The organism is Siminovitchia sediminis, assembly GCF_042680885.1.
Lineage (GTDB): Bacteria > Bacillota > Bacilli > Bacillales > Bacillaceae_C > Siminovitchia > Siminovitchia sediminis.
Genome location: NZ_JBHUEO010000011.1, coordinates 1 through 57,671, shown reverse-complemented (window position 1 = coordinate 57,671; position 57,671 = coordinate 1). Strand labels below are relative to the sequence as shown.

General features: G+C 42.3%; 51 protein-coding genes (1 of these 51 running past the window's edge). 38 read left to right on the top strand and 13 right to left on the bottom strand.

Annotated features, from left to right (window positions below; translation table 11 throughout):
• Both ACFSCZ_RS05870 and ACFSCZ_RS05865 read right to left on the bottom strand, forming a co-directional pair.
• On the bottom strand, nucleotides 1–43 hold the 5' end (the start) of the coding sequence (locus tag ACFSCZ_RS05870) for a TetR/AcrR family transcriptional regulator (RefSeq protein WP_380772873.1). It extends 563 nt beyond the left edge of the window; the window shows 43 of its 606 coding nt (coding positions 1–43); it begins with the start codon at nucleotides 41–43; its stop codon lies off the left edge, out of view.
• Nucleotides 44–67: 24 nt separating this feature from the next.
• Nucleotides 68–496 (bottom strand): DUF5392 family protein, encoded by a 429-nt coding sequence (locus ACFSCZ_RS05865; protein WP_380772872.1) that lies wholly within the window; start codon nucleotides 494–496, stop codon nucleotides 68–70.
• A gap of 409 nt (nucleotides 497–905) precedes the next feature.
• Here ACFSCZ_RS05865 and ACFSCZ_RS05860 point away from each other — a divergent pair, with 409 nt between their 5' ends.
• Together ACFSCZ_RS05860 and thiD are read left to right on the top strand one after the other, a co-directional pair.
• Entirely contained in the window at nucleotides 906–2,594 is a 1,689-nt protein-coding gene (locus tag ACFSCZ_RS05860; protein ID WP_380772871.1) for a hypothetical protein, read from the top strand.
• Between the two features lie 392 nt (nucleotides 2,595–2,986).
• Complete coding sequence (gene thiD, locus ACFSCZ_RS05855) at nucleotides 2,987–3,814, top strand: bifunctional hydroxymethylpyrimidine kinase/phosphomethylpyrimidine kinase (RefSeq protein ID WP_380772870.1); 828 nt, start codon at nucleotides 2,987–2,989, stop codon at nucleotides 3,812–3,814.
• Between the two features lie 45 nt (nucleotides 3,815–3,859).
• Here the strand turns inward: thiD and ACFSCZ_RS05850 are convergent, their stop codons facing one another.
• Nucleotides 3,860–4,204 carry a DoxX family protein gene (locus ACFSCZ_RS05850; RefSeq protein ID WP_380772869.1) on the bottom strand — a complete coding sequence of 115 codons (345 nt, stop codon included), beginning with the start codon at nucleotides 4,202–4,204 and terminating at the stop codon, nucleotides 3,860–3,862.
• A 180-nt stretch (nucleotides 4,205–4,384) separates the two neighbouring features.
• Here ACFSCZ_RS05850 and ACFSCZ_RS05845 point away from each other — a divergent pair, with 180 nt between their 5' ends.
• Both ACFSCZ_RS05845 and ACFSCZ_RS05840 read left to right on the top strand, forming a co-directional pair.
• On the top strand, nucleotides 4,385–5,137 hold the full coding sequence (locus ACFSCZ_RS05845; protein ID WP_380772867.1) for a hypothetical protein: 753 nt from the start codon (nucleotides 4,385–4,387) through the stop codon (nucleotides 5,135–5,137).
• 122 nt (nucleotides 5,138–5,259) lie between these two features.
• Nucleotides 5,260–5,982: a hypothetical protein gene (locus tag ACFSCZ_RS05840; protein WP_380772865.1), complete on the top strand. Its 723-nt coding sequence runs from the start codon at nucleotides 5,260–5,262 to the stop codon at nucleotides 5,980–5,982.
• A gap of 165 nt (nucleotides 5,983–6,147) precedes the next feature.
• On the opposite strand, the gene ACFSCZ_RS05835 is transcribed toward ACFSCZ_RS05840, so the two are convergent.
• On the bottom strand, nucleotides 6,148–6,762 hold the full coding sequence (locus ACFSCZ_RS05835) for a TetR/AcrR family transcriptional regulator (RefSeq protein WP_380772864.1): 615 nt from the start codon (nucleotides 6,760–6,762) through the stop codon (nucleotides 6,148–6,150).
• 180 nt (nucleotides 6,763–6,942) lie between these two features.
• Between ACFSCZ_RS05835 and kynU the strand changes: the two genes are divergently transcribed.
• The 4 genes from kynU (at nucleotide 6,943) to kynB (ending at nucleotide 11,277) form a co-directional block, all read left to right on the top strand.
• On the top strand, nucleotides 6,943–8,226 hold the full coding sequence (gene kynU / locus ACFSCZ_RS05830) for a kynureninase (protein WP_380772863.1): 1,284 nt from the start codon (nucleotides 6,943–6,945) through the stop codon (nucleotides 8,224–8,226).
• A gap of 101 nt (nucleotides 8,227–8,327) precedes the next feature.
• Nucleotides 8,328–9,182, top strand: coding sequence for a tryptophan 2,3-dioxygenase (gene kynA, locus ACFSCZ_RS05825; protein ID WP_380772862.1), 855 nt, complete (start codon nucleotides 8,328–8,330; stop codon nucleotides 9,180–9,182).
• A 94-nt stretch (nucleotides 9,183–9,276) separates the two neighbouring features.
• The gene (locus ACFSCZ_RS05820; RefSeq protein WP_380772861.1) at nucleotides 9,277–10,620 is read left to right on the top strand and encodes a sodium-dependent transporter; all 1,344 of its coding nucleotides are present in this window, start codon (nucleotides 9,277–9,279) and stop codon (nucleotides 10,618–10,620) included.
• 21 nt (nucleotides 10,621–10,641) lie between these two features.
• Nucleotides 10,642–11,277 carry an arylformamidase gene (gene kynB / locus ACFSCZ_RS05815; protein WP_380772859.1) on the top strand — a complete coding sequence of 212 codons (636 nt, stop codon included), beginning with the start codon at nucleotides 10,642–10,644 and terminating at the stop codon, nucleotides 11,275–11,277.
• 188 nt (nucleotides 11,278–11,465) lie between these two features.
• On the opposite strand, the gene ACFSCZ_RS05810 is transcribed toward kynB, so the two are convergent.
• Nucleotides 11,466–12,104 (bottom strand): Crp/Fnr family transcriptional regulator, encoded by a 639-nt coding sequence (locus tag ACFSCZ_RS05810; protein WP_380772857.1) that lies wholly within the window; start codon nucleotides 12,102–12,104, stop codon nucleotides 11,466–11,468.
• A gap of 54 nt (nucleotides 12,105–12,158) precedes the next feature.
• Nucleotides 12,159–12,761 carry a Crp/Fnr family transcriptional regulator gene (locus ACFSCZ_RS05805; RefSeq protein ID WP_380772856.1) on the bottom strand — a complete coding sequence of 201 codons (603 nt, stop codon included), beginning with the start codon at nucleotides 12,759–12,761 and terminating at the stop codon, nucleotides 12,159–12,161.
• A gap of 467 nt (nucleotides 12,762–13,228) precedes the next feature.
• Here ACFSCZ_RS05805 and ACFSCZ_RS05800 point away from each other — a divergent pair, with 467 nt between their 5' ends.
• The 23 genes from ACFSCZ_RS05800 to ACFSCZ_RS05690 all read left to right on the top strand — a co-directional run bounded on the left by ACFSCZ_RS05800 (nucleotide 13,229) and on the right by ACFSCZ_RS05690 (nucleotide 39,388).
• Nucleotides 13,229–14,542 carry an MFS transporter gene (locus ACFSCZ_RS05800; protein ID WP_380772855.1) on the top strand — a complete coding sequence of 438 codons (1,314 nt, stop codon included), beginning with the start codon at nucleotides 13,229–13,231 and terminating at the stop codon, nucleotides 14,540–14,542.
• A 51-nt stretch (nucleotides 14,543–14,593) separates the two neighbouring features.
• Nucleotides 14,594–15,772 carry a thiolase C-terminal domain-containing protein gene (locus ACFSCZ_RS05795; protein ID WP_380772854.1) on the top strand — a complete coding sequence of 393 codons (1,179 nt, stop codon included), beginning with the start codon at nucleotides 14,594–14,596 and terminating at the stop codon, nucleotides 15,770–15,772.
• A 33-nt stretch (nucleotides 15,773–15,805) separates the two neighbouring features.
• The gene (locus ACFSCZ_RS05790; protein ID WP_380772853.1) at nucleotides 15,806–16,252 is read left to right on the top strand and encodes a Zn-ribbon domain-containing OB-fold protein; all 447 of its coding nucleotides are present in this window, start codon (nucleotides 15,806–15,808) and stop codon (nucleotides 16,250–16,252) included.
• Nucleotides 16,253–17,581, top strand: a complete 1,329-nt coding sequence (locus ACFSCZ_RS05785; protein ID WP_380772851.1) for a CaiB/BaiF CoA transferase family protein — start codon at nucleotides 16,253–16,255, stop codon at nucleotides 17,579–17,581. It abuts the gene before it with no gap.
• Nucleotides 17,582–17,596: 15 nt separating this feature from the next.
• Nucleotides 17,597–18,817 (top strand): CaiB/BaiF CoA transferase family protein, encoded by a 1,221-nt coding sequence (locus ACFSCZ_RS05780; protein ID WP_380772850.1) that lies wholly within the window; start codon nucleotides 17,597–17,599, stop codon nucleotides 18,815–18,817.
• A 236-nt stretch (nucleotides 18,818–19,053) separates the two neighbouring features.
• Complete coding sequence (locus ACFSCZ_RS05775) at nucleotides 19,054–20,829, top strand: sigma-54 interaction domain-containing protein (protein WP_380772849.1); 1,776 nt, start codon at nucleotides 19,054–19,056, stop codon at nucleotides 20,827–20,829.
• A 239-nt stretch (nucleotides 20,830–21,068) separates the two neighbouring features.
• On the top strand, nucleotides 21,069–22,049 hold the full coding sequence (locus ACFSCZ_RS05770; RefSeq protein ID WP_380772847.1) for an aminopeptidase: 981 nt from the start codon (nucleotides 21,069–21,071) through the stop codon (nucleotides 22,047–22,049).
• Nucleotides 22,050–22,061: 12 nt separating this feature from the next.
• Nucleotides 22,062–23,579: a tripartite tricarboxylate transporter permease gene (locus tag ACFSCZ_RS05765; protein ID WP_380772846.1), complete on the top strand. Its 1,518-nt coding sequence runs from the start codon at nucleotides 22,062–22,064 to the stop codon at nucleotides 23,577–23,579.
• On the top strand, nucleotides 23,576–24,610 hold the full coding sequence (locus ACFSCZ_RS05760) for a tripartite tricarboxylate transporter substrate binding protein (protein ID WP_380772845.1): 1,035 nt from the start codon (nucleotides 23,576–23,578) through the stop codon (nucleotides 24,608–24,610). The genes ACFSCZ_RS05765 and ACFSCZ_RS05760 overlap by 4 nt, the downstream gene beginning before the upstream one ends.
• Complete coding sequence (locus ACFSCZ_RS05755) at nucleotides 24,607–25,047, top strand: tripartite tricarboxylate transporter TctB family protein (protein WP_380772844.1); 441 nt, start codon at nucleotides 24,607–24,609, stop codon at nucleotides 25,045–25,047. Before ACFSCZ_RS05760 ends, ACFSCZ_RS05755 begins: the two co-directional genes overlap by 4 nt.
• Before the next feature lie 43 nt (nucleotides 25,048–25,090).
• Entirely contained in the window at nucleotides 25,091–26,212 is a 1,122-nt protein-coding gene (locus ACFSCZ_RS05750) for a 2-keto-3-deoxygluconate permease (RefSeq protein WP_380772842.1), read from the top strand.
• Nucleotides 26,209–26,973 carry an enoyl-CoA hydratase/isomerase family protein gene (locus ACFSCZ_RS05745; protein ID WP_380772841.1) on the top strand — a complete coding sequence of 255 codons (765 nt, stop codon included), beginning with the start codon at nucleotides 26,209–26,211 and terminating at the stop codon, nucleotides 26,971–26,973. Before ACFSCZ_RS05750 ends, ACFSCZ_RS05745 begins: the two co-directional genes overlap by 4 nt.
• 23 nt (nucleotides 26,974–26,996) lie before the next feature.
• Nucleotides 26,997–27,989, top strand: coding sequence for an aminopeptidase (locus tag ACFSCZ_RS05740; protein WP_380772840.1), 993 nt, complete (start codon nucleotides 26,997–26,999; stop codon nucleotides 27,987–27,989).
• 49 nt (nucleotides 27,990–28,038) lie between these two features.
• Nucleotides 28,039–29,196, top strand: coding sequence for a CaiB/BaiF CoA transferase family protein (locus tag ACFSCZ_RS05735; protein WP_380772876.1), 1,158 nt, complete (start codon nucleotides 28,039–28,041; stop codon nucleotides 29,194–29,196).
• A 21-nt stretch (nucleotides 29,197–29,217) separates the two neighbouring features.
• Nucleotides 29,218–29,751, top strand: coding sequence for a gamma carbonic anhydrase family protein (locus tag ACFSCZ_RS05730; protein ID WP_380772839.1), 534 nt, complete (start codon nucleotides 29,218–29,220; stop codon nucleotides 29,749–29,751).
• Nucleotides 29,752–30,002: 251 nt separating this feature from the next.
• Nucleotides 30,003–30,494, top strand: coding sequence for a VOC family protein (locus ACFSCZ_RS05725; RefSeq protein ID WP_380772838.1), 492 nt, complete (start codon nucleotides 30,003–30,005; stop codon nucleotides 30,492–30,494).
• Between the two features lie 34 nt (nucleotides 30,495–30,528).
• The gene (locus ACFSCZ_RS05720; protein ID WP_380772837.1) at nucleotides 30,529–32,712 is read left to right on the top strand and encodes an arylsulfatase; all 2,184 of its coding nucleotides are present in this window, start codon (nucleotides 30,529–30,531) and stop codon (nucleotides 32,710–32,712) included.
• A gap of 135 nt (nucleotides 32,713–32,847) precedes the next feature.
• On the top strand, nucleotides 32,848–34,092 hold the full coding sequence (locus ACFSCZ_RS05715; RefSeq protein ID WP_380772836.1) for an acyl-CoA dehydrogenase family protein: 1,245 nt from the start codon (nucleotides 32,848–32,850) through the stop codon (nucleotides 34,090–34,092).
• 273 nt (nucleotides 34,093–34,365) lie between these two features.
• Complete coding sequence (locus tag ACFSCZ_RS05710; protein WP_380772835.1) at nucleotides 34,366–35,658, top strand: MFS transporter; 1,293 nt, start codon at nucleotides 34,366–34,368, stop codon at nucleotides 35,656–35,658.
• Between the two features lie 102 nt (nucleotides 35,659–35,760).
• Nucleotides 35,761–36,759, top strand: coding sequence for a formylglycine-generating enzyme family protein (locus tag ACFSCZ_RS05705; protein WP_380772834.1), 999 nt, complete (start codon nucleotides 35,761–35,763; stop codon nucleotides 36,757–36,759).
• Nucleotides 36,760–36,923: 164 nt separating this feature from the next.
• Nucleotides 36,924–37,214, top strand: a complete 291-nt coding sequence (locus tag ACFSCZ_RS05700) for a hypothetical protein (protein WP_380772833.1) — start codon at nucleotides 36,924–36,926, stop codon at nucleotides 37,212–37,214.
• A gap of 71 nt (nucleotides 37,215–37,285) precedes the next feature.
• A complete protein-coding gene (locus ACFSCZ_RS05695; protein WP_380772832.1) occupies nucleotides 37,286–38,851 on the top strand; it encodes a phytoene desaturase family protein in 1,566 nt (521 codons plus the stop codon).
• A 21-nt stretch (nucleotides 38,852–38,872) separates the two neighbouring features.
• A complete protein-coding gene (locus ACFSCZ_RS05690; protein ID WP_380772831.1) occupies nucleotides 38,873–39,388 on the top strand; it encodes a flavin reductase family protein in 516 nt (171 codons plus the stop codon).
• A 188-nt stretch (nucleotides 39,389–39,576) separates the two neighbouring features.
• On the opposite strand, the gene ACFSCZ_RS05685 is transcribed toward ACFSCZ_RS05690, so the two are convergent.
• Together ACFSCZ_RS05685 and ACFSCZ_RS05680 are read right to left on the bottom strand one after the other, a co-directional pair.
• On the bottom strand, nucleotides 39,577–40,209 hold the full coding sequence (locus ACFSCZ_RS05685; protein ID WP_380772830.1) for a Crp/Fnr family transcriptional regulator: 633 nt from the start codon (nucleotides 40,207–40,209) through the stop codon (nucleotides 39,577–39,579).
• Between the two features lie 102 nt (nucleotides 40,210–40,311).
• A complete protein-coding gene (locus ACFSCZ_RS05680; RefSeq protein WP_380772829.1) occupies nucleotides 40,312–40,923 on the bottom strand; it encodes a Crp/Fnr family transcriptional regulator in 612 nt (203 codons plus the stop codon).
• Between the two features lie 321 nt (nucleotides 40,924–41,244).
• Between ACFSCZ_RS05680 and ACFSCZ_RS05675 the strand changes: the two genes are divergently transcribed.
• On the top strand, nucleotides 41,245–42,750 hold the full coding sequence (locus ACFSCZ_RS05675; RefSeq protein ID WP_380772828.1) for a 4-hydroxyphenylacetate 3-hydroxylase family protein: 1,506 nt from the start codon (nucleotides 41,245–41,247) through the stop codon (nucleotides 42,748–42,750).
• Nucleotides 42,751–43,016: 266 nt separating this feature from the next.
• On the opposite strand, the gene ACFSCZ_RS05670 is transcribed toward ACFSCZ_RS05675, so the two are convergent.
• From ACFSCZ_RS05670 to ACFSCZ_RS05650, 5 genes are all read right to left on the bottom strand, one after another.
• Nucleotides 43,017–43,811 carry a cyclase family protein gene (locus ACFSCZ_RS05670; RefSeq protein ID WP_380772827.1) on the bottom strand — a complete coding sequence of 265 codons (795 nt, stop codon included), beginning with the start codon at nucleotides 43,809–43,811 and terminating at the stop codon, nucleotides 43,017–43,019.
• Entirely contained in the window at nucleotides 43,811–45,565 is a 1,755-nt protein-coding gene (locus ACFSCZ_RS05665; RefSeq protein ID WP_380772826.1) for a thiamine pyrophosphate-requiring protein, read from the bottom strand. Before ACFSCZ_RS05665 ends, ACFSCZ_RS05670 begins: the two co-directional genes overlap by 1 nt.
• 371 nt (nucleotides 45,566–45,936) lie before the next feature.
• A complete protein-coding gene (locus tag ACFSCZ_RS05660) occupies nucleotides 45,937–47,433 on the bottom strand; it encodes an aldehyde dehydrogenase family protein (RefSeq protein WP_380772825.1) in 1,497 nt (498 codons plus the stop codon).
• Nucleotides 47,434–47,577: 144 nt separating this feature from the next.
• Entirely contained in the window at nucleotides 47,578–48,207 is a 630-nt protein-coding gene (locus ACFSCZ_RS05655) for a Crp/Fnr family transcriptional regulator (RefSeq protein WP_380772824.1), read from the bottom strand.
• A 54-nt stretch (nucleotides 48,208–48,261) separates the two neighbouring features.
• Entirely contained in the window at nucleotides 48,262–48,867 is a 606-nt protein-coding gene (locus ACFSCZ_RS05650; protein ID WP_380772822.1) for a Crp/Fnr family transcriptional regulator, read from the bottom strand.
• A 740-nt stretch (nucleotides 48,868–49,607) separates the two neighbouring features.
• Here ACFSCZ_RS05650 and ACFSCZ_RS05645 point away from each other — a divergent pair.
• From ACFSCZ_RS05645 to ACFSCZ_RS05620, 6 genes are all read left to right on the top strand, one after another.
• Nucleotides 49,608–50,564: a branched-chain amino acid transaminase gene (locus ACFSCZ_RS05645; RefSeq protein ID WP_380772821.1), complete on the top strand. Its 957-nt coding sequence runs from the start codon at nucleotides 49,608–49,610 to the stop codon at nucleotides 50,562–50,564.
• A gap of 326 nt (nucleotides 50,565–50,890) precedes the next feature.
• Nucleotides 50,891–52,063, top strand: coding sequence for a M24 family metallopeptidase (locus ACFSCZ_RS05640; protein ID WP_380772819.1), 1,173 nt, complete (start codon nucleotides 50,891–50,893; stop codon nucleotides 52,061–52,063).
• A 355-nt stretch (nucleotides 52,064–52,418) separates the two neighbouring features.
• Nucleotides 52,419–53,438: an ornithine cyclodeaminase family protein gene (locus tag ACFSCZ_RS05635; protein WP_380772818.1), complete on the top strand. Its 1,020-nt coding sequence runs from the start codon at nucleotides 52,419–52,421 to the stop codon at nucleotides 53,436–53,438.
• 194 nt (nucleotides 53,439–53,632) lie between these two features.
• A complete protein-coding gene (gene dctP / locus ACFSCZ_RS05630; RefSeq protein ID WP_380772817.1) occupies nucleotides 53,633–54,661 on the top strand; it encodes a TRAP transporter substrate-binding protein DctP in 1,029 nt (342 codons plus the stop codon).
• Nucleotides 54,662–55,333: 672 nt separating this feature from the next.
• Nucleotides 55,334–55,855: a TRAP transporter small permease gene (locus ACFSCZ_RS05625; RefSeq protein ID WP_380772816.1), complete on the top strand. Its 522-nt coding sequence runs from the start codon at nucleotides 55,334–55,336 to the stop codon at nucleotides 55,853–55,855.
• Nucleotides 55,856–57,169: a TRAP transporter large permease gene (locus ACFSCZ_RS05620; protein WP_380772815.1), complete on the top strand. Its 1,314-nt coding sequence runs from the start codon at nucleotides 55,856–55,858 to the stop codon at nucleotides 57,167–57,169.
• The last annotated feature ends 502 nt before the right edge of the window (nucleotides 57,170–57,671 follow it).

The window sequence follows — 57,671 nt, the reverse complement described above, 5'->3', positions numbered from 1 at the left end:
TCTTTTTTTCGTCCGGTAAATTATAAAATGTGGCCTTTGGCATAACATCCTTCATCCTTTACGATTCCTAGTAATCGTGTTGTTTGTTTTCCGCTTCCAAAAACTTTACAAAATGGTTGAGGGCCATCACAGGTGATTCCTTAATCATAGCTGTATATTTTCTTTTTAAAGCAGGGGAGGCGATATCGCTTTTTTCAATTCGGCTTATGATAAAATCTACACTCAATTTTTGAATTTCTTTTTGCTGATGTTTGGCCTCCTTCGACAAGGCAAACCCCAACGCACCTAATATCGCATATAGAATCAGTGTGAAGGACATATTTTGTCTGTCGGGTATAAAAAATAAAATCGCAGCAAGATTGAAGGTAGAGATCAATATTAAAGGTAAGGCCCAAAGGCCGTACTTGGATGCTTTTTTAATAAGCGGAGTGATCTTTTCATTCAGTGGCTCGAGTTCCCTCTGGATAAAAGGAGGGATGTTCGTCATTTGTAACATCTACTATACACCCCTTATATGTGTTTTTTAAATGATATGAAGAAAATATGGATCAATGTATGTCTTTTGTTTCATTAAGATATGACATCGTGTCACATCTTATATATATTGTACATGACACAGTGTCATCTGTCAATTTATTGGCTGTTTGACACGTAATAGGACAAACTCGGAGCTCCAGGGTGCGAACTCCGGTTTTAAAGTTGAACTCCGGGGTTAGAGTGCGAACTCGGGATATCCGGATACAAAGTGTGAAATTGCGTTCCAAAGCGCGAAACCCGGGTTCAAGGCGCGAAATCCGGATTCAAGGCGCGAAATTGCGTTCCAAAGCGCGAAACCCGGGTTCAAGGCGCGAAATCCGGATTCAAGGCGCGAAATCGGGTTCCAAAGCGCGAAATTGCGTTTCAAAGTGCGAAAACCGGATTCAAGGCGCGAACTCCGGGTTCAAAGCGCGAAATCCGGATTCAAGGCGCGAACTCGGGCTTCAAAGCGCGAAACCTCGGATTCAAAGCGCGAAATTGCGTTCCAAAGCGCGAAACTCAGATCCAAAGCGCGAAAACCAGGTTCAAAGCGCGAAACCCTGATTCAAAGTGCGAACTCCGGCTCAAAGCGCGAACTCGGGTTCCAAAGCGCGAAATCCGGATTCAAGGCGCGAACTCGGGTTCCAAAGCGCGAAACCCGGGTTCAAGGCGCGAAATCCGGATTCAAGGCGCGAACTCGGGTTCCAAAGCGCGAAACCCGGGTTCAAGGCGCGAACTCGGGATTCAAGGCGCGAACTCGGGATTCAAGGCGCGAACTCGGGCTTCAAAGCGCGAACTCGGGATTCAAGGCGCGAAATAGCGGTTCAAAGCGCGAACTCGGGATTCAAGGCGCGAACTCGGGCTTCAAAGCGCGAAATAGCGGTTCAAAGCGCGAACTCCGGATTCAAGGCGCGAAATTCGGATTCAAAGCGCGAAATAGCGGTTCAAAGCGCGAAACTTGGATTCAAAGTGCGAAATTGCGGTTTAAAGCGCGAAATTGCGGTTCAAAGTGCAAACTCGGGCTTCAAAGCGCGAAATTGCGTTTCAAAGCGCGAAATCGGGTTCCAAAGCGCGAAATAGCGGTTCAAAGCGCGAAAACCAGGTTCAAAGCGCGAAACCCTGATTCAAAGTGCGAACTCCGGCTCAAAGCGCGAACTCGGGCTTCAAAGCGCGAACTCCGGCTTCAAAGTGCGAAAACCGGATTCAAGGCGCGAACTCCGGGTTCAAGGCGCGAAATCCGGATTCAAGGCGCGAAATCGGGTTCCAAAGCCCGAAATTGCGGTTCAAAGCGCGAACTCCGGATTCAAGGCGCGAAATTCGGATTCAAAGCGCGAACTCCGGATTCAAGGCGCGAACTCGGGCTTCAAAGCGCGAAACTTGGATTCAAAGTGCGAAATAGCGGTTCAAAGCGCGAAATCCGGATTCAAGGCGCGAAATCCGGGTTCAAAGCGCGAAACCCGGTTCCAAAGCGCGAAAACCGGATTCAAGGCGCGAAATCGGGATTCAAAGCGCGAAACCCGGGTTCAAAGCGCGAAAACCGGATTCAAGGCGCGAACTCCGGATTCAAGGCGCGAAATTCGGATTCAAAGCGCGAAACCCGGGTTCAAAGCGCGAAACCCGGTTCCAAAGCGCGAAACCCTGATTCAAAGTGCGAACTCCGGCTCAAAGCGCGAACTCGGGCTTCAAAGCGCGAACTCCGGCTTCAAAGTGCGAACTCCGGATTCAAGGCGCGAACTCCGGATTCAAAGCGCGAACTCGGGCTTCAAAGCGCGAACTCGGGTTCCAAAGCGCGAAATAGCGGTTCAAAGCGCGAACTCGGGCTTCAAAGCGCGAACTCGGGCTTCAAAGCGCGAAACCTCGGATTCAAAGCGCGAAACCTCGGATTCAAAGCGCGAAACCTCGGATTCAAAGCGCGAAATTGCGTTCCAAAGCGCGAAACTCAGATCCAAAGCGCGAAAACCGAATTTAAAAGGCAAATTAATTTCAATTCAAAGCTCCAACTGCGCTTCCAAAGCTCAAAACCCCGTGAAAGGACCACAAAACCCCGTTTCAACCGCTGCCCGCTTTTCCGCTCTTAAGGACATCCCCATGCCGAAGGTTCGAAAAAATTAAGAGTGAACCGGTGACAAAGTGGAATTGCCCAAATTCCTCCCTTGCAAACTCTGCGCTGGAGGATGATAATATTACTATGATTTTCCTTGATGAATAAATTCCCGAGCCGGAATGGTGGAAATTACCATTTGTATGTCGTCCGGCTCCAGCGCTTATCGATGATCGGACTTCGCGCTCCCTTCTGAAATAAGCCGGCATCGGCTTGAAAGGAGAGGACGTCCGAGTAAAAACGAAGCGGCAGGATACCGCGTCAAGAACCTGCCTTATCTCGTCCGAAGTACTACAGTCTGAACGTCGGCGAACAGCGCTTGAGCTTTGTTCCAGATATAAAGATTCTAGAAGTAGAGAGGGGTTTGTTATGCGTATTCCTACAGCGATGACGATTGCTGGGTCGGCCGCAAGAGGCGGCGCCGGTATTCAGGCAGATTTAAAAACTTTTCAGGAGATGGATGTATTTGGCGTCAGTGCGGTAACAGCAATTGTGGCCAACCATCCGCGGAAAGATCAAGGGGTTTTTCCTGTTTCACTTGATGCGATCGAGGCTCAAGTGTACACGGCACTGCGTGACATTGGAGCCGATGCAATTAAAACGGGCATGCTGTTTACAGAAGAAATTATCAGCCATGCGGCTAAATGGATTAAAGAGGCAGGTACAACCAATATCGTTATTGACCCGGTCATGATTGGAAAAATGGGATCGGCGCTGCTAAAAGATGATGCGATTGAAGCCATGAGAAATAAAATGCTTCCATTGGCTGCTGTCATTACACCCAACATGCCTGAGGCAGTGCGCCTGCTGGAAAAGGACCGGCCATTTACGACCGTCGAAGAATTAAAAGAAAGTGCAGCAGAACTGCACAAACTTGGCCCGAAATATGTTTTAGTCAAGGGCGGCCGCCTGGAAGGCCCGGCTGTTGATGTATTGTATGATGGAACTCAATATTACATCTTGGAGGCGCCTCGTATTGATACCATTCATACGAACGGTGCGGGCTGCAGCTACTCAGCTGCGATTACGGCTCAGCTGGCAAGAGGAAAGTCTGTGCCGGAAGCAGTGGAAGAAGCAAAAAAATTTATTACCGCCGCCATTCGCCATTCCATTACATTTAAAGGCGGTGTCGGCCCAACTTACCATGCAGCCTACAAAAAGTACGGCGAACAAGAAGTCAAAGTGACCGTGGAATAAATGATGCACCCTGTACCCGACAATGTGGGCACAGGGTGTTTTACTTTACGTGGCTGGTTTATGGTAAATCCCGAAAAGTAACAAAAGCATGACCATGTCCAACCTGGCCGCAAACAAAAAGTCCATCAATCCCGAAGATAACAAAGGGATTTTAGTCAAAATCAGCGCAGCTGCCATAATCCCGATTAATGCGAAAGCGGCAAGTTTGACCCATTTATTTATAAGTAACATCACGCCGCAGACCACTTCAATAACAGCCAGCGTCCACATGAATTGTTCGGGAAACGGGAGCCTCAGTTGTGCAAACGTTTCAGCCATTTCAGGATTCAGCCATTTCATCACTCCCGAAACAATGAACACAAAAGCAACTGCCCATCGGATTACGTGCATAGAGCTTATCCCCCCCCTCCTACACTATATGTCAGGAGGCAGACCTACCATTCACTAGTTATCCGCATTAAAGGAACTTTTTAATACAAGTATCTCGCAAATAAAGAAAACGTCGTCCCTCTTGCCGTCAGCTTTGCATAAAATAGCTTAAATGGTGCAAAGGAGGTGCAACGAAACTGCATGGGGTTATATTTTAATGAAGAAGACCATTATATTTTTAAAAGTGATGAAGTGATGGAAGAACCGAACCAGTCGGTTGCTCATATAAATGAATGGACGAAGTTCAGAAAAGTACAGGAATCCATTAATGGAAGGCTTCGGGATTCCTTCTTGGATATCAAGAAAATGGTAGACGTCCAAGAACGGGCACGGAGGAACCAATGGAAAAAGATTTCTTATCAGCTGAAAGACTTGCAAAGGATTAACCGCAGACATGAAGAGGCGCATGCAGAAGTTAAGAGCCAGGTAGCGGAAATGGATGAAAGAGCAAAAAGCCTGGAAGAGTTGCTGCAGCAGGAAAAGCTTTTTAAACAAGAAGTGATGGAAGAATTGCAGCGAGTCAGTAAAACCAATGAAGAAATTGAGCAGCGATTAACAACTGCTGAAGCTTTAAACAAGGAATTGCTGTCTAAATTAAATGAGCAGTATGAGCTGCAAAAGGAAATGTCCGGGCAAATGCTGCAACATGAGGATCAGCACCAGGATATTGTCACCAGGTTGGAGAAACAAGAGGCAGTGACAGATAAAATCTTGAGGCAAGTAACACATATCCGGTCCATTTTGTTTGAAAGGGCCCACTTTCTTGCCGAAAAAATCGAGGACAGTTATCAGCTCACATCCTCTTATGTTTATAAACTGATGACGGGCTCCGTGGAGCCATGGCAGCTGTTTTTAATGAAACAAAAGCAAAAACAGAAAAAGGAAAGTGAATAAATTCAATCAAAATGCCGGAAATCAATGTACCGGCATTGTTTTTTTTGTAAAAAAAAGCATTCATGCAATCCTCATGGATGGGCATGATAACAGCGAGATCAATCACTCAAGGAGGAAGAAAAATGAAGAAAAAGATCATTACATATTTTATGGCTGCTGTGTTCATGCTGGGAACTTTGGCTTTCATTGGAGCGGGCGTATCTGCAGAAATGCATGAAAATCGATTGGAAGACCGCCAATTTAAAAGCGATCCGGAAATGACGAAGAAATATGCGGAAATGCTTGGAATTGACACAGAAGGAAAAGATACAGAGACGTTGAACAAAGAAATACGCGAGGCGTATATCAAAAAACATGCGCAAGCATTGGGAATTTCAACAGAAGGCAAAAGCACTGCGGAACTGGAGAAAGAAATTGAAAAAGTATGGGTCACCCGGATTGCTGAGGAATACGGAATCAGTACCGAAGGAAAAAATATCAAAACTTTAAAGAAAGAAATCAAAGAGGTAAAAGTGAAAAAAGAAGCGGATGAACTCGGAATCTCATCTGAAGGCAAGTCGCTAAAAGACCTCACTTACGAAGTGCGCAAAGCAAAAATTCTAAAATATGCTAAAGAATATGGCATTGAAACCGAGGGAAGAGATTTGCGTGAAGTGGCGATGGAGGTCCGAAAAGCCATGATTCATCATGCTGCAGAGAAACTTGGGGTCAGTAAGGAAGGCAAAACTGATCAGGAGATCTTTCACGAAATCATGATTAACCATAGTGAAAAGGCAAGAGAAATGAATCTGTTCCCGTTTAAAGAAGAAAAGATCATGCTCCCCAAGGGGCATCCGGGTATGTAGCGAGAAAACCCCTATATGGAAGATAAAAAACCAAGACGATTTGGGTCTTGGTTTTTTTGAAAGGGGAATACATAAGGTTCAAGCACCAGTCAGGGCCTTCGCTGCAGTGGAAAAAGCACTTAACTCAGCCGGGGCGAGGCGCTTGGGCGCATTTTTTTGCAGTCTCTATTTATACAGCCCGCCTGTATATAATCTCGTCAAATGATCAGAAACGGCTTCCACATCTTCTTTAATGTCACCGAGGACAAGCTCCCACATCAGCTGCTCATTCATGTAAAACCAGCCTTTGGCAATCAGATTGGCATGAAAATCATCCCGTGCAAGTCCGGCTTTTTGGACGTATTCAATGTCTTTTGTAATTCCGGATATAAAGCGGGCGCGAATTTGGCTCCATTTTTCTGCCACAATTGGCGAAACACCGATGGCTTCCTTAATGATCTTCATCACTTGTCTTTCTTCCAAGGACAATTCCATAAAAAGACGTGTTTGCTTTTTAATTTGTGTAAAGGCCTCTTCTTTAGTCTTCGGGGTAAAAGGCAGCCCGGCCACATCATACATTTTCTGCATGATCGTCTCAATTAATTCGGTAAACAGTTCATCTTTATTTTTGAAATAGACATAAGCCGTGCCATAACCTGTATGGGCCAACTTGTTGATTTGAGTCATGGTTGCTTTTTGGAAGCCATTTTCTAAAAAGACCGTACGACCGGCATTCAACAGTTTTTCTCTGGTTTGCAATGCTTGGAGCTGCCGCTTGGACAGGTTTTCAGCGCCGTCCATTCTATCTGCTCCTTTCTTTTGAGTTTTAGTTTTATTTTATCGTGTTCATCAAGTACAAGCAATCAAACGAATGACACACCCTCAATGATATTAAATCATTGACATAATATCATTGACGACTGACAAGTGTGTCGGTTATAGTAAAGACAGGATGATATTCATGATCGGAGGAGCGATAACATGAGTGACAAAACTCTTTCAATAGAGTATGCACGGGAACTGGATCGAAAAGATCCATTAAAGCAGTACCGTGAGGAATTTTATATAAAGCCGGGAACTATATATTTTGACGGAAATTCATTGGGATTATTGTCCAAAAGATCGGAAAAGTCGCTCCTGGATATGCTGGAATCCTGGAAGGAATTCGGAATTGACGGCTGGTTAAAAGGGGATCATCCCTGGTATTACTTTTCCGAAAAACTGGGTGAAAAGAGTGCTCCCTTAGTTGGGGCAAATCCGGAGGAAGTGATCATCACCGGTTCTACAACGGTGAATTTGCATCAAATTTTATCTACCTTTTTTAAGCCGGAAGGGAAAAGAACAAAAATTTTAGCAGATGAACTGAATTTTCCTTCAGATATTTATGCCATAAAAAGCCAGCTCCGGATTCAAAGACTAAGTCCCGAGGAGCATTTGATCCAGGTCAAAAGCCGTGATGGTCAGACGCTTCTGGAAGAAGATATTATTACATCCATGACGGATGAAGTGGCGATTGCGGTTCTTCCGAGTGTCTTGTATCGAAGCGGCCAAATTCTTGATATGGAAAAATTGACAAAAGCTGCTCATGAGCGCGGAATTTTGATTGCCTTTGATTTGTGTCATTCCATCGGTTCAATCCCGCATGCCCTGAGTGACTGGGACGTGGACTTTGCTTTCTGGTGTACCTATAAGCATTTAAATGGCGGTCCTGGTGCAGTGGGCGGTTTATATGTAAACAAGAAACATTTTAAAAATGCCGATCCGGGTCTTGCAGGCTGGTTCAGTTCAAAGAAAGAGAAGCAGTTTGATATGGAGCATGACTTAACAAGGGCATCAGATGCAGGTTCTCTTCAGATTGGAACACCTCATTTGTTAAGTGCGGCGCCGCTGCTGGGCTCCTTATCCATGTTTGAAGAAGCAGGCATGAACCAAATTCGTGAGAAATCATTGAAATTAACCGAGTACTTCATGACATTGATAGATGCGGAATTGAAAAAGTTTAACTTTACCGTAGCAAATCCGCGTAATGAACAACAAAGAGGCGGCCATATTTTCCTTGAACATGAAGAGGCTGCCCGCATTTGTAAAGCACTGAAAGCCAATGGGGTCATCCCGGATTACCGAAGCCCGAATGGTATTCGCCTGGCGCCGGTAGCCTTATACAACACGTTTGAGGAAGTTTGGCAGGTTGTTCAATTGCTTAAAAAAATTATGGAAGAAGAAGAATACAAGAAGTTTGAGAATAAACGGGATGTTGTCGCATAAAGAGGAGGGAAGGCCGGCAGCGGGACTGCCGGCCGTGTATCCCATCTTTAAATAAGAAGAATTGAAGGCGTTTACAAAAAATTACAAGAGGAGGCATATGTATGTCAAAACCTATCTCAGAATTGTACAAAAAGCTGGACAGCGAAAAGGGAATTCATACGGATTTTAAAAACAACATGACTTATGGGGATTATTTACAACTCGACAGGATCTTGACAAGCCAAAAAAGGCTGTCCGACCATCACGATGAGATGTTGTTTATCATTATCCATCAAGTGAGCGAACTGTGGATGAAGCTGATCCTTCATGAGCTGACAGCCGCAATTAAAGCCATTGATGAAGGGGAGTTGCATGCCGCATTTAAAATGCTTTCACGTGTCAGTAAAACTCAGACTCAAATTATTCAGGCGTGGGATGTGCTTTCCACGTTGACTCCGGCCGAATATTTGGAGTTCCGCGATTCCCTTGGCCAGGCTTCAGGATTTCAGTCCTACCAGTACAGGCTGATTGAATTTGCGCTAGGATACAAATCAACCCATATTTTAAAGATCTATGAAAAAGATCCGGCCGTACTTGAGGCGCTGGAGCTTGCGTTCAAAGCTCCAAGCATTTATGATGTGTCCATCAAAGCATTGGCCCGCGCAGGGTTTGAGATTAATCCAAAGCTTTTGGACCGTGACTATTCAATCGTATACTCAGGAGATCCGACAGTAGCGGAAGCCTGGCGGGAGGTATACCGGAATGTGGACAAATATTGGAGCCTTTACGAGCTGGCTGAAAAGCTGGTGGACATTGAAGACTGGCTGCAGCAGTGGCGTTTCCGCCATATGAAAACGGTAGAAAGAATTATAGGATTCAAACCAGGTACGGGAGGATCATCAGGCGTCAATTATTTGAAACAGGTGTTGGATCATCGGTTTTTCCCTGAATTATGGGATTTGCGCACAGAATTGTAGAAAGATTCCCGGGTTATAAACCGTCATCAGCTTTATTTGGCTGATGATGGTTGAAACAAATAAAACAACAAAAATTACAAAGGGGAAGAGTCAAATGAAAGAAAAAAATGAACAATGGACATCTAAGCTGGGGTTCATTTTGGCCTCAGCAGGGGCAGCCATCGGACTTGGTGCCATTTGGAAGTTCCCGTATGTGACCGGGATGAGCGGCGGGGGCGCTTTTTTCCTGATTTTCGTTGTCTTTACCTTGTTAATTGGTATGCCCATGCTGATTTCAGAATTCATCATTGGAAGGGGATCTGGTGCGGAAGCGATCAGTGCATATAAAAAGCTCGCGCCGGACAGCTTCTGGGTATGGGTGGGAAGGCTTGGAGTTCTGGGCTGTTTTCTGCTGCTCACATTTTACAGTGTTGTCGGCGGCTGGATACTGATTTATACGGCCCGGTCCGTTATTGGACAAGTTATTGAAGAAGGAGCCAATTACCCGGAAATGTTTGGAGCGGTCATTGGAAGCCCGGGCATGACATTATTGGGATTGCTGCTATTTTCATTAATTAATATTTTAGTCATAGCTATGGGTGTCCAAAACGGCATTGAGAAGGCAAACAAATATATGATGCCTCTATTATTCATCTTTTTTATCATTCTTGTTATCCGCGCTTTGACATTGGATGGAGCGATGGAAGGGGTTAAATTTTTCCTGGCACCGGACTTTTCGAAGATTACAGGAGAATCCCTGCTGTTCGCTTTAGGACAGTCCTTTTTCTCGCTGGCTGTCGGATTTTCGTGTATGGTGACGTATAGTTCCTACTTGAAAAAGGATGTCAGTTTGACGTCTTCAGCAGGATCAGTCGTAGGGATGAATATATTTGTTTCCCTGCTGGCGGGCCTGGCTATTTTTCCGGTCGTTTTTGCTTTTGGATATGAGCCCGCAGAGGGTCCCGGCTTGCTGTTTATCGTGCTGCCATCCGTATTTGCGGAGATGCCATTTGGCGAGTTGTTTTTAAGTTTATTCTTAATCTTATTTTTATTTGCTACATTGACCTCGTCATTCAGCTTATATGAAATTATTGTGGCTGCTTTTACATCAAATGGAAAACGGACAAGGAAGTCTGTGACATGGATGGCCGGATTAATCATTACGATTGCAGGAATTCCTGCAGCGCTGTCATCGAGCAGCCTGGCAGACTTTACGATTTTTGGCAAAAGTGTCTTTGATGCAACAGACTATCTAGTCAGTAATATTATGCTGCCGTTCGGAAGCCTGTTGATCGCCTTATTTATCATCCATCGGATGGACAGGAATCTTGTAAAAGAAGAATTCCATTTGAATGGTACGGCATCCCCTGGACTGTATTCATCATGGCGGCTCTTGATGACATGGGTGGTACCGATTACAATCGTGTTAGTATTTTTAAATATGTTAGGATTGATTTAAGATAAGGGTCGGTGATAATGGATGAACAAATGGATTGACATTTCCCAGCCGCTGACAAATGAGATCGGCGTATGGCCGGGCGATACACCTTTTTCCTTCAAATTAAGTGCGACGAAAGAACAGACAGGTTCCGTAAACATTGGCCAAATTACGACAAGTGTGCATACAGGGACCCATATTGATGCACCGTTTCATTTCAGCGAAAACGGAAAGAAAGTGCACGAGCTCGATCTTGATCTATACATGGGACCCGCGCGTATCATTGATGTAACGGAATGTGAGCAAGTCGGCAGGGCAGAGCTGGAACCGTTCGACCTGGAAGGAGTCGAGCGGCTCCTCCTGCGCACCGTAAAAAGCAGAAATATAAAAGAATTTCCGAAAGAATATACTGTCCTAAAAGATGATATCGGTCCATTCTTGAAAGAAAAAGGAATCCGGCTGATCGGCACGGATTGCCCATCCGTAGATGCCATCGACAGTAAAACGCTGGATGCCCACCACTCCTTGAATGATCATGGCGTCTATATATTGGAGAACATTGTGCTGAGTAATGTGGAACCTGGGGATTATGAATTGATTGCCTTGCCGCTGGCGATTGAAGGAGCCGATGGAAGTCCGGTGAGGGCGGTGTTGAGGGCATTAGGCCAGAAGGATTAAATGGGAAAAGTGTTATGACTTGAATCGGACATCATGGTATGGGAGTCCTTAACAGTGTTATGGCAAATTTGTTTTAACAGGGAGTAAATAAAGAAAAGTAAATGTTGACCCCGCGTTTAATGTTCGTAAAAGAGCCAAAAAACATTTAAAGCTGTCATGCCGGTACAAGTACTCAGCCATGACAGCTTTTATTTGTTGGCAAAGTATTTTTTCGAGGACCCCAACAGTTTTTCCTTAAGTTTTTCCACATCAAGTATGGCAATTTTTCTGTTTTGAACAGTGATAATCCCCTCTGCCGACCACTTTTTAACAATATTGTATACGGTGTACCTCGTTAACCCGACATACTGTGACACCTCTTGCTGAGTCAGATCAATTTCCCGGCCTTTATAAATATTTGACAAATGTAACAGCGAGTGTGCCATTTGATGTTCTGTATCGGCACTGGTTACATTTAGATTGCTTAAAAGCAGCCTCTGTTTTTGAATGAGAGACCGAAAAAATATACTTGAAGTTTCGGGGTGCTCGTCGAGCAGGCGTTCATAATCCTGTTTGGAGTAATAGTACAGAACGCTGTCGTTATGGCAAACAGCAGAGGAAAAATAGGGTTTACAATCTGTATCGCCAATTAAATATCCTGGACCTGCAATGTCTAAGATTCTTTTTCCCTTCCCCGGATCGTTAGAGGTAATCTTAATGATTCCCTTCAAAATATAGTAGAATCCATTTCGCAGGTCACCTTGCTGAAATACAACCGTATTCTTTTTATAAAAAATCCTTTTACCGTATTGCAGGTAATCTGTCCAGGTATCTTGTAAAGATATCATGGCTGGATGGCTCCTTTCTATCAACAAAGAGAGAATACTATCATTTATAGGATTTTATAAAAGGGTTTTCATTTTTTCAAGATCTAAAATATTGATCTTTTTTTTGCCTTGGGAGGCGATGCCTTCTTTCTCCCATTTTTGCATAATTTTATATATAGTGATTCGGGAAGTTCCTATGTATTGAGCTAGCGAGATTTGTGATATGGGAACGGAAAGCGTATTATGTTTGCGGTATAACTGTAATAAGAAATAAGCCATTTGCTGTTCAAAGGGCTTGTCTGTCATAGACATTGTCTCTGTCAGCATTTGCACTTTATTGCTCATGGATTTCATTAATATCTCTTTTGCCTTCGGATGCTGTTGACAAAGGTGCTTAATATTTTCAAGAGGGTAGTAATAGAAGGTAGACTTTGTCTCACATTTCGCGGATGTCAAATAAGGCTGTCCAAGAATTCCGGTTTCGCCAATTAATGCTTTTCCTATTACATATTCTACAATCCGCTCTTTACCATCCTCTGATAGTAACAGAATATTTACTTTTCCGTTCTCTAAAAAATAAATGCCATGACTTTCCTCACCTTGTAAAAATAACATTTGTCCTTTGCTGAATGTTCTTTTTTGGCCATGGATCAAATATGGTTTCCACTCATGATTCATGTTGTCTTCCCCCATCTTAATCAATGGATTTTGATAGAAAGCCAGAGGTTTATTCAAATTTATTATATTGTCAGAATTATGTCAATAGTACTATATGTTGATTTTTGCCGCGATTACTCAAATACAGGCGAAATATCAAGTGTTTACTTGTGTTGCCTCGTCACGATTTGTGAGATTGCTATTCTTATGATTCTTGGCTTGCTTTAGGAGAGAAAGGCTAAATCCTGATCATTCAGACAGAAATTAACAGAAGATGTGGATAAGTTAACATACCTCTCGTCTCCTCCGAAAATATAATACTAGTACATAAGGCAGTTTCTCAATCCTGATGAATACTAAGAAGGAGGTGGTTGTATAACCGGATATACAACATATTTCTGTAGGATTCCCGGCACCGGTTTTCTATTGATCGGAATGTGGTCCGTACGAAAGAAAAAATCATTCAATAAGCTTTCGGAGGTGTAAAAATGTCCAATAACAATAACAAAATGACTGCCAAAGCGATTGCGGGAGCAGCATTTGGTACGGTGATCGAGTGGTATGACTTTTTTCTTTATGCCACTGCAGCAGCCTTAATTTTTCCTAAGCTCTTTTTCCCTGATTCAGATCCATTTGTCGCAACGATTTTATCGTTTGCAACCCTTGCTACCGGTTTTCTAGCGCGTCCTTTAGGAGCTGCCATCTTTGGACATTTTGGGGATCGGATAGGAAGAAAAACCGCACTGGTAATTACTTTATGGATTATTGGTATCAGCAGTACGTTAATAGGATTATTGCCTACCTATGATTCTATCGGTATTTGGGCAGCCGTTTTGCTGCTTATCATGCGCATCCTTCAAGGTGTCGGAGTTGGTGGAGAATGGGCCGGTGCCGTTTTATTATCCATGGAGTGGGGTGAACGGAAGAAAAGAGGGCTTGCTGCAAGTATCCCCAATGCGGCTATTGGCGCGGGAATGCTGCTGGCGTCTGCAACCGTCACGTTATGTATTACGTTAACAGGAGACCAATTCTTTGTTTGGGGATGGAGAATTCCTTTTTTAATTAGCTTTATATTATTAATCGCTGGAGTCATTATTCGTAATAAAGTAGATGAAACTCCCTCATTTAAGCGGGTTGCTGACGGAAATCAAGTGGTGAAAACTCCCATCTTGGAAGTGCTGAAGCGGCACCCGAAACAGGTTTTCCTGGTAGGCATGGCAAAGTTTTCGGAGCATGTTCCTCATGCCGTATTTGCTACTTTTATGATTTCTTATGTGACCGATAATTTTAAGATCAGTTCCAACTATATGGTCAATACAAATGCGATAGGCAGCTTTCTGTCCATCTTGGGTATTCCATTGGGAGGCTATATTGCGGACAAAATCGGAGTAAAGCGTACCTACATGGTGGGAATTATTTTTACCCTGTTGTGGGCATTTCCGTATATTGGATTAATTTATACAGAAACTCCTGTACTTATCATGCTGGCGACGATTGTCTTCTACCTTGCACACAATATGCAGGCTGGTGCTCAGCCGGCGTTGGTCGCTCAAGCTTTTCCTGCGGAGCTGCGGTACAGCGGAACGGCATTGGGTACACAAGTAGCAGCGGTGTTTGCAGGCGGAATCGCTCCAATGGTCTGTACGTATCTAATTCACACGACTGGCACACTGTACTCCATCGCTGTTTATATCGGAGTTGCTGCCGTTATTGGTTTTACAGGATCTGCCTTCTTAAAGAATCTGTCAAGTACTGGTTCGGAAGCGGAACAAAAAGCTGAAATGATAGACCAAGCAACATAATGTAAGCGTTTAACAAAATGAAAGGTTAACTGAAAAATGGAGGCGAGACATATGGAACGGTCATTAAGCGATCGAGCGTGCATTGTAGGCGCTGGGGAAACAGAGTTTGTAAGAGGAACAGATAAACCTTTAGCCCGGCTTTGTATTGAAGCATCTATTAACGCTTGTAAAGATGCAGGAATAGAACCGTCAGAAATTGATGGTGTAATTTCTCCATGGAAATTCAATATCCGCCATGAAGAATTTGTCCATGGTTTAGGCATGAAGGAGCTGAAATTCAGCGGCCGTTTTGAATTGGGAGGAGCCAGTGCCATAGCAGCGATTCAAAGTGCTGCCATGGCAGTCGATTCAGGTGTTGCGGATTATGTTCTTGTAGCCACCGGGCAGAGGGGGTACTCAGGGGTAAGGCTTGGAACAGGGGATTCAGGAATATTGGAATTAAATAATGAATTCATGCCGAACAATGAATATCGGGAAAATCTGGAATACCCCTATGGTGTAAGTGTACCGCTGCACTACTACTCTCTTCATGCAAACAGGTGGTTCCATGAATACAATCCGGATCCTGCCGGTTTGCAGATTGTGGCTATGACCTGCAGGGAGCATGCCCACCTAAATGAAAAAGCCTATATGAAGGGTCGTCCAATGACAGAAGAGGATTATCAAAATTCTCCGATGCTCGTCGATCCTTTCCGTTTATTCGATTGCTCCTTGGAAACGGACGGGGCAGGGGCAGTGATTGTGACGTCGAAAAAAAATGCCCATCGCTTTAAAAAGCCAATTTATATAGGCGGAATAGCAGAAGGACATCCGGCGTATCCGGATGATTTGCCGACAAGGCCGGACATTTTGGACATGGGGATAACACATGCTGCTCCGCGTGCCTTCGATATGGCGGGAGTCCGGCATGATGATATTGATTTCGCTGAAGTGTATGATTGTTTCACGTTTGTTCTGCTGAGACAACTTGAGGAAATGGGTTTTTGTGAGCGTGGGGAAGGCCCGGAATTTGTAAAAGGGGGCCGGATTAAGCTGGGCGGGCAGCTTCCTGTCAATACGCATGGGGGCTTGCTGTCACAGGCACATATTGTAGGGATCAATCATGTGACTGAGGCTGTATACCAGCTTAGAGGGGAAGCGGGAAAAGCACAGGTTGAAGACGCAAAGATTGGTCTAGTTACAGGTTATGGAGATCTCAGTGACGGTTCTATTGCCATTTTACACAATTAATAGATGAAAATTTCGTTGAAAGGAAGTTTTTCTATGGAAGCTATTGAAGTTTTGCAACGGCCATTGCCTACCCGGGAAAGTGACAGGGATTGGGATTTGTTTGCGCCATTTTGGGAGGCGACCCGTGAAGGAAAACTGAAAGTGCAACAATGTACAGTAACTAAAAAGAAAGTTTGGCCCCCAAGATTTGTTTCTCCTTATTCCCCCGGGGCTGACCTTGTATGGGTGCCGATTGAGGGAAAGGGAAAGGTCTATACTTATAACATTTCCTATAGAAGCTTTCTCTCTTACTTTAAAGATAAAGTGCCCTATGCATTAGTCGTAGTGGAATTGGACGAGGGTGTCAGGATGCTGGGGAATGCTGTCGGGATGGATCTTGACCGAATCCATTGCGGTATGGAAATAGAAGCAACCTTTGAAAAAGTGAATGAGGACATTACATTAGTCAATTGGAAACCTGTAGAAAGGGGCCAGGAATAGATGGCAAACCAGAAAGAAGTACTGAGAGGAATTCGGGTGTTAGACTTTACTTGGAGTGTTTCAGGGTCTACCACAGCCAGAATTCTGGGTGCTTTGGGTGCAGAGGTTATAAAGGTGGAATGGCCCAAAAATCCGGATTTTATGCGGTTTTCCATGTATGCAAAAGGGGATAAACCGGGTCTTGATAATGGCGCGTTCTTTAATAATTTAAACGCCGGAAAAAAAAGCCTGACATTAAATGTAAAATCGGAGCGGGGAATGGAGATTGTTCATCAGCTTCTAAAGAAGTCAGATATCGTTTTGGAGAACTTTAGCGCGGGTGTATTTGAGAAATGGGGATTAGATTATGATACTCTTGAAAAAATTTCTCCAGGTATCATTTATATGAGTATATCTGGATTGGGGCATACCGGCCGCAAAAAAATGTATGGAACCTGGGGGCCGACCGCTGCTGGTTTAAATGGTATGACATTTATCTCGGGGCTTCCCGAAACTCAACCGGCAGGCTGGGGCTACTCCGTCATGGATGTGGTGGCAGGGTACACGGGGGCTTTTAGTGTCATCACTGCGCTTTTTCATAAAAAACAAACAGGAAAAGGCCAATATATTGATATTTCGCAAGTAGAGGCGGGGCTGCATCTGACCGGGGCGAATTTATTGGATTTTACTGCAAACAAAAGATCATCGAAAAGACCGGGATTCCCGCCGGGCAACCGTGCCATTACTTCCAAAGAACATCCTGAAGATAACTACCGCGGAAAAGTGGGGTGCCCGCATAACAGTTATCGCTGTAAAGGTGGAGGAGATAATGACTGGTGCACAATTGCCGTATTTTCAGATGAAGAATGGACCAGCCTTAAAAATGCTATGGGCAATCCGGAGTGGGCTCATCATCAGAAATATGATACATTTGAAGGCCGCTTAACCCATCAGGATGAAATGGATCGCAACATTGAGGCCTTTACAATAAGCAGAAATAAATATGAAGTGATGGAATTGCTCCAAAGCCACGGTGTGACGTGTGCGGCCGTACAAATGAACGAAGACTTGATGGAGAAGGATCCTCAATTGAAAGCCCGCAAGTTATTTGAAAGACTGAACCATTCCATCTTGGGCGAACGAAACTTTGTAGGAATTCCGATAAAAATGTCAGAGACACAGCCGTATATTCACAAATCAGCACCATTAATGGGAGAAGATACTGAATATGTATTAAGTGAAATTCTCGGGTACAGTGAAGAAGAAATTAAGGAACTGGATGATGATGGTGTTTTATGGCCTCTGGATATGCCAAAGGATCAATTTAAAGAAGTTAGATCACTATGGTAAGGAGGAGATGATTTTATGAACAAAGCATTGGAAGGAATTAAAATTCTGGAAATCGGGGACCAGTTAACCCAGTTTACCGGAAAAATGTTCGCAGACATGGGAGCAGAGGTTATCAAGGTAGAGCCTCCTAACGGAGCGGAATCACGGAATATCGGTCCATATTATCACGATGAAAAAGACCCGAATCAAAGCCTCTATTTTTGGCATTACAATACATCCAAAAAATCTGTCATTCTGGATCTAAGCAAGGAATCGGACCGGGAAAAATATATGAAACTTTTACCTGAATTCGATGTCGTGCTGGAAGACTTTAACCCCAGCCTATTGAAAGAATGGGGAATAGACTATGAATCTTTATCCAAAATCTATCCAGAATTAATCATGTGTTCCATTACACCATTTGGGCAATTTGGTCCGTGGAGCGATTACAAAATGTGTGATCTTACACAATTGGCATTAGGGGGAGTCATGGCAGTCAACGGTTATGATGACGTCGAAGGCGCTCCGCCAATAGCCCCGACGGGAGGACAGGCAGCCCACATGGCCGCATATTTTGCCGCTATTGGAATCATAGGCGCGATTTTTCATAGAAATATTGGGGGAGGAAAAGGGCAGCATGTGGACATCGCTGTTCATGATTGTGTGACCGTTTCCACGGAAATGTCCATCCCGTATTGGGAATACCAAAAAGCTCATGTAAAGCGTCATACCGCCCGCCATGCGCTGCCTAATAAATCAAGCAGATGGATTTTTAAATGTAAAGATAATCGGTATATCCTTTGCTTAAATACGTATCTGGATGAAAAAAGGTGGAGAGAACTGGTGGAATGGCTTGCTTCCAAAGGAATGGAAGGGGAGCTGAGCGATGAAAGATATGTAGACGATCATTTCCGTGCCACGAGAATGGATTATGTTTGCGATGTTCTCGAAGAATTTTGTGCAGTTCATGAGTCGGAATACATTTTCCATTATGCTCAAAGCATTAATCTTCCCTGGGCTCCGCTGCGAGCACCTGAAGAAATGCTGGATGACCCGCATTTGACGGAAGACCGCAAAGCATTTGTAGAGGTGGCGCACCCAGAGTTAGATCAAACTTTTGTTTATCCGGGAGCACCTTATACATTTAATAAAACCCCATGGGAAATCTCTTCAAGGCCTCCTTTGCTGGGAGAACATAATGAAGAAGTAGAAAAGAAGTTTTTGGGCAGCGAAGCGCTGGTAGAGATGAATGAATAATATAATGGAGGGAGCCGATTGTGTATCGGCTCCCTTTTGTCGAGAATAAAAATGGAATATGTTTAACCAACAGATATTATATGGTTGTTCTCAAATAAATAAAATAAATGTGCCTCATTTTCCTCGTTGCTCTAAAAAGTGTCTTGATTAGAAGGTCAAATGTGATTAGGATAATATGTAAGATTCGTTTTAATTTTCTATCAAGTCGTACCACTTTATGAAAGAGGGGGAGACAAATGGAACAGTCCATTTTATTTACCATCCAAGAGGAAGTCAATTTGGTAGCAGAAGCCATTAAGTCAGTTTTAGAATTGGAAGTCATTATATATGATCAAAATCATGTGGTTGTTGCTGCAACTGGCGGTGGCCAGCATGCTGTTGTAGGTGAGCAGGTGCGTGGTCACATTATAAAAGAAGTATTAAAGACGGACCGGCCCATTTACAATCTGAATCCCGGCTTTCATGATGCATGCAAAAACTGTGTTTTATATAAAAATTGTGCAGAAAAAGCGGATGTGTCATACCCTTTGAAGCATGAAGGAAAAAATGTTGGCGTAATTAGTTTAACGGCTTTTACGAAAGAGCAGAAGGCAGAGTTTGAAAGGAAACAGGGGATTCTTTCAAACTATCTTGATAAGATGGCAGATTTAATCAGCAGTAAAATCAATGCTGAAACCTTGCTGAAAAAGTATTTATCGATCTCTCAAACCTTGCAGGTGGCGATTCGCTCAATGAATGAAGGGATTATCGCTGCGGACCATAACGGGCGAATCCTTGAAGTAAATCGGTCAGCGAAGCACATTCTACACATTGAAAGAGATGAAGTTTTACAATTAAACTTATTGGACATGATGCCAGATATCCCTAAAGTTCTGTTTACGGGAAAAGGATTCAAAGATAAAGATTATTCATTCGTTGTAAATGGAAATAAAATAAATGTCTTTGGAAGTGCTATCCCATTAGAACACAATGAGCATATTATCGGTGTTGTATTGTCTTTTAAGGATAAAATTGAAGTTCAAAAGTTTGCTTATTCGATGACTTCCGAGGTGGACGATTCTAACTTTGATATTATTGTTGGAAAAAGTAAAACACTTCTTGAAACAAAAGCGATCTCCAAACAAGTATCAGCTACTGATTCTACAGTCCTGTTTTTAGGAGAAAGCGGAACAGGTAAAGAGCTGTTTGCAAGGGCTGTCCATAATAATAGCCACCGCGCAGACCAGCCTTTTCGTGCAATTAACTGTGCGGCCATTCCTGAAGCATTACTGGAAAGCGAATTATTTGGTTACAGTGAGGGCGCTTTCACAGGGGCCCGGAAACAAGGTAAACCTGGGAAGTTTGAAATGGCCAACAGTGGAACCATTTTTTTGGATGAAATCGGTGATATGCCGCTTCATTTACAGGTTAAAATTCTTCGAGTTCTTGAAGAAAGAAGAGTTGAGCGGATTGGTGCGAACGAGTCTATTGATATAGATGTCCGAGTTTTGGCAGCCACGAATAAAAACCTTGAGAAAATGGTTGAAGACGGGGAATTCAGGGAAGATTTGTATTACCGATTAAACGTGATTCCAGTACATATTCCGCCTTTGCGTGAGAGGGTCGGAGATGTACCGGTACTCCTCCATTATTTTTTGGAGCATTATATGGAGATTACAGGTAAGAAGATAAAAGGTTTTTCACCTAGTACGCTGGAACGTTTAAATTCCTACCACTGGCCCGGAAATATAAGGGAGCTTCAAAATACTGTAGAATATGCTGTTAATATGGCTACGGAACAATGGGTGACATACGATAATTTACCGGCAAGACTTCGTAAAGCAAACGAGCAAGAAGTAGAACATGAACTTACGCTTTCAGAGATGGAAGAAAGAATGATTAAAAGTGCCTTGGATAAATATGGTGATACTCTCGAAGGCAAGAAAAAGGCTGCCAAAACTCTTGGTATAAATATAGCAACGTTATATAGGAAGATTAATAGGTTTGAGATTAGTCGCAAAATGCAAATGTAATTTGCATTTTGCGAAACATGAGAAGATAACGGCAATCCCCTCTGTTTTTTAGGTAAAACAGGGGGGATTGCCTTTTAAATTCGCAACTTGCAAAAAATGTGGGTAGGCAGGAAAATCAGGCTGTTTTTTTACAAATCGTGCTGTAACGCGTTTTTTTACAAGTTTTGTCCTAAAAAAGAGAGTTGGCATGAAAACTGCATTAATAATATTTGAATTACTTTTTATTAGGGGGGATTAATGTGAATACGGTCCGCAAGATGTTTATGATGAAGTCTGTTCAAAACATATTAGAGACCTGTTTGAACGTTCAGCCTGGGGAGAACCTACTTGTGTTGACGGACACCAATACAATTGGAATTGGCGAAATGTTTGCTCTTGTCGGAAAAGGAATGGATGCTGAAGTTGTGATGACGATCATGAATCCGACTACAAGGCATGGGGATGAGCCGCCAAGGATTATTGCTGAAGCGATGAAAGCTGCGGATGCCATAGTTGCACCAACAACGTTTTCAATTAACCATTCTTCAGCCAGAAAAGAGGCGAGCGACGCTGGTGCTAGATTAATATTCATGCCCGATGCAAACGAAGAAGTGTTTCTGGATGGTTCGCTGGATATTGATTTTTATGCTCAAAAAGAAAAGATAGATAAGCTGTCTGCTATTCTTGAGGCTGGAAGTCAAATCAGGGTTACATCAGCATTGGGTACAGATTTAACGATGGACATATCAGGAAGGCATGCAGTTCCTCAAACCGGCATTTGTCATGAACCCGGGAGTATTTCTCCCCCACCATGTATAGAAAGCGCTGTTGCTCCTGTTGAAGGGACGACGGAAGGAACGATTATTATTGACGGTGCAGTGGTACCGGGCAGAGCCTGCGTAGATCCGATTACTGTTACTTTTGAAGAAGGAAGAATTGTTTCAATTGAAGGAAAAGAAGATGCAGACATGCTTAAAAAGACACTGGAAAGTTACAACCATCCAAATGTGTACTGTGCTGTTGAATTTGGTATGGGAATGAATCCCAATGCAAAAATCGGCCGGGGAGGACAATTGGAAGATGAAGCCGAGTTTGGCACGATGCACATTGGGATAGGCAATGGAATTACATTTGGCAGCAGTATCCGAGCTCCCGGACACTGCGACTTGGTTATGAGGGATCCTGTTATAGAAATTGATGGTCAAATCCTCATGAAAGACGGAGAGTTATTCCTGGGTTAGGAGGTATGTCTTTTGCTCGATTTAAGTTCTCTAGCTGGGTCCTTCGGTGATATTTTCTCTTTAAAGCTTTTGCTTTTGTTTGTTATTGGTACAGTTGCAGGCATGGTAGTGGGATCGCTGCCCGGATTAACAACAACAATGGGAGTATCACTGCTAATTTCTTTTACATGGGGAATGGACTGGCTTGAAGCAATTATTTTGATCGTTTCAATTCATATTGCAGGCACCTATGGGGGATCTACATCAGCAATTTTCCTGAATATTCCAGGGACACCTTCAGCAGCCGCCACTGCTCTTGACGGATATCCAATGGCTAGAAGAGGAGAAGGGGGATTGGCTAGAGGGCTAGCAACTTTTCAATCTTTTGTAGGCGGCGTTTTGGCAGCCCTCCTATTTTTAATCGGTGCACCGCTGTTAGCCATGCTTAGTGTCCACTTTGGATCATGGGAATATTTTCTATTAGCCATGCTGGGTATCATCATCAGTGCGAATCTTGCATCTGAATCATTGGTAAAAGGTCTAATGTCCGGTTTTATTGGATTAAGCTTGGCTACGATTGGAATTGATACGATTTCAGGTGTCCAGCGTTTTACCTTTGGTGAAAGCGCACTTATGGATGGGTTTAATTTAATTGCAGTTTTAATTGGGATTTTTGGAATTGCTGAAGTGATTGAATCTCTTGTTAAGATGAGACCGCCTTTAAAACCGGAAGGATTTAAATCTATGTTCCCTCCATTAAGAATGCTGGGTAAATTTTTTCCACTGGGAGCAAAGTCTTCTGTAACTGGTGCTGTTATTGGAGCTGTTCCGGGACTTGGCGCTGATATTGCTTCCTGGGTTTCGTATGATATGGCAAAGCGAAGCAGTAAGATTCCGGAAACTTTTGGAAAGGGGAATCCTGAAGGGATAGTTGCTGCTGAAACTGCCAACAATGCATGTGTTCCCGGCTCCTATATCCCTATGCTGACATTGGGGATCCCAGGGGATGCTGTAACGGCAGTTATTATTGGGGGGTTATTGCTTCACGGACTTCAGCCCGGTCCATTATTAACCCAGCAAAACCCAGATATTTTCAGTCAGTTTTTTGCAATTATTGTAGTAGCCAGTTTGTTTATGCTCGTGTTCGGACTATTCTTTAGCTTTTTCTTTCAAAAAATATTGACGATTCCCAGCAGTGTAGTGTTACTAATTGTGACGGTGCTTAGCGTGATCGGAACTTATGCAGTAAATAGTAGGCCGTTTGACATTGCTGTGATGTTCGCCTTTGGGATTATAGGGTTTTTCATGAGAAGAGTTGGTTTATCTGCACCGCCATTGATACTGGGCTTAATTCTTGGATTGATGGCTGAGCAAAACTTCAGAAGGGCAATGGTAAGTGCAGACTTTTCTTTCCTGCCATTTGTCACCCGCCCGATAAGCTTGATCATGCTGCTGTGCATTGTTTTCGTTCTATTAAATCAAAATCAATTTTTAACCAAAAGAATAAAAAAAATGTGGAAAAATGTTTCCAATAGGAGGAATGCTGCATGAAACGTAAATGGATTCTACTTATTCTATTTACTTGTTTATTGGTAGTTCTTGGAGCTTGTTCACAGTCTGGAGCTGAAGAAGTTTCCGGCGATGGAGATGGGTATCCAACCAAACCGATAGAGGTTGTGGTTGGCTTTGGTGAAGGAGGGGGAACGGATACGATGGCGAGATCTGTACAACCCGTCCTTCAAGAGGAATTAGGAACGAGTATAGCTGTAAAGAACATGCCGGGTGCTTCAAGTGCACTTGCATTGGAATATGTTAATGACCAAGATGCTGACGGATATACGATTTTATTCCAGACGGATTTAGTCCGTGTCTTTCCTGCTATGGGAATGACAGATTTGACATACAAAGATTTTGAGCAAATTGGCATTGGTGCAATGGGAATCGCAAATTTTATTGTAAACAAAGATTCTGAGCTACAAACATTTGATGATCTTGTTGAACTGTTAAAAGGTGGAAATGCAAAAGTAGCAGTTGCCGGTATTGGTGATCCATGGCATGTGACGTTAGCGATTGTCAATAATGCAGTTGGCGGTAATGCTGAAATTATTACGTATGAATCTGGAACAAACGCAGCAATGGCAGCAATGAAAGGTGAAGTAGACTTTGCCGTCAGCGGAGTAAATGAAGTTGTAGATCTGCTTAGGGCTGGAGATTTACGATCATTGGCTGTGATGGACAACAAGCCGATGGAGGTTGAAGGTTTTGGTGAAATTGACCCTGTAACCAAATATGTGTCTGAATTGGAACCTTATGTACCGGAAGGAACTTGGTGGGGGCCTGCAGTAAAAGCGGGAACTCCCGATGAGATTGTTGAAAAAATTAGGGATGCTTACAATAAAGCCATCGAAAGTGAAGAGTTTAAGGAATTTGCCAAGCAAAAGGCTATTGTACTAACTGACATAGAAGATAGTCAGGAATACGCCAAAAAAGATACAGAAAAAATCAGTTGGCTTCTATATGACATTGAAGTAGGAGAGCGTTCCCCTGAAGATGTAGGAATAGAGAGGCCTGAGGATGAATGAGAATCAATAAAGACTTTATCCTGGGAATTATCGTGCTAACCATTGGACTGTTTCTTGTAGTGGGAAGCTATCAATTTCCAAAAGGAGAGCATCTATTAAACTCGTCGAGATCCTTTCCTTTGTTGCTGGGTTTTATATTGATGGGACTTGCTGTTTGGCAATTGCTTTCTTCTTTAAAGAACAACGAAACAAAAGGAACAAAAAAACTTCCTTTTCCAGCGATAAAAAGGGGAGTCATATTCATACTTCTTATGGCAGTTTATATATTCTTGGCTATGCCTTTAATTGGATTTCTTGCTTCTTCGTTTATATTCCTTATCGTTGGACTGTTGTATTTTAAAGAAGTCCGGTGGTATACGGCAACACTTATTTCATTTGGTATGATTGGTTTCTTGTATGTATTTTTTGAAAAAGTTATGTTAATCAGCTTTCCTTAAACAATATATCTTGACTGTGGAATAACTAACGGTGGTGAGTTTAATGAAAATTATGCAAAAGGTTGAAAAAATACCCGGCGGATTAATGGTTGTTCCACTTATGTTTGGAGCCCTATTAAATACAATTGACCAGCTCCATATACCATTTATCATGAACTTCCTGAAATCTCTGGGAGTCGCCCCGGTTGAAGAAGGCATTTACGAATTTATGAGAATTGGAGGATTTTCAGAAGCGTTATTTAAAACTGGAACATTAACATTAATCGGGTTATTTCTCTTCTGTGCAGGAAGCCAGATGAACTTGCGTGTCGGCGGAAGAGCGTTAAAAAAAGGAATTCTATTAACACTCAGCAAGGGACTTACAGGAATTGCCATTGGTATAGGGTTTGGTATGGTATTTGATCCTATGCATGGCTTTCTCGGATTATCCACTTTGGCCATTATTGCAGCAATGACAAACGGTAATGAGGGGATGTATGCCGTACTTACAGGCCAATATGGAAACCGTTCAGATGTTGGAGCCATTTCGGTTCTATGTTTAAATGATGGACCTTTCATGACGATGATTGCATTGGGAATGGTGGGAGCTAACTTCCCTATCATTGCCTTCATAGCAGTCTTGCTTCCTATCGTTTTAGGGATGTTGTTGGGGAATTTGGATGAAGACATCAGGGAATTTTTAAAGCCGGGTGAAACATTACTCGTTCCGTTCTTCGCTTTTTGTCTTGGTGCAGGAATGAACTTCATGAGCTTCTTTGAACCGGAGGCAGTGTGGGGAGGACTTGTATTAGGATTTGCGACATTGATCTTTACTGGTGCGGTTGGTGTAGCTGTATACAGGTTGTTTGGAGAAAAGAGCACAATCGGTCCAGTGGCCGAGGCTTCTACTGCAGGAAACGCGGTTGGAACACCAGCTGCTGTAGCAGCAGCTGCATCAGTTAGTGCGGGTGCAGGGCTGATGTCTGCTGAAAAAGCACAAGCTTTCCAGGATATTGCGAATCTCGCAACCATACAAATATCCATCGCCACTATTACGACATCGATCTTATGTCCGTTCGCCGTGATCCTCTGGGATAAATATCAAAGAAGTAAAGGCATTGATGGCACACTAGAAGATTTTTCAGAAAAAAAGAGTAAGAAACTTAGAGAGGAGAAGGCCATTTGAATTATGTAAAGGTTGATATAGCCAATTATATTTGTACGATTACGATTAATAATCCGCCAATGAATATTTTAACAAAAGAATTTAGGGATGAGTTTGTTCCTTTGATGGAAAAGTTGAAAACGAACCCTGATGTTAGGGTCATTATATTAACTGGGGAGGGTGACCGTGCGTTTTGTGCAGGTGCAGACTTGAATGAAGAAGGGGAATTGACCCAAGAAACAGTACGAAAATTTTTGGAAGAAGATTGTAGAGTTTATGATGTTGTCAATGAAATGCCGCAGCCTGTAATTGCTGCTGTAAACGGATATGCTTTTGGCGGAGGATTTGAACTGGTTCTGGCTTGTGATTTCCGGGTTATGTCCGAAAATGCAAAGCTTTGTGCCGCAGGAGTCAAAGTAGGGCTGGTCGTTGGACCTACGCGTTTGGTTCGTCTCGTAGGCGAAGCTTATGCAAAGGATATTATTTTAACAGGCAGAACTGTGAAGGCAGAAGAACTATACCAAAGAGGCTTAGCCAACGCAGTGGTCCCGCATGATCAATTGCTAAATGAAGCTATGGAATGGGCGGAGATGATCGTTTCGAGGGCTCCGGTTGCTGTTCAAAATGCAAAGCATATTATCCAAACGACTATGGATTCTACTTGGCAAGAAGCCATGTCCGAGGAGTTGGATGCATTCGTAAGATGCCAGGATACAAGAGATCATAAGCATGCCATAGAAGCCTTTTTTAAAAAAGAAAAACCTGTGTTCATCGGAAAATAACAGCTATAAAAGGAGTTATCAGAATGAAGGAAATATTAGAACACAAGGGTGCAACTGCCTTGGTAAAAACATTGGCCGGCGTTAAAGAAGGAGAAAGGGTTCTTATTCTAACAGATTTTTTGACCGAGAATATAACCAAAACGCTTGCTTCCGTCACATATTCTTTGGGTGCAGAACCTCTCACCATGTCAATGCCGCCAAGAAGAGGGCACGGCGATGCTTTGCCGGAACCGGTAGCAGCAGCTATGAAAGAAGTAGATGTGGTTATTGCGCCCACCACTTACAACATTGCTCACACAAAAGCGCGGCATGAAGCACAGAAAGTAGGAGCAAGAATTGTTATATTACCGGAGTCGCACGATGGCATTTTATTAAGCAAAGGCTTAAATGCTGATTTTGAAGCAATCAGACCAAATGTGGAAAGGCTCTCTGAGTTATTGACCAAAGGGAAAAGTGCCCGAATCACGACTCCAAATGGTACGGATTTACAGATTTCCCTCCAAGGACGGGAAGGAAGGGCCTTGACAGGATTTGCCAATTCAGTAGATGTTTCTGCGGCACATTGCATAGAATCCAGTATTGCGCCAGTGGAAGATTCGGCTGAAGGTGTCCTGGTAGTGGATGGAAGTATACCTGGTGTGGGGTTGGTGGAAACTCCCGTCGTTGTAGAGTTTAAGAAAGGAAGGGCGGTTAGTATTACTGGAGGCAAAGAAGCGGAAGCATTCAAGAAAGTTCTGGAAGAAAAAAATGATGAAGAGGGTAATATTTACGTTATTGCTGAATTTGGAATCGGGATGAACCCTGAATGTGAATTGGAAAACAGTATGCTGAGTGATGAAGGAGTATTTGGAACAATCCATATAGCTATAGGAACAAATGCGTATATAGGCGGAAAAATAGTGGCCAATGGACACTATGACATGGTTGTAAAGGATGCAACGGTAGAAATTGACGGGGATACGGTATTGCAGAATAATCAACTTCACTTATTTGAAAATGACTTAATTAATTCTTAATTAGACTTAATTACACATCAAAGATTAGTAGGAGAAGGGATTGGATAAAATGGGCGCATTGAAAGGCATTCGTGTTGTAGATGTAAGTCAGGTGATGGCAGGTCCATATTGCAGTATGCTTTTAGCAGACATGGGCGCAGATGTAATCAAAATTGAACCGCCAAGCGGCGAAAATACGAGAAGATGGCCGCCGCATATTGATGGGCAGAGCGCTGCTTTTATGGCCATTAACAGGAATAAGAGAAGCATGACAATTAATTTGAAATCAAGAGAAGGCAGGGAAGTCTTTTATAAATTAATAGAAACAGCGGATATTCTTGTAGAAAACTATCGACCTGGAGTTTCCAAGAGACTGGGCGTTGATTATGAAACTTTGAGCAAAATTAATCCTCGCTTGATTTATTGTTCGATTTCCGGCTTTGGACAATTTGGTCCTTATTCTTCTCGAGGAGGATACGATCTCATTGCACAAGGCATGACAGGAATTATGAGTGTTACGGGAGAAAGAGGCGGTAATCCTGTTAAATGTGGCCTTCCAATTACAGACTTGGGAGTTGCATTGTTTTCTGTTTATGGAATTCTCTCAGCTCTGTATTCACGGGAGCATACCAGTGAAGGACAATATATTGATGCCTCATTGTTTGATACAGGGTTGGCACTTTCCGTTTGGGAAAGTACACAATATTGGGTAAGCGGCGAGACGCCAATGCCTACAGGTAGCGGGCACAGGCTTTCAGCTCCTTACCAGGCATTCAAAGCTAGTGACGGATATTTTACAGTTGGTGCGGACACACCTCATCATTGGCCGGAGTTTTGCCGCATCATCGGAAGGCCGGAATTTTTGGATGATGAACGCTTTAAGGACGATCCATCCAGAATTAAGTACCTTGATGTTTTTGTGGACTTAATTGAGGAAAAAACAAGCGAACACCCAAGATCATATTGGCTGGAAAAATTTGAAGAAGTCGGAATTCCTGCTGGACCAATTAATACGTACCCTGAGTCCCTGAATGATCCGCATACCTTTGCTAGGCAAATGGTGGAAGAGGTTGAGCATCCTGTTGCCGGAAAAATAAAAGCGTTGGGCATCCCTGTTAAGTTATCGAAAACACCAGGAAAAATAAATAAGGCAGCACCGGTTTTGGGAGAACATAACGAGGAAATTTTGGCCGAGCTCGGACTGGAACCTACTGCTTTATCTAGGTGAAAAAAGGGGGTGTATATAAAAATGATTCAATATTTAAGAGAAAGAATACCTTCCATTCATTCAGAAGCTTTTATTCATGAATCCGCTCTAGTTATTGGGGATGTACGAATTGCTAAAGGTGCCAGCATCTGGCCACAAGCGGTATTAAGAGGTGACGATGGCAATTATATTGAAGTTGGAGAAGGATCTAATATCCAAGATGGAAGTATCTGTCATGTTACGCCAGAACATCCGCTGAAAATAGGAAAGAAAGTTACAATTGGACACGGTGTGATCCTACATGCATGTACTATTGAAGACAAAGCCCTGATCGGGATCGGAGCAACAGTGCTAGATGGGGCGGTTATAAAAAAAGGTGCACAAGTCGCAGCCGGTGCTGTCGTTACCCCAGGTACCATTATTCCAACAGGTAAATTGGCAATGGGCATTCCTGCAAAGGTAGTACGCGATCTGACAGAAAAAGAAGTATACGATATTGTTGAAAATGCTGAGGAGTACATTGATTTGTGGCAGAAGGATTACCAAGTGTCATTGGTCTCTTCGGAGGAGGAATAGAGTTTCTTAAAGAATTAAAAGCGCGAATCCTCGCGCTTTTTTTGTGTTTAAAATAGGGTATTTTCGTAAAGTTCGCATTCGGACGGAATGTTTAAGTCAACTGATAGGTAAATGTTAAAAAAATAAAATACGTTAAATTCTTAACTATTCAAATAATTACCCTTCGATATATTAAAGTGGAATCCGGTAACCCGGTTTAGAAGGGTTACGGTGCTCGTTTTTTTAAAAACTATATAAAGGAGGAAGGAGTCGTGACAATTATTCCCAGAGCTTTCTCACATGTAGGGGTCAATGTAACAGACATGGATGCTGCGATTCAATGGTATGAAAAGGTATTTGGATTTACTCTCATTTCCCCGCCTGTAACTTTCAAGGCTGATGGGTCGGAGATGGGGGAAGTGTTAACGGATCTGCTGGGGAAGCAGATCAAAGAAGTAAAAATTGCACATTTGAGTGCTGCAGGTGGAGTCGGGTTAGAGTTGTTCCAATTTATAGAACCTGAATCAATACGCTATTCAGCACATGATTATTGGCAAGGCGGGTTTTTTCATTTGTCCATCATTGATCCAAACATTGAAGAGATGATAGACAAAATTGTGTCACATGGCGGCAAGCAAAGAAGCCGCATTTGGCCGGCTGTCCCTGGAAAGGAATATAAAATGGCTTACTGTGAAGACCCGGATGGAAATGTAATAGAAATTTATACTCATAGTGTTGAAAGAATGTACAGTAACTTAGCCTAGTTGATCATTACTAAGTTTTATTGGAGGAAATATTATGAGACCAAATATTGTTTACATTGTGTTGGACGATGTTGGTTTTTCTGATCTTGGTTGTTATGGATCTGAAATTCAAACACCGAATATCGATCGTCTTGCTGAAAATGGTCTAAGATACAATAATTTTAATGTTACGCCTCTTTGCTCACCAACCCGGGCTTCTTTATTGACAGGCAGAAATAACCATTCCGTTGGGATGGGGTCAGTAGCTGATTTTGACTTGGGACCTGAGCATCCAAGTATTCGAGGGCGAATTACACCGGCTGCAGCAACCGTTGCCGAAATACTTAAGGATCAAGGATATAGCACAATGGCTTCAGGAAAATGGCATTTAGCGCCCATTCATCAGTTAACGCCTGCCGGACCGTTTGAAAATTGGCCGTTAGCCAAAGGGTTTGAGCGTTATTATGGATTTTTGGGACCGGAAACAAATCAGTTTTATCCCGAGCTGACCTATGATAACCACATGGTTGAACCACCAGAAAAAGAGGATTACCATCTTTCCGAAGACCTGGTGGACATGGCTGCGCAATTTATTACAGACCAGGTATCTGTTACGCCGGACAAGCCTTTCTTTTTATATTTGTCCTTCGGTGCCCAGCATGCGCCGCACCAGGCCCCAAAAGAGTATATTGATATGTACAAAGGGATGTATGAATGCGGTTGGGATGTGATTAGGGAACAACGGCTGAGGCGTCAAAAGGAATTGGGGATTGTTCCGGAATCGACACCACTGGTACCTAGAAACGAAGGGATTAAAGCGTGGGAAGAGTTAACGGATGATGAAAAGTTGGTATTTGCTAAATTTCAGGAAGTTTATTCCGGATTTCTTACACATACAGATGCCCAGATTGGCCGTCTCATTCATTTTCTTGAAGGGATCGGCAAGCTGGATGAAACGGTGATTGTGTTTCTGTCGGACAACGGAGCCAGCCAGGAAGGCGGATTTAATGGTTCGGTGAATCAATCCATGTTTTTTAATGCAATGGAGGAAAAAATCGAGGATCAATTAGAAAAGATTGACGAGATGGGAGGGCCAAGAGCGGGTACCAATTATCCCAAGGGATGGGCACAGGTCGGGAACACACCTTTCAGACAATACAAACAGACCACTCACTTTGGTGGGACGAGAGTACCATTTATCCTTCATTGGCCAAAAGGGATTACAGAAAAGGGCGGGATTCGAACTCAATTCCATCATGCTATTGATGTCACACCTACTGTGTTGGATATCCTTCAGCTTCAGCGGCCTGAAGTTTATCATGGGGTACCGCAAATGCCCATGCATGGAACCAGTATGAGCTATTCCTTTGATGGGGCGGAGCTTCCTTCAGCAAGGGATACGCAATACTTTGAAATGTTCGGTCACAGGGCGATTGTGCATAAAGGCTGGAAAGCTGTAACTCATCATAAAAAAGGAGTGCCGTTTGAGGAGGATAAATGGGAGCTTTACTTTTTGGAAGAGGATATTGCTGAAGCCAATGACTTGGCAAAAGAATACCCTGAAAAATTACAGGAATTGATAGATCTATGGTGGGAAGAAGCCAAGAAGTATAATGTGCTGCCATTAAATGATAAAACAGTGGAGCTGTCTTCTTTTATCCCTCCAGATTCAGTTACAGCACGTAAAAAGTTTATTTACTATCCTGGATTGGCACATTTGGGAACTTTTGCAGCTCCGCAAATTATGAATAAGTCTTACAGCATTACCATTCCGATCGAAAGAGCAGATGCTTCTTCCGAAGGTGCCCTTGTTGCTCATGGTGATCATGACAGCGGATATGTCATTTATATCAAAAATAATCATTTGTTTTTTGAATACAATTTTGTCGGAACGGTTTATAAAGTTGAATCGGACGCCCATGTTCCTGTAGGGGCATCCACACTAAAATTTGAGTTTAGGCACAAGGAGAAAGGTACAGGGATCGGCATTCTCTATATCAATGACAAAAAGGTAGGAGAAGCTCCGATTGCTCAAACATTGCCGTATCGACTGGCGCACGGCGGTTTGGATATCGGCAAGGATGGATTGTCCCAAGTAAATGAAATATATTGCAATCAAGGCTTTCCTTTTACAGGGAAAATAAATAAAGTTGTGTACGAATTAGGGGACGGGGCTGAAAAAGAAGCCGGCTCCCAAGAAAAAGAAATAGCGGGGGTTTTTGATCATCAGCTTATTTAAGTGATGGAATCAATGTAAGTAATTTGAAAATATTACAATAAATGTTAAATCATTAACGATGGGTTAAACCATTCGTTGATATGATTTCCACAGATAGAAAAAACAGGAAAGACCACAAATTAAGGAGGAATTCAGATGTTAGATTTTACTTTTACAGAGGAGCAGCAAAAAGTTATTGATCTATGCAAGGAATTAGCAAAAGACTTCAGAACCCGCGCAGCGGAACATGACCGTGACCGCACAGCTCCGGATGAAAACTATGAAATTTTAAAAGAGAAAGGGTTATACGGCATCAGCATTCCGAAAGAGTATGGCGGATTCGGAATTGGATTCCAGGGATACGCCGCTGCGGCTGTCGAACTGGCTAAAGGATGCGCTTCTACTGCGAACTCTTTTAACATGCATGCCAATGCTTGCGGCACGATTCTTTCACAGCCTCTTGTTTCAGAAAGTGCAAAGAAAATGGTTGCAGATTTGGCGATTAATCAAGGGAAATTATTTTCGGTATCAACTTCAGAGCCTGCTTCATCCAGTTTGATCATCACTTCATTTATCCCTTCTGTCCAGGCTGTAAAAGTCGATGGCGGATATAGGATTTATGGAAAGAAAGCGTTCTGTTCCATGATTGAATCCAGTGATTATGTGTTTCTTTATGCGCATCCCGAAGAGGATCCCAATCCAGAGGCAGCAGTAGGACTGCTCGTTCCTGTTGATAAGGGTAATGCGGAGGGGGTCACCATCCATGATGTATGGGATACTCATGGAATGCGGGCAACCCGAAGCAATACTGTTGAATATGATGGCACATTTGTACCGGATGAGCTCGCCTTATACAAGACAGAGGATTTCTTAAATGACTTTATCATGAGGTCAGCGAACTGGACAATTGCGTCATTTGCTTCTGTCTATTTAGGAATAGGAATGGGAATTTTGGAATATACAACGGAGTTATTAACCGCTAAAAATGCAAAAGGCTTTTCTCAGCCTCAGGCGTTTCACCCTGACAGCCGCCGCCGGGTAGGAGAGATGGCAGCAGAACTTCACGCAGCATACTGGTCAAATATGTATGCAGCTTGGTACAGTGATACCCACGGACCGACACTGGAAGCATTCCATAATTTTATGCGTGCAAAACATATGATTGCAAGCGCTGTCTCAAATGCATCGCGCTCGGCCCAGATCGCATGCGGGGCACATGGAATGTTTAAAAACCTCCACTTGGAACGTATGGTTCGCGATGCTGCTACTGCACCTATTATGCCTCCAACCATTGATGCTTGTGCGGATCAGGTCGGGTTGCTGACGATGGGATTAAATCCTGCGGATACGGCTCCTCCGCTTAAGGCAGAAGAACCTAAAAAAGAAAAGGTCACACAATAAAAAGGCCATCAAAGGGGAAAGCTTTCGTTTTCCCCTTTGGATATGAAAGCGATTGCAGTTGCTGAGTTGAATAATGAGTAAGTCTACCTGGTGATTGGAAGGCCTATAGTGAACCTTAATCTCAAGTTGATTATTACTCCTTTGCAGCCTTAAAAAGGCTTTATCATGCTTTAACATCGGGGTTTCACATCGAAATGGCTATATTCGATTCAGCGGATGATCCTCTGATCAAAATAGTAAAAATCTATAAGTCAATAAATAGGGAGTGAAACCATGAAATTTCGTTGGTTCATAGCAAGTTTTATCACAGTGGTATTTTTTATCCAGTTTATTGACCGGGTGATTATTTCACTCGCTACAGAGGCGATTATGAATGAATTTGGTTTTAGTCCCGGCCAGTTTGGCATTATTTTAAGTGCTTTTTTCTGGGGGTTAGTTCCGGCAGGAGTGTTTGCTGGTATTGCCGCTGACCGATGGGGATCCAAGAAAGTGTTTGCTGTAGGAGCGGCATGGTGGTCGATCTTTACCGCTGCTACAGCGGGTGCTTTCGGCCTTGTATCCTTCGTTATCGCAAGGGTGTTATTCGGTATTGGTGAGGGGCCGGCGCTGTCAAATGCCATTCGCATTGTAACAAATTGGTTTAGCCCGAAGGAATATTCTACTGCATTGGGTTTAGCTAATTCCGGTGTTTATATTGCACCGGCTCTGGCTACACCCGTCATCGTTTGGACCATTGCAAATTTTGGATGGAGATTTCCGTTTTATGTCATGGGGGTTGTCGGTTTAATTTGGGTTTTGTGCTGGCTGAAGTGGTTTACGGATAAACCGGAAACAAATCGCTATATGACAGAAGAAGAAAAACAATGGATTAAAAAAGAACAAGGAAATATTTCTAAATCTTCAGACTCAGGGAAGAAAATGTCCTTTAAGGAATTGCTGACCATTCCAAGGGAAGTAAGAGGGACAATCCTTGCAAACCTGTGGGCTATCTTTTGCTTTGGATTCGTGTTTTATTTCTTGCTGACCTGGCTTCCGGGATATCTGATGCTGGAAAGAGGTCTTAATTTACAATCAATGGGTGTCGTAGCATCTATCCCATGGCTGGGTGCAGCGTTGGGATCACTTGTCGGAGGAAGATTAAGCGACTACCTTTATCAGAAAACAAATAGCAGACGCATTTCCAGGGCATTTTTAACTGCCGGATGGTTTACGCTCCTTGCCGTCTGTCTCATATTGGTCAACCAGATGACTTCAATCATAGGGCTGGTTTCCGTTCTGACGTTTGCATGTTTCGTGCTTTCTTGCGGACATGCACCGATCACTACAGTGATAGCGGAGACCGTTCCGGAAAGAGCGGGTTCCATTGGGGGATTAACACAGCTGTCTCAAACTTTGCCGGGAATATTTGCACCGATGATCACAGGATTTTTAGTAGAAATAACGGGAAGCTTTCAAATCACGTTTGCCTTTTCGGCTGGTATGATTATTTCCAGCATTGTGGTGATTATCATTTTTCTTCATCCACCGGAAATATCTCGGCGTGTTAAAGCATCTACAACCGCTTAAGTCAGGGAGCGTTACTTCATCTTTGCTGGCCGGAACATCGTCAAGGAACATGGAAAGCCCATGTTCCTTTACTACTATACTTTCATCAAGGGTGTGGAGAATATGACAAAAGACAAGTCTGCATGCTGTATGCTAAATAGGCCGCGAGCTGTGGTAACTGTTGAAAATCCAGCTGTTCCCGGTTACTCCTCAGGAAAAAGTGCAGATATAGATGATGGGATGCTGTACATTCCCGGCGGTGAATTTTTGATGGGGTCAGAAGATGATGAAGGTTTTCCTCAAGACGGAGAAGGCCCCGTTAGGACCGTGAAAGTAAAATCATTTTATATAGATGCTTGTACTGTTACAAATGAACAATTTGCAGAGTTCGTCCGTGAGACAAATTATGTGACAGAAGCCGAGCGGTATGGCTGGTCATATGTATTTCATTTACATGTCACCAAAGACGTGGCAAGCCAAGTAAAGCAAGTGCCTAAGCAGGCACCATGGTGGTTTGTCGTAGAAGGAGCCTATTGGGAGCATCCGGAAGGGCCTGGTTCTACTATTAAGAATCGAATGGATCACCCCGTTGTCCATGTGTCCTGGAATGATGCTGTCAACTACTGCCAATGGGCCGGAAAACGCCTTCCAACCGAAGCCGAATGGGAGTATGCAGCACGTGGAGGTCTTGTACAGAAAAAGTATCCCTGGGGAAATAAACTAAAACATAGAGGAAAGTATCTTTGTAATATTTGGCAAGGTAAATTTCCTGAGGAAAATACAGGAAAGGACGGCTTTATAGGGACAGCGCCTGCAAAGTCGTATCAGCCTAACGGTTTCGGGTTATATAATACCGTCGGGAATGTTTGGGAATGGTGTGCGGACTTCTTTGGAACCAATCATGACAAAGACTTTTATGAAAATCCGACAGGTCCTTCCAAGGGAACTGCAAAGGTGATAAAGGGCGGATCGTACCTTTGCCACCGGTCCTACTGTAACCGGTATCGGGTAGCCGCCAGAAGTTCAAGTACAATGGATAGCTCCAGCGGCCACATGGGTTTTCGGTGTGTGGCTGATATATTAACAATTTCATCAGAATCCGAAAAAATCATCGGTGAGTGAATAGATAACTTTCAATTTAACAAAAAAAACTGTTAAAAGGTTAACCACACTGAATGTGTATGGATTGTATGGTTATATTAAGCCATCCAAGGAAGGAGGAGCGGTACACAGCTTCTATTGTAGAACGTTATATAAAAAACGCTTTACTTTAAGAGGTGATATTGATGACAATGAAGGACGCAAATTCAATCATTAACCTTCCTGATCTGTTGTTTGTCCAGTATTGTACGGAAACTTACGGCTTAAACAGAGGCGTATACAATACGATTGACAAATGGTTCTATATGAAAAATGTGAAAGATATCAAAGCGCGGCGGGAAAGGATATTGGAATTCCTGTTATTCAGTATCAAATCTATGAATCAAGAGGAAAGAAAAAGCAGGCTGAAATTTGGAAAAGGAAACCTGGTCAATCTGCTGGTAGAGTATTCGGAGCGCCAGGCTATGCCGGTCTGATTCTCTGCGGCAGAAAGCCGGTTGGAAAATAGTTATAAAAGTAGAGAGAATGGGAGGAAGGAGGTCGTTCGATGAATCGTTCGGATGTAGTGATTATCGGCAGCGGTATCAATTCATTAACTGCAGCAGCCATTTTATCAAAAAGAGGGCGGAAAGTAACCGTATTGGAAAAAAACGACTGGATCGGCGGATGTATTAAGACGGAAGAGTTAGTGGCGCCAGGGTTTAAAACAGATGTATTTTCAGGCTGGCACCCTTTATTTGTGACAAGTCCTGCCTTTGCGGAGCTGAAAGATGATCTGGAAAAAAATGGGCTTACTTATGTGAATACAGATGTGCCGACAGGGGTGATTCTGCCGGATGATAGGAGTGCAGTCCTCTATACCGACCGGCAGAAAAATGTGGAGGCGTTTAACCGGCTCGCATCCGGTGAAGGTGACCGTTATGATGAGTTGATGAAAAGTTTTGAAGGGAAGGCAGATTTCGTTTTTCATATGCTATCCAACGAGCCTTTGTCCTGGAACTCAATGCGTACCCTTTCAAAATATGTAAGAAGAAAAGGGTTAAAAGAGTTCAAGTCTGAAGTCGGGAATATGATCCAATCTGCCGATTCATTGCTAGACCAATATTTTAATAGTGACTTGGTGAAGGCACTGCTTGCTCCATGGATTCTTCACACAGGCCTCGGCCCCAATGATGCGGCTGGAAATATTATGATGCAGGTCTTGGTGTTTTCCCTGGAAGCAGCCGGAATGCCAATCCCGAAAGGCGGCGGAGGGGAGCTTGTCAAGGCATTAATGAAAATCGTGGAAGACAATGGCGGACAGTTTTTTACCAACGAGCTTGTTGAACGGATTGTAGTCGAAAATCATAAGGTCGTTGGAGTCAGAACGCAAAACGAAGAATATAGGGCGGATTATGTACTGGCGAATGTCACGCCGCATCAATTGTATGGAAGCTTGCTGGAGGGCGTATCTATTCCAGCCTCTCTCCAAAAGGATGTTCAAAATTACAAATATGGCAACGCAGCGATGCAGATCCATTATGCTTTGGACGGGCCGCTCGATTGGGAAAATCCTGAATTGAGAAGAGCAGCCATGATTAATCTTACTCCCGGGGTTGAGGGTGTCAGCCAGTCTGTGAACGAAGTATATAATGGTCTGCTGCCTAAATCCGGTACGATTGCGGTTGGCCAGCATACGGCCTTTGATCCGAGCCGCGCACCGGAAGGAAAGCATACCTTATGGATCCAGCTCCTGGAAATGCCGAGAAAGCTCAGGGGAGACGCGCTGGGAGAAATTGATACATCTAACGGTTATACGGAGGAAGTGATTGAAGCCTACGTGGAAAGAATTGAGAACCGAATCAGCAAACATGCGCCAAACTTCAAAAAAATGGTGATCAACCGGGAGATCATCTCGCCGGCTAAGCTAGAGGCATTTAACATGAATTTGGTAGGCGGGGACCCATACTCGGGTGTTGCTTCCATCGATCAGCTTTTATTATGGAGGCCAACATCCAAATACAAAAGACACGAAACACCTGTTAAAAACCTGTTCCATATTGGAGCTTCGACACATCCTGGTCCAGGCCTCGGGGGAACCTCCGGCTATTTGGCAGCCCAGGAAGTGAAATAAATCATACGAGGAGAGATAACCATGCAAAAGCAGGAAAGACAAGATATTTTCAAAAAGATTATGGGGAACTATCCAACGGGCGTAACGATTGTAACGACAACAACAGGGAGCGGAGAGCCGGTTGGTTTGACAGTTAACTCATTCGCCTCTGTATCCCTGGACCCACTTATGCTTTTATGGTCAATTGATCACGGGGTATCTTCCCTGAAAGAGTTCACAGGGGGAGGAAAATTCGCTGTGCATGTATTGGCTGAGGAACAGGCTGCGCTTTGCAAAACGTTCGCAAGTAAAGATGTAGACCGTTTCAGCCAATGTGATTGGAAGATGTCAGCCAATGGTTTGCCGATCATCGATGGAGCATTTGGCGTTTTCGAATGTGAAACGTTTCAAGCCATCGAAGCGGGCGATCACACTGTACTGATTGGACAAGTCATCGACCTGTCAGTAAATGAGGAAAAAGATCCGATGCTCTACCACCGCCGTGTATTTGGGGCAATTCCTGAGGAGTTTTATAGGCAGAAGCACCCTGTATCGTAATAAACGTATTGAAACATATTTAAAGGTTCCAATCACTTTTATGGTAAGACGTGAACTTGCTGCATCGCGAGTTCATGTTTTTTTACTTGTAGAAATGGATTTAATTTCACCAATACTCTATACCGGAAAAGTATAAAAGACTCCCTTTAAACGTCTTTAAAGGAGATGAAAGGGAGTCTATTCGTTTATCATGGACCAGATATTTTTTTATGTAACGCTGAAAGGTTCAGGATATAAATTTTTCTGTTTCTAATGTCTATGATCCCATCAGATACCAATGTCTTCAGTATTTTATATAATGTAATGCGGGTGATTCCGACATAATGGGATAATTCCTGCTGGGTCAAATTAATTTCCGTGCTTTGATAGGATTCCATTAAATAAATCAGCGAGCGGGCGATATGGTATTCAGTACCAGTTGTGGTCGCATTGATATTATTTAAAAGTATCCTGTTTTTCTCGTTAAGAGATTTGGCAAATAAGATGGTGATTTCAGGGTGTTTTAGTGACAGGTTATCAAAATCTGTTTTAGAAAAGTAATATAAGACACAATCCTCGTGTGAAATGGCTGTAGAATAATATGGGAGATGATCGATAGTATGTTCTCCAATTAAAATGCCGGGTCCGGTTATATCTAAGATCCTTTCGTTGACATCGGGCTTGATGGAATAAACCTTCACAATTCCTTTTTTTATATAATAAAAACCAGTCCCTATTTCTCCTTGTCTAAAGATAATCGATTTGGCCTTGAAAAACATTCTTTTCCCATATGGGAGAAAGTCTTCCCATGAACTTAGTGAATGGTTGGTCATCGTAATCATATCTAAACCCTCCTAGGATGTACCGAAATTGAATGCAATGCACAATATGACTGGAAGAACGGAACAGGCTGATTGGAATTAGTGAGCAAAAGGAAGAGGCTGTTATTGATCTAAAAGCGCTTTCATTCCGGGGATATCAATTACCTCGATCTTTTGTTTACTCTGTAAAACCAAATTTTTTTTCGTCCATTTTTGTATGATTTTATAAACGGTTATCCGAGTAGTACCAATATATTGGGCAAGGGCTATTTGGCTAATTGGAAGAGACTGGCTATTATGTTTTTTGCACAATTGAATGAGGAAATGGGCCATCTGTTGTTCAAATGGCTTGTTTAAAATGGCATAGGTTTCAGTAAGCATTCTTAATTTACTGATTTGAGAACTGATAAATATCTCTTTCGCTTCAGGATGCCGGCTGCATATTTCTTTTAAGGATTCGGTTGGAAAATAGTAAATAACTACATCGGTATCCGCTATCGCAGTCACAGTATACGGTTCATTAGATACCCCTTGTTCGCCGAATATAGAACCTTCCAGCATGTAATCTATGATTCTTTCTTTTCCACCTTCGGAAAACAGCCGGATACAAATGACTCCTTCCGATAAATAATAAAATCCCTCTCCTTTCTCTCCCTGAGAGTAAATCGTATCCCCCTTACATCTCAATCTTTTATGACCATACTTAACAAAAGGTTCCCACTTATACCTGATCATTTACATCCCCCTCATCTTAAAGTGATCATATGGAAGCAGGTCTAAATCCCTAATAATTAAATTATTCAAAAAACTCTTATTGGATTTAGATTAATAGAACAAACACCATTGTAAGATATATAGGGATAATTCTCAAATTCCAAATTATAATACTATTTTTCGCTAAAAAACTAAAGTTCTATGTAAACAAATTAACATTTTTTTGAATTATTTCTCCTATTTTGCCAATGTTTCATCATCTTAAATGGAGAGATAGATGTGAAATGATAAATCCCATACATTATAAATAGACAATGAAGTAATTAATGGAGGGAAAAGAAAATGGGGATCAGAACAGGAGCAGATTATATTAAAGCGGTAAAATCACGGCAGCCGGAGGTATGGCTGCGCGGTGAGAGAATTACAGATGTTTACAATCACCCGGTTTTCCAGCAGCCAATCAATGAGATGGCAAGGCTGTACGACATGCAGCACGACCCTGAGTATCAGGATCAGATCACACATATTTGCGAAGAAACAGGGGAAAGAGTCAATAATTCATTTTTAATTCCAAGAGACGGGGAAGATCTGCAAAAACGCAGACGTGTATTTGAGGTATGGGCTGAAGCGACATTTGGACTCATGGGCAGAACTCCGGACTTCCTGAATGTGGTGCTTACCTCTATTGCAACAAACGACTGGTTCTTCAGGCAATATGGAGAAGACCGTTACGGCGATAATATTATCAATTATTACAGATATGTCAGAGACAATGACTTATTCTTGACGCACGCGATTGTAAATCCGCAAAATGACCGGAGCAAGTCTTCACACGAACAGGAATCGGAATACTCTCACCTTGGTGTGGTAAGAGAAACAGAAGACGGACTAATTGTACGCGGTTCCAAAATGCTGGCAACGCTGGCACCAGTTACAGATGAGGTCATCATTTATTCTTACCCAAGCTTTAAACCTGGTGATGAGAAGTTCGCGATATCCTTTGCTTTGCCGATCGAAACGCCGGGATTGAAAATCTACTGCCGTGAAGAAACGCAAGATGGAAAGCGCTCTACATGGGATCATCCACTCGCTTCAAGATTCGAAGAAATGGATGCCGTCTTGGTCTTTGATGATGTGCTTGTTCCTTGGGAACGTGTATTTATTAACCAGAATGTAGAAGCAGGCAACTTGCTGTATCCGAAAACAGGCGCCAACCTGCAGCCTTCCCACCAGTCGGCGGTAAGAGGGTTGACAAAGCTTTCTTTCGTAGCTGATGTGGCCTGTTCAGTGGCAGATACAATCGGTGTAGACGGATTCCTAAATGTTCAAAATCAATTGACTGAGCTGATCCAGGGTGTGGAAACAATCAGGGCCTTGGTGCGTACGGCGGAAAACGAATTCACTATCACGGAGCAGGGGGAAGCCCTTCCAAACATTGTACCGCTGGAAGTAATTCGGGGCCATCTCCCCAACATGTATCCGAGAGCCATTGAAATTCTTCAGACGATTGCAGCGGGCGGCCTCCTGATGTCACCGACAGGAGCAGACTTCATTAATCCGGAAATTGCCGACGATATGAACAAATACTATGCCGGCCGTGAAGGTGTGTCCTCTGAAAAGAGAGTGCGTCTGTTCAAGCTTGCTTGGGATCTGAGCGGGGAGGCGTTCGGACAGAGACTGCTGCAGTACGAGCGCTATTACTCCGGAGACCCTGTCCGCAAAGCAGGAATGTTCTACAATGTTCATAAGAGAAACAATCCTGCGTATCCTCGTGTGGAGCGTGCGCTGGAAGAAGCTTTGAAGATGTCCCCGGAATATAAGGCAAAAGAGCTTTTGTTAAATAAATAAATCCATAGTTGTGGGGGATACCCGCGCAATAAAAGAAGGGCTGTCCTGAAAGTCAGTAAAAACTGATTTTCTGTGACAGCTCCTTTTCTTTTCATCGGAAGTCCAAATGAAAAACTGTCCCTCCAAAAAAATGTAAGTACATTTCAGAAAGGACAATTATATTTGATTTCTGAATTGACAAATGTGCCTTCTTCTACAGGTAAATCAGTTGGAGGAAGCCCTTCCTCCAACTGATTTATTCTTGCCCTAGATTTATACAATCCGAACTATAATTCTTTTTCAATTAATGCGATTGCTCTGACTGGGCTTCCGCTTCCTTCTTCAATTTTTAGCGGATTGACAATAAGTACAGCTCCACGCGCGGGCAGCTTGTCTACGTTTGTCAATTGCGCAAGCCCATATTTATTGGCTCCGTGCATATAATGGTGGTTAGGAAACGGCGGATCAAAAGACCCGGCAATACCGGCGTCTGTACCGACAGTTTCCACTCCGACACCCAAAACATCTCTTTCTTCCGCCAAGAAAATGGAGGCTTCCTTTGAAATTCCAGGTGTGTGCGGCTGACCGTCTTCCCCTACATTGTAAAACTTCTCGTGATCATCCACGAAATTGCCCCATCCAGTGTGAATAATGACCCAAGAGTGTTTTGGAATGATTCCGTGCTCCTCTTCAAACTGTTGGATATCGGCCACTGATAGGCAGTAATCCGGGTTAGCGGCGGACTGCTTCCTAATGTCAATGACACATGCCTCACCAATCATATTTTTCAGAGGCATTGTATCGACGCTGTCTTTGCCTTTTCCGGACAGCCAGTGAACCGGTGCATCAAAGTGGGTACCGCAGTGTTCGCCTGCTACGAAATCATTCCAATAAAAGAATGGCCCGTTTTCATCATACTTGGAAAGCTGTTGGAACTTAAATCCGCCTGTATTTTTGAATGGCTCAGGAAGTTGGATCACAGGTGTGTTTTCATTAAGTGTCTGGGACAGGTCCACCACTTCAATTTTCCCGCTGACAAGGTTGGTTAACATTTCCTCTAAAATGCCCGTTTTAACAACCATTACACCGTCTCCTTTTCAATTATATTTGATACTTCCTCATCTATATACACATGTGGAATATAGACATCAATCACAGCTGACCGGCCTTCTTTTACCTGCTTTAATCCTTCTTCTAATGCTTCTTTTAGTTTGGAACGGTCTTTTACTGTAATAGCATGTGCTTCCCCGGCTGCCGCAGCAACCCCTGACAGGTCGGCAGGCGGGTCAAAGTGTACGTAAAAGTCTTGAAATTGGTTGGCTACACCGTCCGGATGCACTCCTAATGTTGAATGCTTAGGTGCTTTCCAGCCCTGGTTGTTATAGATTACTGTTAAAAATGGGGTGTTATATCTCTTGGCCATCCAGTGAACGGTTGACGGTACACTGAACAAGAAAGAGCCGTCACCTGTCAGGCTGATGATCGTTTTGTCAGGATCAGCGAGTTTCATTCCAATCGCAGCTCCTCCATTCCATCCCAAAGACCCGGCACCGCTGCCGAAATAGGAACCTGGTTCGCTTGCTTCGATATGATTGGAGATGACTCCGTAATTTGTAATTCCCTCGTTCAATACAACGGTATTTTCATCCATGAGCTCTCTTACACAGGCGGTCAGGTACTCAGGTGTGATGCCCTCAACTTCGGCCTGTTCCATCTTGGTCCTTACTTCTTTTTGCCGCTCATGGTAAGAGGAGTAGTCGTTCCAGCGTTCGGAAACAAGATCCTTATCGAGTTCAGCATCTTTCAGATAACCGTTCAGCTGCTGCAAAGCAGTGTATGCGTCGGCCTTAAAGAAACGTTTCGATGGTATGTACCAAAGAGGTTTCGTCTCTTTTAACGGATCAATATCAATATAGTAAACGGTTGCATCTTTTGACGGTTTGTTTTTCATTTGAATCCAAGGTACATCGCTGTCCAGTACGAGTACAAAATCAGCTTCCGCAAGAACCTGGTTTTGTTTCGGATCATTCCAATATGATCCGCAATGCATCGGGTGGTCAGCAGGGAAGTTCATATGATGCGGAACGGATTCAATGACAGGGATGGCCAACTGATCACTTAAGTGGACCAATTCGGCAACCGCTTCTTTCTTTCTCCCTAAATAAGATGTAACAACTACCGGTTTTTTGGCAGACAGTAAATCTTTGGCTAATTCTTCAATATGCTTTGGCGGAATTGCCGCTGGGGCAATCGGCTCCCATAATTCCTTCTGGATAGTTACCGGTTCAGTTTCCTGCTCCATGGCTTCCCTGGGTCCCATTAAATAAACAGGTCCAGCAGGATCGCTCTTGGCAATTTGCAATGCACGGTAGACAAGCTGTTTTACATTGGCTCCTGTCCTGATTTCATTGTCATATTTCGAATAGCCGCGCATGATGCCGCGCTGATCATACACATCCTGGATCCAGTGGATAAATTCATTCCGGCTTCCGGTAAGTTCGCCTTCCTGTGTGTAGGGGGAGGCACCGGCAAACACTAATACGGGTACCCTGCTTTTAAAGGCATTGTGAATGGCTCCTCCCAAGTTTTGAGTTCCGCATTCCACGTGAACAAGTACCGCCTGCGGTTCACCTGTTGCCTGTGCATATCCGTGTGCAGCACTGAGCGCGACAAACTCATGAGGGCAAGTGATCACTGTCGGCAATTCCTTATTCTCCTGTTTAGCCCGTGCCAGGCTTTCGATGATGGATGGGTGGTCACTTCCCAGGTTTGCGAAAATATATTTTACTCCGGCTTCTTGCAAAGCTTCCAAAAATGCAGTACCTGTTGTATACAATTCAATTCCTCCTGTCAAAATTGGATATTTTACTATAGCTTAATAGTAAAATATCAACCGGAAAGAAAAAGTTAATGAATTAACAAAGTTGCAAAGTATTTTTTATTTTGCCTGATCTCTGAAGTGGTGTGAGGAGCAGTCCCGATTTCAAAGGTGGACTCAATGAACTGCCCGCCTGATAGAGATAATGCAAAAAGTCCGGACTGTCTATTCATCATTGCAGAAAAGAGTGTCAGACGAGTATACTCCACGGCTAAGATGACAAGTTATCATTTAACCATATCCATTCACTTTTAAAACTATCGGAAAATATTGTTAAGAAGCAGAGTCATGAGATTCTCACAACTCTGCTTTAAAAGATGACTTTGTGTTTATTTGAAAAATCCTGCAGGCGGCAGCTGGTAGGCTGTAACAATTGTCTTGGATTGGCTGTATTCATCCAAGGCCTCTTTGCTGTATTCTCTGCCGACACCGCTGTTTTTGTATCCGCCAAATGGTGCGCCGGATTGGAAATTAAAGTAAGAGTTGATCCATACGCTTCCAGCCTCTATTTTATTGGCTGTATCCATGGCTTTGACTAAGTCATTTGTCATAATTCCGGCAGCCAGGCCGTATTCAACGTCATTGGCTATTTTAATGACTTCTTCAACATCTTTCCAGCGGGTGACCGTTGCAGCAGGCCCGAAAATTTCCTCTTGGGCAATTCTCATATGAGGCTCGGCTTCAATAATCGTTGGCTCAATGAAATATCCATATTCATGTCCCGGAACAGTCACGCGATTTCCGCCATAAAGGATTTTTGCTCCTTCTTCTTTAGCTATTTTAAAATAATTCAATACACGCTTTCCTTGTTTTTCGTTTACAAGTGCAGCCAAACGTGTAGAACGATCTGTCGGAGGTCCAATCTTTACTTGTTTGGCTCTTTCAATCAATTTTTCTACGAATTCATCGTAAATGTCATCGTGAATCAGCAGGCGCGTTCCAAGAATACAGCTTTCACCGTTGAAGAATGTGTATCCCAGTGTCGCATTTTCTACTGCACTGTCGATATCCACGTCAGGAAATACGATGTGTGGAGCTTTTCCGCCCAGCTCGAGAGTGACAGGGAGGATTCTTTCACCCGCTGTTTTTCCAACAAGACGGCCCACCTCTACACTTCCTGTAAATGCCAGTTTGTCTACATCCGGATGGTCGATCAAAGCCTGACCGGCTTCTTGTCCGTAACCCGGAACTACATTCACTACACCTTTAGGGAGAATATCGCCCATGAGTTTGGCCAGTTCCATAATAGAGAGGCATGCATCTTCCGCAGGTTTTAAAACAACCGTGTTTCCGGCAGCAAGTGCAGGTGCCAGTTTAAAGGAAGCCATGATCATCGGAACATTCCAGGGAATAATTTGAGCGGCAACACCGAGGGGCTCTTTCTTTGTAATTAAATAGCCGTTTTCAACAGGGCGGGAAGCGCCTTCATAATATGTAAGGAGAGCACCCGCAAAATAACGGAATTGATAAATAGCCAGTTTGTAATCTAAATCAAATTCATGAAGGGCACGGCCTGTGTCCATGGATTCCATCAATTTCAGGCGCTCCTGATTTTCTTCCAGGACATCAGCAATCTTGTTGAGCAATGCAGAACGCTCTTCAATCGGGGTGTTAGCCCATCCTGGGAATGCTGCTCTTGCTGCTTTCACAGCTTTATCAATATCCTCTTTTCCCCCGCGGCCAATTTGCGCAAGGACTTCCCCGGTAGCAGCGTTTACAGCATCGATATACCCGTTGGCTGGTGCAATCACTTCACCGTTTATAAAAGGACCATACTTTTCTTCGAATTTTATTTCGTTCGGACTAAGTTGGGTCAATGTTTCCATTACTTTTCTCCTCCTTTTCGAATTACATTCATTAAACCAAATCGGCAGATAAAAAGATGTTAACTAATTAACAAATGTTATATTTTATTATGCTTGTTCCAGCAAATTTTTGTATGGGTGGAGCAAATAAGTGACCCCGGGATCTTATGCAGACAGTTTACTTTTGAGTGCGTCGTAATCCAAGATATGAATTTTGCGGTTTTGCAAGAAAATGATTCCCTCCTTCGTCCATCTTTTAAAAACTTTATAGATGGTAATTCTGGTTAAACCGACATAGTGTGACAATTCCTGCTGGGTTAAATCTACAATTTTTGTGCGGGAAGCATTGGTCAAACTTATCAGAAAGTGGGCGATCTGAAACTCTGTATCAGAATGAGTAATATTAATATTGTTTAAAAGGAGCTTTTCTTTTTGAATGAGGGATTGAGCCAACAAAGTAATGACTTCAGGGTGATGTTGAATCATCTTTCGATAATCCTGTTTGGAAAAAAAATATACAATACTGTCTTTATGACAAACAGCTGTTGAAAAATAGGGCAGGTCATCAATCACCTGCTCTCCAATCAATTGTCCGTGTCCGGCAACATTTAAAATCCTGTCCGTATTGTTCGCAGTTTTGGATAGAATCTTTACCAGTCCTTTTTCAATGTAATAAAAACCCTCTCCCAACACGCCTTGGTTAAAGATGATAGATTGCTCTTTAAAAAACAACCGTTTGCCATATACCAGGTAATTTACCCACGGATTTTGTACAGTTTGCTGCAATGAAGACAAGTTTAAACCCCCCCTATTGATAGTTGTGTCCGTTTTGATACGCTGTTCTTAATACTAATGGTATAAAGCTTTCATCTCATCCATGTCTAATATCTCTATATGGCGGCCCTTTTGCTGTACCAAGTTTTGACTGGTCCATTTTTGAATGATTTTATACACTGTAATTCTTGAAGTGCCAATATATTGCGCAAGGGATATTTGAGTGACCGGGATTTTCATAGTCTCGTGTTTTTTACTGAGCCGAACAAGGAATTGTGCCATTTGCTGTTCATAGGGCCGATTAATAATAGCCATTGTTTCTGCAAGCATCCGAACCTTGCTGATCAATGCCTTCATAAAGATGCCGGTTGCTTCCGGATGTTTTTCGCATAGTTCAATAAAAGCGTTTGAAGAAAAATGATATAGTTCTACATCGCTCACGCATATCGCCGTAGTAGAATAGGGCTCTTCGGCTATGCCCTGCTCTCCAAGCAGAAAACCGTCTAGAAGGTGATCAATAATTCGTTCCTTTCCACCCTCGGAGACTATTTTTATATTCATTTTTCCTTTCTGTAAATAGTAGAACCCATAACCTCTTTCTCCCTGCATGTATAAAGTTTCTCCTTTTTTTAACTTTTTTTTAGAGCCGAAATGTAAGTAAGGTTCCCATTCGTATCTCATTTTTTCACCTCTTTGAGCTATACATAGTCAGTTAACAGGTAACTCCATTTTAAAAGTCTTGGAATTCTAAGTAGTATGATAATTTCGGGGTAAAAGGTGCATAGGAAAAATGAGAAAGAAAGTTGGGTAATATTAAATGGAATATTGGGTGATTTACCTCTATTCACACAATTACAATATCAAATATATAAAATATTGCAACCGTTTTCAATAGTTAGCAGGACATATTTACAATAATTTCACGAACTGGTAGACAGGATCACTTGTATGGGGCAAGGTAAAATTGCAATGTGATCAGTGGCGTCTGTATTAAAAGATATTTAATCCAGTCTTTTTTTTTACCGGTTTTTATAATTCGAGGAGCGTTCTAATGATCCTTACCTGAGATTGATTTTGAGAAATTGTTCTTTTGGCGAAAGATAAAGATATTTCCAAAGAATGTTAATCGATTAGCACTTCCTCATGAAATTCTTCGGATATGATTATGATTAAGCAAATCAGGGAGACTTTCGGATCCGACTACGACACTCCCTGGATGTATAAATGCTGGTTATTCAGCCCTCTGCTTGTACAAGGAAGAGTCCGTACATAGGCACTGCAACTGTTACTGCATAAAGTATAATGATATGCACTCTACATAAAGTTGCAAACATCACTGGTTCTTTTCAAGCAACTGAATAACACAAGCCATCCTATGCACTCTGATGAGAAATTCACTAACATACAAAGGAGAGAAAAAGATGAACAAAGTAGAAAAGTGGTTTCCGGATGTTGATAAAATTTGGTTTAATGGTGAACTCGTCAAATGGGAAGATGCCCAAATCCATGTATTATCCCATGGGGTAGCTTATGGCTCAGGAGTTTTTGAAGGTTTGCGTTGCTACAATACGATTGACGGTCCCAGAACATTCCGTGTCAAAGAACATATTGAAAGATGGAGAGATTCAGCTAAACAATTAAGAATGACGATCCCTTTCAGTGATGAAGAATTGATCGATGGCATCAACCAAACGATCTTGGAGAACAATTTGGATTCCTGCTATATCAGACCGCTTTCCTTCTTTGGTTACCATTCCCTGGGAGTCCATCCGCTTGACTGTCCTGTAGATGTAGTGATAGCTACATGGCCATGGGAAAATTACCTCGGGGCCGATGCAAAGGAAAAAGGAGTAAGATGCTGCTTCTCGCCTTGGATCAGAGTTCATTCTCAAATGGTTCCATCCGCTGCGAAAGCCACCGGATTGTATATTGGTTCCATGTTGGCGAGAGTGGATGCGATTGATAAAGGGTTTGATGAAGCATTAATGTTGGACGCAACAGGCAATGTCGCCGAAGCATGTACAGAGAATATCTTTGTTGTAAAAGATGGTGTCATTGCTACGCCGGGCTTGGATTCTTCCATTCTGCCAGGTATCACAAGAAAGTCGATTATCGAGCTGGCGCGTGATTTAGGCTATACGGTAGAAGTAAGAAGCATCGCTCGCGGAGAAGTGTACAGTGCCAACGAAGTTTTCTTAACTGGAAGTGCGGCTGAAATCAAGCCTGTCAGAGAAGTAGACTCCAGAGAAATTGGCACTGGAAAGCCAGGACCAATCACAAAACATCTGATGGATGAGTTCTCTGCTATTGTGAGAGGTGAAAATCCAAAATACGCAAAATGGTTAGACCCTGTTACTAGCCCGAGTAAAGTTCTCTAAAAATTAATCATCTAAGATTATAGATAAGCTATCTCGAAAATGGTTATAAAGTGAAAGTGTTGCCGTATGATCATTTCGAGATTAGCTTATTTCATTGTAAAGCTATCATTTACTCGATACTCGTTACCTTTAGTTTTTTTAGCAAATAAATTGAAGCGCTTTCTTTTAAAGGTGTAAGAACTAAAAAACGGGAACAGCTGCCAAGTTCCAAGATCTTTGCTTCGTATTTTATTCATAGTTAATCATCCGATGTCCCTTCAGAATAGTCTTACCAGGCATTATTACACAAACCTAAACATCAGATTACTTTTAAGAGGTGAAATGGAATGAAAGAAGCGGTAGAAACAGTAAATAAATTACCTTTTACACTGGAAGAATATGAGAATCGGCTGAACGCTGTAAGAGAAAATATGGCAAGGCAATCGATTGATATTTTATTAGTCAATGATCCGGTTGAGCTGAATTATATTTTGGGATACCGTTCATTTGGCTACGATGCATTACCTTGGCAATGCTTGATTATTACACATACAGGAAATCCCATCGTCATTACAAGAAAACTGCAGTCAGCTGCTTACAAAAACCAGACCTGTGTCAAAGAAATTCTTTTTTACGGCGATAATGATGATCCACTGAAATTAACGACAGATACTTTAAGAAAATTAGGGACTTCTCAAAAGATTGTTGCCATTCCGTTTAATACGAAGTATATCACGCCCTATCATATGTCCTGCTTAGAGAAAGAATTATATGATGTGGCAAACATCGTGGACGGTACAAATGTAATTTCTGAATGCAGACTCATTAAATCAAAGCAAGAAATAAAATATATTGAAGAGGCTGCACATATGACAAATGTGGTGATGAGCAATGTGACGAAGAAACTTCAGAAACTCCCTTCAGAGAAAGAAATAGCAACCGTCGTCATTCATGATTTGCTGAAGATGGGAAGTGAGCATCCCGGAGGACTGAATCCTCTCATCGGAATTGGAGAAAGATCTGCCTATGGACATCCGACCTTTGAAGATCACAGGGCAAAACCACAAGATGTCATCTTCCTGGAGTTTAGTGGCTGCGTCAACAGATACTTCTCGCCTGTAATGCGTACTTTATCTGCTGGAGAACCTACCGATCTGGCAAAAAGATTGGAAGAGGGGAGCAAATATGCGGTAAATAAAGTAATAGAAAATACTTATCCCGGAATGACTGCAGAACAAGTGGCGGAAGTATGTAACAAAGCTTTGGCAGAAGCAGGAGTAATTGAATATTCACATGTACGGACAGGGTATTCAGTCGGAATTGGATTTACTTCATGGAGAGACGGCATTAGTATAAAAGAAGGCGAAAAAACAGTGCTTAAAGAGAATATGGTATTTCACATATTACCTTATTTAACAGACTTTAAAACAGGTGTTGCAGTCAGCGAAATGATAGTGGTGGAAGCAAACGGCGCAAGAAAAATAACAGATATTCCTCAAGAAATCCTTGTCATTGAGTAATGTTTAATACTCTTAACACTGTCTGGTCCTGTCCAACTTTTTAAGGGAAAAGTATAATTACGAAACAAATTGTGATCATTCTTTGATTGAACATAACAAGGAAAAGATCAGAGATAGAAAAGGATATCAGGATGATGGGCGCAATATACAGATTCTCAGAATAACAAACTTGCGCTCTTGCCTATATCTTATATCTTACGATGAACTGCAAAAACATCCTTAAATTGAACAGAGTATGCAGTTCATGTGGAAAATTAGTAGTAAATATTTCTGACTATTTACTCAATTGGAAAACATGTGTTGCCAATGAAGAAAAGTGATTTTTGGATTTCGAATGCTGCAGGAGGCAGATATAATGAAAAATTTAGACTTGCGCTTTTTGAGCAAGGAGGACATTGTCAGTTTAGATATTCCACTAAAGAAGGCCATTGACATAGTGGAACAAACCTATGTCGAACACGCAAAGCAGAATGTATACCTGCCTGCTAAGGTAGGAATTTATCCGAAGGATACACATGGATTCCGGTTTTTCCATGCAATGCCGGCTATGGTATCAAGTCCCAATCCTTCTATAGAAAGTGCCGGGGTAAAATGGGTATCATACTTTCCGGGAAATAAGTCTGAGAAGGACTTGCCTGATGCCTCATGTTTGATGATTCTCAATGACGTTCATACGGGTTTGCCTTACTGTATTATGGAAGGAATGCACTTGACCAACTTACGAACTGCAGCGGCAGGAGCAATTGCTGCAAAAAGATTAGCAGCTCCTGATGCAAGTGTTTTGGGAATAGTCGGTGCGGGCGTGATTGCACGTTGGTCCATACATGCGATTCTTTCAGAACTTCCAGGAATTAATGAGATTAAGGTAACCAGCAGAACGAAGGAGTCCAGGGAAAGACTTTGTGCAGAAATGGAAAAGGTATACAAAGATGTTAAATTTACCTCCTATTCTGAATTAGAGGCGCTCGTTAGTCAAAGCGACATTGCACTATCCATCACTTCTAATACAACAGCACCGTATATCAATTTTGATTGGTTAAAGGAAGGGGCGTTGGCCCTGTCATTGGATGGAATAAAATCTTGGGATTCATCGTTTACAAATGCAGATCATATCATTTCTGATGACAAAGCATATTTAAAAACAGAACTTGAAAGATATTACGGAGAAATAAACCTAAACAGCGAAATATGTGAAATAGGCGAAATCATTGAAACAAGTGATCGTTTATGGTCAAAGAACAAGAGAAATATTGCCTTCATGACTGGAGTAGGAAGTACAGATGTTACAGTCGGAAAATATATTTATGATCAGGCTGTAAAAAATAATGCAGGCACTGTTCTGCCACTTGCTTCAAACCGAATACCGGTTAGCTGAAAAGGACCATGAAGCGTCGAGGTATGCACGTTGTCCGCATATCCCATTACCGTAAAAGCACTCCTCAGCTAAAGCTTGATTCAATTGATAAATACGGTATGGGACCTCATTGATAGGCAGTTTTCGGCTCCCAATTTGGAGAGCTTCAGGTTCATAATCATTTGTGTAAATTTTAAAAATAAGGGGTGCTGTTGATGAGAAATAGGTTAAAGCTTTTGGTATTTGGGGTTATTTTTATTGGGATATTGGCATTAGCCGCATGTGGCACTACAGAATCAAGCAATTCCGGGGCAGGGGCTGACGGCAGTGGAGAAGTAAGAAAGATCAAGGTAGCGACTTTCTTAAGAACGGATCATCTTTATACAAGAGATAATGTAAACATGTGGATAGAAAAGATGGAGGAAGAACTTGATAATGTTGAAATTGAATTAATTGGAGGACCTGAAGCCGTTCCGGAAGATAGTCTATTTAGTTCTGCACAAAGCGGAATTGTTGATGTAGCCTTCTTTTTTGGTTCAGATTCGCGCGATATCGTTCCAAGAAGTGAATCGCTGAGGCTGTCTCCTTACTCACCTAGTGAAGAAAGAGAAAACGGATATTCTGATTGGTTGGCAGAAGAATATGAGCAAGCGGGCCTTACTTATTTAGGCAGATGGTTAGGTGGTTTTGGTTATCATTTTTGGACAAATAAGGAAGTAAATTCGATTGAGGATTTTAAAGGATTAAAGCTTCGATCCAATCCTTTTTATTTGGATATTATTCAAAACTTAAATGCTACACCTGTAAACACCTTGCCTGGGGAAGTTTATACTGCTCTAGAGCGTAATATGGTTGATGGATTTGCTTTTCCGCTACTGGGACCAAGCGAAGATGGATGGACAGAGGTAACCAAATATATTATAGATGAGCCTTTTGCTGAACAATCAGCTGTTATTCTGATGAACTCTGATTCTTTTTCACAGTTTACAGAAGAAGAACAGGAAAAAATTATGGCTATAACAGCTGAATATGAGGAAGAAATGCTGAAGCACTTTGCAGACTTGAATGAAAAGGAAATGGAAAATATCCAGGCTGATGGCGTATCTGTAATCAAGCTTTCAGACGAGGAAAGTAAAAAGTTCCATGAACTTGTAAATGAAACAATCTGGAAACAACTTGAAGATTTCCTTGATGAAGAAGAATTTGAAAAAGCCAAAGGCTTTTTACTAGAGGAATCTCAGTAAGGTAATTGTCTGAATGTTTTTCTAATTGAGTGAATAACTAACATCCAAAATAATTAACCTGCGGTAAATGACCAATTTCTTAATGGCAATATATATAATCTTGACCTTGGTTCCATTATAAATAAAGACCTTGCCAGTTTGTCCTAACCCGTGAGAATGAAACTAATATATTCACACTTCAACAAACTTGATCTGAACCTGGCAAGGTTTTTGTTTTATTCTTTGTACTAAGGCAAAAACCCTTATTTTACGGCAAGGGAATGTTTGCTTCGCAATGAACGGGATATTGTAAATCAATTTTCTTTGCCCTTTGATATTGTTTATTAATGAAGTAAATGAACTTCATAGCCACGGCCAATGGGGTAAACAGATACAAAGTCACCACCTATTTTGGCATCCTATGTTGTACATTTGTTAGGTCGATTAATCGGTATAACTTGTTTATCGTTGGGATTGTAAACTGGTGAAGTCATTGGCATGAAAATAACTAAAAAATAAGCTTTGGAATTGATGTATGGCAAATTACTATGAAATTAGAGCCGTTTAAAAAAAGCACTATTCCTTTTAAAGATTTACTCAATTCCGCACTGAAATTAAGAAAAACTCCCATGTACGGAGAAATGGGAGATCATATATGTTTAAAAATTTTATTATACAAAGGGAGGTAGTGGTATGGTTAAAAAGTTATCAAGGTATCTAGATGTATCTGAAAACTTTTTTGCTTTTATTGCAGCATTACTCATCTTGTTCATCACAATATCAATCATTTTGGAAGTAGTGTTCAGATTGTTTTTTAATATTTCATTTTCATGGGTACACGAACTTAGTGAATATACACTGTTATACCTGCCTTTTTTAACGGCAGCATGGTTGCTTCGTTATAATGATCACATTGTTATCGATCTGATTGAACCGATCCTATCTCCCCGCGTAAAATACGTACTGGATATCATTATTATATTGATCGGTATTTTTGTAAGCGTTATCCTTGTGTGGTTTGGATTCATTACAGTAGCAGATTATTTTTCAAGCGGCCTTAGAAGCCAGACCACTCTTAAGATACCAAAAGGATATATTGCAATCATCATACCACTAGGATCTGTCTTGCTGCTATTCGAGTTTATCAGAATACTATATAGAAAAGTTTTTTCTGCTCAAAACCTTGCTGGAAATGGAGAAGAGGGGGGGATCTAAATGAATTGGGTTGAAACATTAATTATCATCGTTGCTGCTCTATTATTGTTACTAATGATTAGGACACCTGTAGCTATTGCTTTTACATTTCTGAATATCATAACGGCTATATTTATTTGGGGAGGAGAAGCAGGCCTTATACATGTAATACAAAGTATTGAAGGCTCTTTAACATCATTTTCACTTGTACCCATTCCGCTATTCATTTTTATGGGTGAAATGATGTTTCAGTCGGGGATTGCACCGAAAATGATTGAAGCCGTAGATAAGTGGTTTGGCAGACTTCCCGGGCGTTTAAGCTTAATGACAGTTGCCGGAGGGACATTGCTTTCAACTTTAACGGGCTCAAGCATGGGGAGTACTGCCATTTTAGGGTCAACGATGTTACCGGATATGAGAAACAAAGGATATAAGGATCCTATGACAATAGGTCCCATTTTAGCAAGCGGTGTTCTTGCTGCAATGATTCCCCCCAGCTCGATGGGAGTTCTTTTGGCATCGATGGGCGGACTTTCTATAGGAGACTTTCTTATAGCTATTATTGTTCCCGGGCTCTTAATGGCAACTATAGCTGCAGTATATTTAATTATACGGGCGATCATACAGCCTGACCTTGCTCCCACTTATGAAATAAAACATATATCTTTAAAAGAAAAATTGAGCCATACTGTCATTTACATATTGCCACTGGGCCTCATTATTTTTCTTGTAATTGGTTTAATATTCCTTGGTATTGCTACACCAACGGAATCAGCAGCTTTGGGGACTTTGGGCAGTGCAATATTGGCAGCTTTCCATGGCCGCTTAAATATGGAAACAATGAAAAAGTCCCTAGTAGGAACAATAAAGATCACTGGGAAAATCTTATTTGTTATTGCTGGCTCCCGATTATTTAGTGAAATATTATCCTTTACAGGTGTAACACGAAATCTTATCAGCATCGTACAAGATATAAATTTAGCACCGATTTTTATTCTATTAATGTTAATTGCAATACTATTAGTTTTGGGGTTATTCATGGATGGTCTATCCATTTTAATGATCAGCTTGCCTATTTATATGCCAATAGCTGGCGCATTAGGGTTTGATCCTCTATGGTTTGGTGTATTAATATTAGTATGTATAGAAATTGGGTTTATATCACCGCCGTTTGGCTTGGGATTATTTGTTATGAAATCTGTTACTAAGGATACCAGCATGGGTAGAATTTATGCTGCAGCATTTCCGTTTGTTGCTCTCTACTTGGCGGTTATTGCTTTAATTATTCTATTCCCGGATATTGCTTTATGGCTGCCAAGTATCATGAGTGACTAGCAGGGTTACGGTAAATCTATTAAAACAAGAAGTAATGCTCCATGTTTAATATCCGAAAGAATGACCAATTATTTTGCGGGAACTGAAAAAATTTCTTCCCCCTGATTACTGTGAAAAAGGTATAATACCCTCAACGTCTGAGGGAATTATACCTTTTTTGCTACATTATACTTTGATATTTTTATTTAAACGGTTAGAATACAAATTAACAATCAACGATTCTCAACCTTTATATGATATTTACAATTTGTCCCTAAGTATCACCATTTCCCGTAAAATAATGGTTTGGTAAAGAATGCTTGGAACAATAGTTGATCGAATTCGAATAAACTCTTCTCAATACCCGAGAAGGGAACAAGAAACAGGTACTGATGCGAAATTGTATTTTGCAAGAGAAAAATACACAATAGTGCAATCAAAAGTGCATAACTTTGCCAGCCTATTCCGTTAGTGATTCTGTCTTGATAACGCGTGAGTCATTCGGTAGCTTTCTCCAGTGAAA

What these genes read in the sequence shown, in the direction of transcription:
- ACFSCZ_RS05680 (WP_380772829.1), bottom strand. Translation starts at nt 40,923, where the DNA reads ATGATCAGGTATAAGTGGGAACCTTTTGTTAAGTATGGTCATAAAAGA.
- ACFSCZ_RS05810 (WP_380772857.1), bottom strand. Translation starts at nt 12,104, where the DNA reads ATGATATCTTTACAAGATACCTGGACAGATTACCTGCAATACGGTAAA.
- ACFSCZ_RS05690 (WP_380772831.1), top strand. Translation starts at nt 38,873, where the DNA reads ATGCAAAAGCAGGAAAGACAAGATATTTTCAAAAAGATTATGGGGAAC.
- ACFSCZ_RS05760 (WP_380772845.1), top strand. Translation starts at nt 23,576, where the DNA reads ATGAAACGTAAATGGATTCTACTTATTCTATTTACTTGTTTATTGGTA.
- ACFSCZ_RS05840 (WP_380772865.1), top strand. Translation starts at nt 5,260, where the DNA reads ATGAAGAAAAAGATCATTACATATTTTATGGCTGCTGTGTTCATGCTG.
- ACFSCZ_RS05865 (WP_380772872.1), bottom strand. Translation starts at nt 496, where the DNA reads ATGTTACAAATGACGAACATCCCTCCTTTTATCCAGAGGGAACTCGAG.
- ACFSCZ_RS05800 (WP_380772855.1), top strand. Translation starts at nt 13,229, where the DNA reads ATGTCCAATAACAATAACAAAATGACTGCCAAAGCGATTGCGGGAGCA.
- ACFSCZ_RS05660 (WP_380772825.1), bottom strand. Translation starts at nt 47,433, where the DNA reads ATGGAAACATTGACCCAACTTAGTCCGAACGAAATAAAATTCGAAGAA.
- ACFSCZ_RS05750 (WP_380772842.1), top strand. Translation starts at nt 25,091, where the DNA reads ATGAAAATTATGCAAAAGGTTGAAAAAATACCCGGCGGATTAATGGTT.
- ACFSCZ_RS05650 (WP_380772822.1), bottom strand. Translation starts at nt 48,867, where the DNA reads ATGAGATACGAATGGGAACCTTACTTACATTTCGGCTCTAAAAAAAAG.
- ACFSCZ_RS05700 (WP_380772833.1), top strand. Translation starts at nt 36,924, where the DNA reads ATGACAATGAAGGACGCAAATTCAATCATTAACCTTCCTGATCTGTTG.
- ACFSCZ_RS05715 (WP_380772836.1), top strand. Translation starts at nt 32,848, where the DNA reads ATGTTAGATTTTACTTTTACAGAGGAGCAGCAAAAAGTTATTGATCTA.
- ACFSCZ_RS05710 (WP_380772835.1), top strand. Translation starts at nt 34,366, where the DNA reads ATGAAATTTCGTTGGTTCATAGCAAGTTTTATCACAGTGGTATTTTTT.
- dctP (WP_380772817.1), top strand. Translation starts at nt 53,633, where the DNA reads ATGAGAAATAGGTTAAAGCTTTTGGTATTTGGGGTTATTTTTATTGGG.
- ACFSCZ_RS05835 (WP_380772864.1), bottom strand. Translation starts at nt 6,762, where the DNA reads ATGGACGGCGCTGAAAACCTGTCCAAGCGGCAGCTCCAAGCATTGCAA.
- ACFSCZ_RS05640 (WP_380772819.1), top strand. Translation starts at nt 50,891, where the DNA reads ATGAAAGAAGCGGTAGAAACAGTAAATAAATTACCTTTTACACTGGAA.
- ACFSCZ_RS05845 (WP_380772867.1), top strand. Translation starts at nt 4,385, where the DNA reads ATGGGGTTATATTTTAATGAAGAAGACCATTATATTTTTAAAAGTGAT.
- kynB (WP_380772859.1), top strand. Translation starts at nt 10,642, where the DNA reads ATGAACAAATGGATTGACATTTCCCAGCCGCTGACAAATGAGATCGGC.
- ACFSCZ_RS05670 (WP_380772827.1), bottom strand. Translation starts at nt 43,811, where the DNA reads ATGGTTGTTAAAACGGGCATTTTAGAGGAAATGTTAACCAACCTTGTC.
- ACFSCZ_RS05720 (WP_380772837.1), top strand. Translation starts at nt 30,529, where the DNA reads ATGAGACCAAATATTGTTTACATTGTGTTGGACGATGTTGGTTTTTCT.
- ACFSCZ_RS05685 (WP_380772830.1), bottom strand. Translation starts at nt 40,209, where the DNA reads ATGATTACGATGACCAACCATTCACTAAGTTCATGGGAAGACTTTCTC.
- ACFSCZ_RS05795 (WP_380772854.1), top strand. Translation starts at nt 14,594, where the DNA reads ATGGAACGGTCATTAAGCGATCGAGCGTGCATTGTAGGCGCTGGGGAA.
- ACFSCZ_RS05645 (WP_380772821.1), top strand. Translation starts at nt 49,608, where the DNA reads ATGAACAAAGTAGAAAAGTGGTTTCCGGATGTTGATAAAATTTGGTTT.
- ACFSCZ_RS05705 (WP_380772834.1), top strand. Translation starts at nt 35,761, where the DNA reads ATGACAAAAGACAAGTCTGCATGCTGTATGCTAAATAGGCCGCGAGCT.
- ACFSCZ_RS05790 (WP_380772853.1), top strand. Translation starts at nt 15,806, where the DNA reads ATGGAAGCTATTGAAGTTTTGCAACGGCCATTGCCTACCCGGGAAAGT.
- ACFSCZ_RS05820 (WP_380772861.1), top strand. Translation starts at nt 9,277, where the DNA reads ATGAAAGAAAAAAATGAACAATGGACATCTAAGCTGGGGTTCATTTTG.
- ACFSCZ_RS05635 (WP_380772818.1), top strand. Translation starts at nt 52,419, where the DNA reads ATGAAAAATTTAGACTTGCGCTTTTTGAGCAAGGAGGACATTGTCAGT.
- ACFSCZ_RS05850 (WP_380772869.1), bottom strand. Translation starts at nt 4,204, where the DNA reads ATGCACGTAATCCGATGGGCAGTTGCTTTTGTGTTCATTGTTTCGGGA.
- ACFSCZ_RS05755 (WP_380772844.1), top strand. Translation starts at nt 24,607, where the DNA reads ATGAGAATCAATAAAGACTTTATCCTGGGAATTATCGTGCTAACCATT.
- ACFSCZ_RS05730 (WP_380772839.1), top strand. Translation starts at nt 29,218, where the DNA reads ATGATTCAATATTTAAGAGAAAGAATACCTTCCATTCATTCAGAAGCT.
- thiD (WP_380772870.1), top strand. Translation starts at nt 2,987, where the DNA reads ATGCGTATTCCTACAGCGATGACGATTGCTGGGTCGGCCGCAAGAGGC.
- ACFSCZ_RS05625 (WP_380772816.1), top strand. Translation starts at nt 55,334, where the DNA reads ATGGTTAAAAAGTTATCAAGGTATCTAGATGTATCTGAAAACTTTTTT.
- kynU (WP_380772863.1), top strand. Translation starts at nt 6,943, where the DNA reads ATGAGTGACAAAACTCTTTCAATAGAGTATGCACGGGAACTGGATCGA.
- ACFSCZ_RS05735 (WP_380772876.1), top strand. Translation starts at nt 28,039, where the DNA reads ATGGGCGCATTGAAAGGCATTCGTGTTGTAGATGTAAGTCAGGTGATG.
- ACFSCZ_RS05675 (WP_380772828.1), top strand. Translation starts at nt 41,245, where the DNA reads ATGGGGATCAGAACAGGAGCAGATTATATTAAAGCGGTAAAATCACGG.
- kynA (WP_380772862.1), top strand. Translation starts at nt 8,328, where the DNA reads ATGTCAAAACCTATCTCAGAATTGTACAAAAAGCTGGACAGCGAAAAG.
- ACFSCZ_RS05780 (WP_380772850.1), top strand. Translation starts at nt 17,597, where the DNA reads ATGAACAAAGCATTGGAAGGAATTAAAATTCTGGAAATCGGGGACCAG.
- ACFSCZ_RS05740 (WP_380772840.1), top strand. Translation starts at nt 26,997, where the DNA reads ATGAAGGAAATATTAGAACACAAGGGTGCAACTGCCTTGGTAAAAACA.
- ACFSCZ_RS05695 (WP_380772832.1), top strand. Translation starts at nt 37,286, where the DNA reads ATGAATCGTTCGGATGTAGTGATTATCGGCAGCGGTATCAATTCATTA.
- ACFSCZ_RS05805 (WP_380772856.1), bottom strand. Translation starts at nt 12,761, where the DNA reads ATGAATCATGAGTGGAAACCATATTTGATCCATGGCCAAAAAAGAACA.
- ACFSCZ_RS05775 (WP_380772849.1), top strand. Translation starts at nt 19,054, where the DNA reads ATGGAACAGTCCATTTTATTTACCATCCAAGAGGAAGTCAATTTGGTA.
- ACFSCZ_RS05620 (WP_380772815.1), top strand. Translation starts at nt 55,856, where the DNA reads ATGAATTGGGTTGAAACATTAATTATCATCGTTGCTGCTCTATTATTG.
- ACFSCZ_RS05785 (WP_380772851.1), top strand. Translation starts at nt 16,253, where the DNA reads ATGGCAAACCAGAAAGAAGTACTGAGAGGAATTCGGGTGTTAGACTTT.